45 protein-coding genes, 1 tRNA gene and 3 pseudogenes are annotated in these 42,948 nt (G+C 43.1%); 26 read left to right on the forward strand and 23 right to left on the reverse strand.

Translation table 11 applies throughout. From position 1 onward, the window contains the following. Positions 1-164: 164 nt before the first annotated feature. Positions 165-272 (forward strand): annotated as a pseudogene (gene ubiA / locus H6F92_RS18095) (4-hydroxybenzoate solanesyltransferase); the annotation flags it as partial. Positions 273-306: 34 nt separating this feature from the next. Here ubiA and H6F92_RS18100 read toward each other — a convergent pair. Continuing rightward, positions 307-873: a hypothetical protein gene (locus H6F92_RS18100; protein ID WP_190358970.1), complete on the reverse strand. Its 567-nt coding sequence runs from the start codon at positions 871-873 to the stop codon at positions 307-309. 126 nt (positions 874-999) lie between these two features. On the opposite strand from H6F92_RS18100, the gene H6F92_RS18105 reads away from it, so the two are divergent. Then, positions 1,000-1,239, forward strand: a complete 240-nt coding sequence (locus tag H6F92_RS18105; protein ID WP_016514583.1) for a DUF6737 family protein — start codon at positions 1,000-1,002, stop codon at positions 1,237-1,239. Here the strand turns inward: H6F92_RS18105 and H6F92_RS18110 are convergent. The 4 genes from H6F92_RS18110 to H6F92_RS18125 all read right to left on the reverse strand — a co-directional run bounded on the left by H6F92_RS18110 (position 1,204) and on the right by H6F92_RS18125 (position 6,550). Next, positions 1,204-3,504 (reverse strand): ATP-dependent helicase, encoded by a 2,301-nt coding sequence (locus H6F92_RS18110; RefSeq protein ID WP_190358971.1) that lies wholly within the window; start codon positions 3,502-3,504, stop codon positions 1,204-1,206. The genes H6F92_RS18105 and H6F92_RS18110 overlap by 36 nt on opposite strands. 318 nt (positions 3,505-3,822) lie before the next feature. Further along, on the reverse strand, positions 3,823-4,797 hold the full coding sequence (gene tilS / locus H6F92_RS18115; protein ID WP_190358972.1) for a tRNA lysidine(34) synthetase TilS: 975 nt from the start codon (positions 4,795-4,797) through the stop codon (positions 3,823-3,825). Between the two features lie 319 nt (positions 4,798-5,116). Continuing rightward, positions 5,117-6,139, reverse strand: coding sequence for an oxygen-dependent coproporphyrinogen oxidase (gene hemF, locus H6F92_RS18120; protein WP_190358973.1), 1,023 nt, complete (start codon positions 6,137-6,139; stop codon positions 5,117-5,119). A gap of 120 nt (positions 6,140-6,259) precedes the next feature. Beyond that, positions 6,260-6,550 carry a DUF2288 domain-containing protein gene (locus H6F92_RS18125; protein ID WP_190358974.1) on the reverse strand — a complete coding sequence of 97 codons (291 nt, stop codon included), beginning with the start codon at positions 6,548-6,550 and terminating at the stop codon, positions 6,260-6,262. Between the two features lie 135 nt (positions 6,551-6,685). Here H6F92_RS18125 and H6F92_RS18130 point away from each other — a divergent pair, with 135 nt between their 5' ends. The 6 genes from H6F92_RS18130 to H6F92_RS18155 all read left to right on the forward strand — a co-directional run bounded on the left by H6F92_RS18130 (position 6,686) and on the right by H6F92_RS18155 (position 11,470). Then, positions 6,686-7,258, forward strand: a complete 573-nt coding sequence (locus H6F92_RS18130) for a TetR/AcrR family transcriptional regulator (RefSeq protein WP_190358975.1) — start codon at positions 6,686-6,688, stop codon at positions 7,256-7,258. A 31-nt stretch (positions 7,259-7,289) separates the two neighbouring features. After that, entirely contained in the window at positions 7,290-8,573 is a 1,284-nt protein-coding gene (locus tag H6F92_RS18135) for an ABC exporter membrane fusion protein (protein ID WP_190358976.1), read from the forward strand. Positions 8,574-8,580: 7 nt separating this feature from the next. Beyond that, the gene (devC, locus tag H6F92_RS18140; RefSeq protein WP_190359005.1) at positions 8,581-9,753 is read left to right on the forward strand and encodes an ABC transporter permease DevC; all 1,173 of its coding nucleotides are present in this window, start codon (positions 8,581-8,583) and stop codon (positions 9,751-9,753) included. An 18-nt stretch (positions 9,754-9,771) separates the two neighbouring features. Then, a complete protein-coding gene (locus tag H6F92_RS18145) occupies positions 9,772-10,491 on the forward strand; it encodes a DevA family ABC transporter ATP-binding protein (protein ID WP_190358977.1) in 720 nt (239 codons plus the stop codon). 61 nt (positions 10,492-10,552) lie between these two features. Further along, positions 10,553-10,644 (forward strand) — tRNA-Ser (locus H6F92_RS18150). A gap of 19 nt (positions 10,645-10,663) precedes the next feature. Further along, positions 10,664-11,470, forward strand: coding sequence for a radical SAM protein (locus H6F92_RS18155; RefSeq protein ID WP_190358978.1), 807 nt, complete (start codon positions 10,664-10,666; stop codon positions 11,468-11,470). Here H6F92_RS18155 and mrdA read toward each other — a convergent pair. From mrdA to H6F92_RS18175, 4 genes are all read right to left on the reverse strand, one after another. Then, a complete protein-coding gene (gene mrdA / locus H6F92_RS18160; protein ID WP_190358979.1) occupies positions 11,467-13,341 on the reverse strand; it encodes a penicillin-binding protein 2 in 1,875 nt (624 codons plus the stop codon). The genes H6F92_RS18155 and mrdA overlap by 4 nt on opposite strands. A gap of 381 nt (positions 13,342-13,722) precedes the next feature. Further along, entirely contained in the window at positions 13,723-13,908 is a 186-nt protein-coding gene (locus H6F92_RS18165; RefSeq protein ID WP_190358980.1) for a hypothetical protein, read from the reverse strand. Positions 13,909-13,964: 56 nt separating this feature from the next. Next, positions 13,965-15,074 carry an S-(hydroxymethyl)glutathione dehydrogenase/class III alcohol dehydrogenase gene (locus tag H6F92_RS18170; protein WP_190358981.1) on the reverse strand — a complete coding sequence of 370 codons (1,110 nt, stop codon included), beginning with the start codon at positions 15,072-15,074 and terminating at the stop codon, positions 13,965-13,967. Between the two features lie 479 nt (positions 15,075-15,553). Then, on the reverse strand, positions 15,554-16,609 hold the full coding sequence (locus H6F92_RS18175) for a Fe(3+) ABC transporter substrate-binding protein (RefSeq protein ID WP_190358982.1): 1,056 nt from the start codon (positions 16,607-16,609) through the stop codon (positions 15,554-15,556). A 248-nt stretch (positions 16,610-16,857) separates the two neighbouring features. On the opposite strand from H6F92_RS18175, the gene H6F92_RS18180 reads away from it, so the two are divergent. Next, positions 16,858-19,479, forward strand: coding sequence for an O-linked N-acetylglucosamine transferase, SPINDLY family protein (locus tag H6F92_RS18180; RefSeq protein ID WP_190358983.1), 2,622 nt, complete (start codon positions 16,858-16,860; stop codon positions 19,477-19,479). 77 nt (positions 19,480-19,556) lie between these two features. On the opposite strand, the gene cobT is transcribed toward H6F92_RS18180, so the two are convergent. The 3 genes from cobT to H6F92_RS18195 are packed head-to-tail and all read right to left on the reverse strand — an operon-like array spanning position 19,557 to position 21,289. Then, a complete protein-coding gene (gene cobT / locus H6F92_RS18185; protein WP_190358984.1) occupies positions 19,557-20,630 on the reverse strand; it encodes a nicotinate mononucleotide-dependent phosphoribosyltransferase CobT in 1,074 nt (357 codons plus the stop codon). Between the two features lie 27 nt (positions 20,631-20,657). Then, on the reverse strand, positions 20,658-21,068 hold the full coding sequence (locus H6F92_RS18190) for a type II toxin-antitoxin system VapC family toxin (RefSeq protein WP_190358985.1): 411 nt from the start codon (positions 21,066-21,068) through the stop codon (positions 20,658-20,660). Continuing rightward, on the reverse strand, positions 21,056-21,289 hold the full coding sequence (locus tag H6F92_RS18195) for a hypothetical protein (RefSeq protein ID WP_052426663.1): 234 nt from the start codon (positions 21,287-21,289) through the stop codon (positions 21,056-21,058). The genes H6F92_RS18190 and H6F92_RS18195 overlap by 13 nt, the downstream gene beginning before the upstream one ends. A 222-nt stretch (positions 21,290-21,511) precedes the next feature. On the opposite strand from H6F92_RS18195, the gene H6F92_RS18200 reads away from it, so the two are divergent. Genes H6F92_RS18200 through H6F92_RS18215 form a run of 4 tightly spaced genes read left to right on the forward strand, consistent with a single transcriptional unit; the run spans position 21,512 to position 24,162 of the window. Continuing rightward, complete coding sequence (locus tag H6F92_RS18200; protein WP_190358986.1) at positions 21,512-22,390, forward strand: ABC transporter permease; 879 nt, start codon at positions 21,512-21,514, stop codon at positions 22,388-22,390. 45 nt (positions 22,391-22,435) lie between these two features. Continuing rightward, positions 22,436-22,798, forward strand: coding sequence for a thioredoxin family protein (locus H6F92_RS18205; RefSeq protein ID WP_190358987.1), 363 nt, complete (start codon positions 22,436-22,438; stop codon positions 22,796-22,798). Positions 22,799-22,814: 16 nt separating this feature from the next. Next, complete coding sequence (locus tag H6F92_RS18210) at positions 22,815-23,993, forward strand: LL-diaminopimelate aminotransferase (protein ID WP_052275352.1); 1,179 nt, start codon at positions 22,815-22,817, stop codon at positions 23,991-23,993. Next, positions 23,974-24,162 carry a hypothetical protein gene (locus H6F92_RS18215; RefSeq protein ID WP_190358988.1) on the forward strand — a complete coding sequence of 63 codons (189 nt, stop codon included), beginning with the start codon at positions 23,974-23,976 and terminating at the stop codon, positions 24,160-24,162. Before H6F92_RS18210 ends, H6F92_RS18215 begins: the two co-directional genes overlap by 20 nt. Positions 24,163-24,227: 65 nt before the next feature. Here H6F92_RS18215 and H6F92_RS18220 read toward each other — a convergent pair whose 3' ends face one another. The 7 genes and pseudogenes from H6F92_RS18220 to H6F92_RS18250 all read right to left on the reverse strand — a co-directional run bounded on the left by H6F92_RS18220 (position 24,228) and on the right by H6F92_RS18250 (position 27,892). Further along, on the reverse strand, positions 24,228-24,470 hold the full coding sequence (locus tag H6F92_RS18220; protein ID WP_190358989.1) for an RpnC/YadD family protein: 243 nt from the start codon (positions 24,468-24,470) through the stop codon (positions 24,228-24,230). Between the two features lie 22 nt (positions 24,471-24,492). Beyond that, complete coding sequence (locus tag H6F92_RS18225) at positions 24,493-25,332, reverse strand: Rpn family recombination-promoting nuclease/putative transposase (protein ID WP_190358990.1); 840 nt, start codon at positions 25,330-25,332, stop codon at positions 24,493-24,495. Further along, positions 25,325-25,549, reverse strand: a complete 225-nt coding sequence (locus H6F92_RS18230; protein WP_190358991.1) for an Rpn family recombination-promoting nuclease/putative transposase — start codon at positions 25,547-25,549, stop codon at positions 25,325-25,327. The genes H6F92_RS18225 and H6F92_RS18230 overlap by 8 nt, the downstream gene beginning before the upstream one ends. A gap of 4 nt (positions 25,550-25,553) precedes the next feature. Next, complete coding sequence (locus tag H6F92_RS18235; protein WP_190358992.1) at positions 25,554-26,375, reverse strand: Rpn family recombination-promoting nuclease/putative transposase; 822 nt, start codon at positions 26,373-26,375, stop codon at positions 25,554-25,556. Beyond that, positions 26,368-26,680 (reverse strand): annotated as a pseudogene (locus H6F92_RS27220) (DUF2887 domain-containing protein); the annotation flags it as partial. The gene H6F92_RS18235 and the pseudogene H6F92_RS27220, both read right to left, overlap by 8 nt. Before the next feature lie 210 nt (positions 26,681-26,890). Next, positions 26,891-27,724, reverse strand: a complete 834-nt coding sequence (locus H6F92_RS18245; protein WP_190358993.1) for an Rpn family recombination-promoting nuclease/putative transposase — start codon at positions 27,722-27,724, stop codon at positions 26,891-26,893. Next, the gene (locus H6F92_RS18250) at positions 27,725-27,892 is read right to left on the reverse strand and encodes an aspartate aminotransferase (protein WP_242030187.1); all 168 of its coding nucleotides are present in this window, start codon (positions 27,890-27,892) and stop codon (positions 27,725-27,727) included. Between the two features lie 190 nt (positions 27,893-28,082). On the opposite strand from H6F92_RS18250, the gene H6F92_RS18255 reads away from it, so the two are divergent. After that, the gene (locus tag H6F92_RS18255; protein WP_002763635.1) at positions 28,083-28,370 is read left to right on the forward strand and encodes a YggT family protein; all 288 of its coding nucleotides are present in this window, start codon (positions 28,083-28,085) and stop codon (positions 28,368-28,370) included. On the opposite strand, the gene H6F92_RS18260 is transcribed toward H6F92_RS18255, so the two are convergent. After that, a complete protein-coding gene (locus H6F92_RS18260) occupies positions 28,367-28,807 on the reverse strand; it encodes a hypothetical protein (protein ID WP_041803750.1) in 441 nt (146 codons plus the stop codon). The two genes, H6F92_RS18255 and H6F92_RS18260, sit on opposite strands and share 4 nt — an antisense overlap. 86 nt (positions 28,808-28,893) lie before the next feature. Between H6F92_RS18260 and H6F92_RS18265 the strand changes: the two genes are divergently transcribed. From H6F92_RS18265 to H6F92_RS18295, 7 genes are all read left to right on the forward strand, one after another. Next, the gene (locus H6F92_RS18265) at positions 28,894-29,487 is read left to right on the forward strand and encodes a hypothetical protein (protein ID WP_190358995.1); all 594 of its coding nucleotides are present in this window, start codon (positions 28,894-28,896) and stop codon (positions 29,485-29,487) included. Positions 29,488-29,549: 62 nt separating this feature from the next. Continuing rightward, the gene (gene grxC / locus H6F92_RS18270; protein WP_158201680.1) at positions 29,550-29,810 is read left to right on the forward strand and encodes a glutaredoxin 3; all 261 of its coding nucleotides are present in this window, start codon (positions 29,550-29,552) and stop codon (positions 29,808-29,810) included. 15 nt (positions 29,811-29,825) lie between these two features. Further along, positions 29,826-30,806 (forward strand): glutathione synthase, encoded by a 981-nt coding sequence (gshB, locus tag H6F92_RS18275; RefSeq protein ID WP_190358996.1) that lies wholly within the window; start codon positions 29,826-29,828, stop codon positions 30,804-30,806. A gap of 171 nt (positions 30,807-30,977) precedes the next feature. Next, positions 30,978-31,289 (forward strand): DUF2499 domain-containing protein, encoded by a 312-nt coding sequence (locus H6F92_RS18280; RefSeq protein WP_190358997.1) that lies wholly within the window; start codon positions 30,978-30,980, stop codon positions 31,287-31,289. Next, positions 31,282-31,584, forward strand: a complete 303-nt coding sequence (locus H6F92_RS18285) for a DUF3593 domain-containing protein (RefSeq protein WP_190358998.1) — start codon at positions 31,282-31,284, stop codon at positions 31,582-31,584. Before H6F92_RS18280 ends, H6F92_RS18285 begins: the two co-directional genes overlap by 8 nt. A gap of 125 nt (positions 31,585-31,709) precedes the next feature. Continuing rightward, positions 31,710-32,729 carry a glycosyltransferase gene (locus H6F92_RS18290; RefSeq protein WP_004163274.1) on the forward strand — a complete coding sequence of 340 codons (1,020 nt, stop codon included), beginning with the start codon at positions 31,710-31,712 and terminating at the stop codon, positions 32,727-32,729. A 248-nt stretch (positions 32,730-32,977) separates the two neighbouring features. Beyond that, complete coding sequence (locus H6F92_RS18295) at positions 32,978-33,853, forward strand: Tab2/Atab2 family RNA-binding protein (protein ID WP_190358999.1); 876 nt, start codon at positions 32,978-32,980, stop codon at positions 33,851-33,853. Positions 33,854-33,897: 44 nt separating this feature from the next. Here the strand turns inward: H6F92_RS18295 and H6F92_RS18300 are convergent, their stop codons facing one another. After that, positions 33,898-35,367 (reverse strand): carotenoid oxygenase family protein, encoded by a 1,470-nt coding sequence (locus H6F92_RS18300; RefSeq protein ID WP_190359000.1) that lies wholly within the window; start codon positions 35,365-35,367, stop codon positions 33,898-33,900. A gap of 105 nt (positions 35,368-35,472) precedes the next feature. Beyond that, a complete protein-coding gene (locus H6F92_RS18305) occupies positions 35,473-37,644 on the reverse strand; it encodes a glutamine synthetase III family protein (RefSeq protein ID WP_190359001.1) in 2,172 nt (723 codons plus the stop codon). A gap of 421 nt (positions 37,645-38,065) precedes the next feature. Here H6F92_RS18305 and H6F92_RS18310 point away from each other — a divergent pair, with 421 nt between their 5' ends. Further along, complete coding sequence (locus H6F92_RS18310) at positions 38,066-38,785, forward strand: PEP-CTERM sorting domain-containing protein (protein WP_190359002.1); 720 nt, start codon at positions 38,066-38,068, stop codon at positions 38,783-38,785. A 337-nt stretch (positions 38,786-39,122) separates the two neighbouring features. Next, positions 39,123-39,392, forward strand: a complete 270-nt coding sequence (locus H6F92_RS18315; protein WP_190359003.1) for a hypothetical protein — start codon at positions 39,123-39,125, stop codon at positions 39,390-39,392. A 211-nt stretch (positions 39,393-39,603) separates the two neighbouring features. Here H6F92_RS18315 and H6F92_RS18320 read toward each other — a convergent pair whose 3' ends face one another. Then, entirely contained in the window at positions 39,604-41,043 is a 1,440-nt protein-coding gene (locus tag H6F92_RS18320) for a folate/biopterin family MFS transporter (RefSeq protein WP_190359004.1), read from the reverse strand. 409 nt (positions 41,044-41,452) lie between these two features. Here H6F92_RS18320 and H6F92_RS18325 point away from each other — a divergent pair, with 409 nt between their 5' ends. The 3 genes and pseudogenes from H6F92_RS18325 to H6F92_RS18335 all read left to right on the forward strand — a co-directional run. Next, the gene (locus tag H6F92_RS18325) at positions 41,453-41,953 is read left to right on the forward strand and encodes a hypothetical protein (RefSeq protein ID WP_149977904.1); all 501 of its coding nucleotides are present in this window, start codon (positions 41,453-41,455) and stop codon (positions 41,951-41,953) included. Positions 41,954-42,358: 405 nt separating this feature from the next. Then, on the forward strand, positions 42,359-42,742 hold the full coding sequence (locus H6F92_RS18330; RefSeq protein ID WP_242030185.1) for a hypothetical protein: 384 nt from the start codon (positions 42,359-42,361) through the stop codon (positions 42,740-42,742). A 60-nt stretch (positions 42,743-42,802) separates the two neighbouring features. Beyond that, positions 42,803-42,948: pseudogene (locus tag H6F92_RS18335) on the forward strand (IS701 family transposase); the annotation flags it as partial.

The raw sequence follows: 42,948 nt of genomic DNA on the forward strand, positions 1-42,948 counted from the left end.
AACAATATCAAAACTCTTTCTCTAATGTAAGGATTTTCTTCTTTTTTTAGTGCTTTTTGTAACTTTTCTTTTTGTTCGCAATTCAAGTGATTAGGGGCTGGCATAGCTATTGATATTTGAATAGGTTACTGTTTCTATTATATACTATTTAGATGCTGAACAGCTTACGTCAATCGGATTTACCCAAACCAGTTTATGGTCAAATGTTCGGTCAAAATGTTTGGGTCGGTTTTATTTTATTAGCGGCTATGATTGGGGGAAGTTTATATTAAAACTCCCCCAAAAATGTCCCTAGAGTCAGTTTGTCTATTCTGACTCTAATAATCCCATTACCGTAGCTGATGCGGGTTCACCAGTCATCAAAGCTATCCGTCTTTGAAAATTTTTCTCCACAGCAATACAGGTATTTAAGGGATCTAAAATACCCTTTCTGATTTCCCTTTCCCAAGAATAATTTCTTTCTCGGTGTTTAAATCTTGATAATTGCTGGGTGAAAACAGTAACTACTTGATAAATGATTTTTAAATCGTAAAGAGAGTCAATTTGAGAAATTTTAACCGCTAAATCCCGAAATTGACGGGATATTTCTTGAGCTTGCTCTTGACTACAGCCATGGTCACGATGATAATAATTAACTACTTCTGCCATGTACTGAGCGTGTTTAGCGGCATTTTGAATGCTATGTTGAGCATTTTCCACAGGGGCAAGAAATCGATCTAATAATAGCTGTTGGGCGTAGGCATCGCGAAGGGATGAATTAGAGATTATTTGTAATTCTGCCATTCTTTCTTCATGTTTACGGCGATTTTCGGCATAAATCTCCGTCAGAATAGTATCTAACAGCTTGGGAATCGGATAAAAGACATCAATCATAGGAAAATCTAGCTTAGTTTGTCTAGAGATAAGAAACTCTATTGATAGAATTACCCAAAATTATAGCAGTGATCTGAATAGTCAGGTACGATAAAATCAAGTTAGTAAATTACCGAACCTTAACCAATGTCTAACTCGAAATCTAGTAGCGTTTGGGACCACAAACCCCGTTGGTGTCAACCTTGGTCGATTTTGTTGACAGGAATTACCCTGATTGCCGGCTGTTGGTTTTTAACTCAGCGTCTCTGGTTAACTCTACTCCTATCTATTCCCATACTCCTCTGGTGGTTTGTTTTCCTAATTCTTTATCCGCGGACGCTGCAGCAACAGTTAAACACAGAAAGAATCGGGGAAAGCATTGATTAAAACAGGAAAGACAGGACAGGGATTTTTATCCTGTAATTGACTACTTTCATCTCCGCGAAAAGTGTTCCAACGGAAGGGAGCTTTTTTTTCACTCGACATCCATAAAAGTCTTTTTGCTCGCGTCATCGCTACATACAAAAGTCGGTATTCTTCAGCTTTTTTAAGTTGTCCAGCTTCTAACCAAGCGCTTAAAGGTGGGGGAATAATTGGTATGCTATCGGGGTTTAAATAGCGTTGGTGAACCGCCGCTCGAATTTGCGCCCGGGCCACTTCTGCGAGGGTAAAATCTCCCAAAAATTTCGCCCCATTGGGAACCCAAGGTTTGCCCGGGATAATATCTTCGTGAAGAAAGGGAATAAAAACATAATCCCAGTCTAAACCCTTGGCTTTGTGCATAGTAATAATCGTCAGTTGTCTGGGACGAGTATAACAATCGTCGTTATCTTCTTCCACTCCTTCAAAGCGCTCAGAGGCGATAATTTCATTAAGAGTATTAATTGTATTTTTTAGAGAACTATTACCAGCAGTTTCCTGATAAATACGGGCGGTTAATTTTTGCAATGTGGCTAATTCTGACCCCGAATATTGGAGAGTCATAGCGAAAAAAGATAGGAGTTGATAATGGGGTAATTCTAATCTAGCTTTTAGTAAACTGCAGCAATAACGACGGGCAATTTTTTCGTTAGATTTCAGTTCAGGATCGAGGGGAGTGGGATAAAGAAATTGTTCGGGATAGGTAACTAAAGGATTTAAGTCTTGGGCAGTAATTAAACCCCTAAATTGTAGCACTTCTAAGGCCGCTTTCAGATAATCGGGAGAGTGGGGACGTTCGACAAAAGCCAATAGTTTCAGCATTTCGGCGGGAATTTGGGAAAAGCGATCGATCTCATTAGCTTCAAAAATTCTGATTTGATAACTTTTATAAAAATGGGCGAATTTTTGAGCAAAAAAGTGTCCTTGTCGATTTTCTCTAAGGAGGATAGCGGCATTATGTTGAGGATTTTCTTGGAGTAATTTAACTAGACGTTTTTCAATTAATTCCACTGTTTGATAAATGTCATCTGGTTGATAAATTTCTAATCCTTTTCCCTCCTTAACTGGATTAGGTTGGGGATCTTCAGCACCGACGGGAAGAATCGCTTGAACTCGAAAAGGAGCCTCGGTAACTTTATGATTATCTTTCCCCTGTTTCCAATCTCGATCGACCCATTGTAAAACTAAATTAGCAGCTTCAATAATTTTAGTATTGCTGCGACCTGCTTGGTTCATAGTCGATAAATTGCCTTCGTTTTGACAACTTTCACAAAACCAATTAAAGTAAACAGGATCGGCGGGGGTAAAGGTGGAATTAATCGCTTGATTGGGATCGCCGACGCGAATTAAATTAGGTATTTCCTCGTCATTATTTTTTGCTAAAATAGTAATTAGTTTTTCTTGGAGAGGACTAGAATCCTGTGCCTCATCTTCAAAGACTCCAAAGACAGATTTTTGCCATTGTCGGCGAATTTTTTCTTCCTCTAATACTCGCAAGGCTCCTAAAATCATGTCATCATAATCTATATAGTTTTTCTGACGCATCAGGATTTCATACTGTTGGTACAAACCACTAGCAATAGCGAGAATTTGATAATTATCGTCGGTATAGTGGCTTAATTCCCAGACTTGCTGCGGTGATAATCCCGAACTTTTTAGCTCATGAATGGCCGCATAGGCAAGACTAGGTAAAATTTCGGTTCTCAGCACCGATTGACGGCGTAATCTTTCGGTTTCTTCCCCATCAAATTCTACTCCTTCTAATAACTTTTGATAACGAATTGGATCGGCAATTAGCCATTTTTCCACCGAGTTTCTAATAATTCTGTGGCTAGGAGTCGGAATAACTAAGGTAGAAGATTCGAGGTCTAATCCCGATAATTCCGGGTAACGACGGGCCAATTGTAGGGCCAGTCCGTGCAGAGTTTGGACGCTGAAACCTTGAGCAGAAAGCTGTAAATCTTGCAAGCGTTGTTTAATTTTAGCTTTAATACTAGCGGCAGCCGAGCGGGTGTAGGTGACAATAATTAACTGTTTTTTAGCGTGCAGTTGCTCACGAGCAATAACCATAGCGGCAGCTACGGCCAAACTGTGGGATTTTCCCGCCCCCGGCACCGCAGAAATGGCCATTTTTCCCCCTTGCCAATCGGCTAATTCCTGTTGTCCGGCGCGCAGTTGTTGCCGGAGATTGAACAGTAAATTTTCTCGATTAATTACTTTAGTTTCGCTCATTATGCCCCGCCAATTTTATTTTTAGTTTAATTCTATTACTATTTTAGTTTCTTCTTAAACCAATTGCTGTAAAAGTTAGCTAGAGATAACTAGAATGGGGAGATGGGTTTTTTCAGTGAACAGTAAACAGTAAGCAGTAATCAGTGAAAAGAAAGTAGCGAAGGGCGTTGGGTTTCATGCTTCAACCCAACCTACGTTCATCTTATATTTAATTCCACCCACCCACTTAATCAGTGAAAAGAAAGTTTTCACCTAACACTGTCCACTTAAAACTGTAATCTGATAACTGTAATCTGATAACTGATAACTGATAACTGATCACTGATCACTGATATGTAGCCAATTTTGTTGTACTTCTACCCGAATTTTGCCGGTTAAGGAGGAAGTGGCATCGCGATTAATACCAGTAATGAGATTAACCACTGACTCAACTTCGGCAAAATTAGGCGCTGAGGGTAAATATTGAGCCAAAAATAAACGAATCACTCGTCTTTGTATCGCTAGAGGTAGAATTTGTAAAGGGGAGCGATCGAGTCTTTTTTGATCTAGATCAATAACCTGACGAAAAATATCCCGGGCAATACTATCTAAATAATCGCTTTCTGCCTCCAAAATTTCAGCAGTTTGGGCGAGATGTTTTTCAATTTGGGGATTTAAATTAGTTTGCAGGTAGGGTAATAATTCCCGACGGATGCGATTGCGAGCATAGCGTAAATTTTCATTAGCTCGATCGTACCAGATCGGTAATTCTCGACTTTGACAAAAAGCGAAAGTTTCCCTGCGAGTAACATTTAAGAGGGGACGGACTAAAAAAATATCTGGGGTTAAACTTGTCAACCAAGTTAAGGCAGAAAGTCCATCACTACCGGCCCCGCGCATGAGATTATAAAGAAAAGTTTCCGCTCGATCGCTCCTCGTGTGTGCCGTGAGAAGATAATTAAAACCCTGTTCTTGGGCGATTGTTTGTAAAGCTTGATAACGCCATTGTCGGGCCTTGGCTTCTGTTTCCGCCATGGGGGGTGCGGTGGCAATATAAACGGGTAATTGCCAAATTTCGGCGATTTTCCGCACATGAGCCACTAATCCTCGGTCGCAGGACCAACGGTGATCACAATGAGCGATCGCTAGTTGCCAACCCCAACGAGAGCGCAAATCCAGCAATAATTGACCTAAACAGAGGGAATCCTGACCCGCAGACAATGCCACTAACAGAGACGCATTTTTAGGTAGTAATTGTCCCTTTTTCACCGTGGTTTCCAGACGAGTATGGAGAGGTGTCCAAAAATTAGCCAAAATTTTTAGATTTATTTACTTGACAAATGACAGATAACCAGAAAAGGAGAAGGGAGAGGGAATTATGAATTATGAATTATGAATTATAAATTGGGAAGTATTTTCAGTGAACGGTAAACTGATAACTGATAACTGATAACTGATAACTGATAACTGATAACTGATAACTGATCACTGATAACTGATCACTGATAACTGATCACTGATAACTGATCACTGATAACTGATCACTGATAACTGATCACTGATAACTGATCACTGATAACTGATCACTGATAACTGATAACTGATAACTGATAACTGATAACTGATAACTGATTTAACCTTGCCAATTAACCCAATCTTGGGGTTTTAGGAAGACATCATAGAGTTTTGCTTCTGGGGTGTTTGGTGCAGGTTGATAACAGTATTCCCAACGGACTAAAGGAGGTAAAGACATCAAAATCGACTCGGTACGACCGTTAGTTTGCAACCCAAAAATTGTGCCACGATCATAAACTAAATTAAATTCTACATAACGACCGCGACGATAGAGTTGAAACTGACGTTCTCTGTCACCGTATTCCGTCGAGCACCGTTTCTGGACAATGGGAACATAAGCGGGTAGAAAAGCCCGGCCACAGTCATTAATGAAACTAAAAATTTCTTCCCAGTTGCGGGGTTGTTGGGGAGATAATTTCTCTGAATAGATAGCGGCATCACTTTCGGCAAAGGGACCCCGATAGAGAGGGTCTAAACCGTCTTGGTAATCAAAGAAAATCCCGCCGATACCTCTGGCTTCCTGACGATGATTGAGATAAAAATATTCATCACACCAGCGTTTAAAAACGGGATAATATTCGGGATGATGTTGGTCGCAAACCTGTTTAAAAGTGCGGTGAAAATGACTAGCATCTTCTTCAAAAGCATAGTAGGGAGTTAAATCGGCACCGCCGCCAAACCACCAAACTGGACCGGCTTCAAAATAGCGATAATTGAGGTGAACCGTGGGAATATAAGGATTACGAGGATGTAAAACCATCGAGGTTCCCGTGGCGTAAAATTGATGACCGGCAGCCTCGGGCCGTTGTTTGGCAATGCTAGGAGGTAATTCTTTCCCCCAAACTTCCGAAAAATTCACCCCTGCTTGTTCAAAAATTCCCCCTTCCCGCAAAACTCGCGAACGTCCGCCGCCACCTTCGGGCCTTTGCCAACTATCTTCGATAAATTTTGCTTGTCCATCCACTTCTTCTAATCCCTGACAAATTTCATCCTGTAGGGATTTCATAAATTCACTGACGCGGCTACGGCTGTCACTGGCGGGCAAATTGGCAAGGGTGGGGGTTGTGGTGAATGCAGTCATACTCAAGGATCAAAATTGATAACTCAGTGATTATATTACTACTGGGTGATGAAACGGACGCTCTTCGATACTTAACTTAACATTTAGACGGATTGGGGGTTTTTCAGTGATCAGTGTTATCTAAACTACCGCCTGAATTAACACAAAAGGTTGCACGATTAGTGTATTAAAAAGGTTATCGGGATGGGAATTCCAATCGCTTAATTGCTCTTGTGTCGGTTTTTCTAGTAGTTTTTCCCCGATCCAATTCTGCACTTGAGCAACCTGATCACTGGCGATCGCTTCTGCCACTTCGATTAAATTGAGGGAATCCGAAACCACGATCAGCGCATCCCTTTGAGCATGGGGGATCAAGTCACTCCACTCCACTTCGGCTAATTCCTCTAATAACTGCTCGTGAATATTACCCATACTGTCAATCCTTGCGAAAAAGCTCGCTCAATAACGAATTAGCTCCTCTTTCTAGCATACAGGCAAAGGGACAGCCGATTTCCCCATTCATAGTAATGTTAAGCTAAAATATAACGAACGTTCGATATTAAACTTATGCCTAAGATAGTGGATGTAGAACAATACCGAAAAGAACTCCTCTTAAAAAGTGCCGAACTCTTTGCCGAGAAAGGCTACGCTGACATGACGACGAGAGAATTAGCGCAAGGATTGGGAGTGTCCACGGGAACGCTGTACCACTACTTTCCCAGTAAAGCGGCACTTTTCGAGCAATTAGTCGAGGAGATGTGCCGGCAGGATGTTTTATTAGCTAAAGCCGAGATTGATCGAGGAAAAACCCTGACAGAAAAGCTAAAAATTCTCGGCAAATTTATGACTAATCGCGAGGATTACTGCATCAAACAATTATTCTTATGGATTGATTATTCTCAATATCAAGGACGAGAAGAACTGAGTCGTAGTCAACTTTTTGAGCGCGTTGATCACCGCTATCATCAGGCAGTAATCGAGATTTTAGGTATTAGCGATCCGAGTGTAGCTTGGTTAGTTGTCAGCGTTATTAATGGACTGATATTAGAGCGCCTGTGGTGCAATGAACAGATTGCGATCAATGAACAAATGGAATTATTAGGTAAAATTCTTACTACTTATTTGCAGAAAAAATGTTAACCCCCAACAATCACTTATTAACTAAAAAATTATGAAAGGTAAAACTTTTGTGAAACCAAATCAAAAGTTAATAATCGGGTTAATAGTATTAGGCACGGGATTATTAGGAATAACCACCTTTTATAGTCTTTCCCAAGTCGCCCCCAAACCCGAAACCAAAACCCCTGTAGTTGCCTCGCCCGCACCGCAAAAAATCACCGCTTTAGGCAGAATTGAACCGAGGACAGAAATTATCAGCATATCTGCCCCGATGTTGCTTAATTCCGATCGAGTCATACAATTATTAGTCGATGAAGGAGATAGCGTCAAAACGGGACAAATAATCGCCATTCTCGAAAGTCAGGAAAGATTAGAGGATAACCTGCAACAGGCACAAGAACAGGTGAAAGTAGCCGCAGCCAAACTAGAACAGGTGAAAGCTGGGGCAAAAGTCGGAGAAATCGACGCTAATGCCGCTAACGTGCGGAAAATCGAGGCACAATGGGTAGGGGATCAAGCAAACCAACGGACAACTATCCAAAGATTAACAGCGCAATTAGAAGGGGATATAGCCGCCCAAAAAGCGACAATTGGCAAATTAGAAGCAGAATATCGCAATGCCAAAGCTGAATTTGATCGCTACGAAAAACTCTATCAAGAAGGGGCAATTTCCGCCTCTAGTTTTGATAGTAAAAGACTGAATTTAGAAACCAGTAATCAACAATTAACAGAAGCAAAAGTTACCCTAGAGAGAATTGAAAGCACCGGTAAACAACAGATACAAGAAGCCAAGACTACCCTAGCCCGGATTGAATCCACCGGTCAACAGCAGCTCAAAGAGGCCAGATCCACTTTAAATCAAGTCTCAGAAGTGCGGGGAGTCGATGTGCAGGCAGCCGAAGCGGAGGTAAATGCTGCCCTAGTTGCCGTTAAAAAAGCCCAAACCGAGTTAAATCAGGCTTATATTCGATCGCCAATTACCGGCAAAGTGATTAAAGTCAATACCCGTATCGGGGAACAAATCAGCGATCAAGGAATTGTTGACCTCGCTGAAACCGATCGCATGGAGGTAATTGCCGAAATCTATCAAAGCGATATCGGGAAAATTCGCAAGGGACAAACTGCCACGATTACTGGATCGGCGTTTAAGGGCGAAGTTAGCGGAAAAGTGCGCTTAATTGCTTTAAAAGTTGACCAACAAAATATCTTCAGCAATCAACCGGGAGAAAACTTTGATCGCAAAGTGATCTCTGTCCGCATTGCCTTAGATCGCGAAAACAGTGAAAAAGTGGCAGGTTTAACCAATTCCCAAGTAACTGTAACTATCAATGAGTAGGTTTTCCATGAAACTAACCCATCTATTCAAAAAAACGCCCCTATCTTGGTTACAGGTGACGCGAGAGAAAACCCGTTTGATCGTAGCTATTGCCGGGATTGCTTTTGCCGACTTCCTAATTTTCACGCAGTTGGGGTTTCGGGATGCCTTATTTGATGCTTCCGTTAAACCCCATTATGTCCTCGATGCGGATTTAGTCCTGATTAATCCCCAATTCGACACCCTCTTTGCCGTGAAAAGTTTCTCACGCGATCGCTTGTACCAAGCTAAAAGAGTCGAGGGCATTCAATCTATAGCCCCAGTTTATATTGCTTCGGCCCAGTGGCGCAATCCCGAAACTTCCCTAGAAAGAACTACTTTAGTCTTTGGTTTTGATCCCAGTCAACGGGTTTTTACCCTCCCAGAAGTCAATCAAAAATCCAGTGATCTGAAGATGTTAAATCGCGTCTTGTACGATCAAGCAGGAAGACCAGAATTCGGTCCAATTGTCGATCTACTCCACAAAAACCCCGATTTGACAGTCCAGTTAAATGGAAAAGAGGTACAGGTAGCGGGAATTTTTACCCTTGGTGCCTCCTTTGCTGCCGATGGTAACGTCATTAGCAGTGATTCTACCTTTTTAAGGCTCTTTCCCGAACGTCAACCCCACGAAATCGATATAGGACTGGTGAAACTGCAACCGGGGGCAAATATCGAAGCAGTTAAGGGCAATTTACAGGCACTTTTCCCTAAAAATGAAGTAATAGTCCTTACTTTAGAAGAATTTGCTGAAAGGGAAAAAACCTATTGGGCAAATGGTACAGCCATTGGTTTTATCTTTGGTTTAGGTACAGTAGTCGGTTTTATCGTCGGTATCGTCATTGTCTATCAGATTCTCTATTCCGATGTCACCGATCACTTACCCGAATACGCTACCCTAAAAGCTATGGGTTACGGTGATTGGTATTTAGTCGGGGTTTTGATGCAAGAGGCTTTATTACTAGCGGTTTTGGGGTATATACCCGGGTTTATCGTCTCTCTCGGTGTTTATCATCTCGCTTCCTCCGCTACACTTTTACCCATAGTGATGACTACCGCTAGGGCGATCGAAGTTTTAATCCTGACAATTATTATGTGTATTGCCTCTGGAATTGTCGCCATGGGCAAATTAAGGACAGCAGATCCAGCCGATATTTTTTAAACTATCAAGGGTGAAATAATGCGGATTTTTCAAAAAGAGCGAGAATTAGTCGATTTTAGCCCTAATGAACCCGTAATTGCCATTAAAGGCTTAAATCACTATTTTGGCACGGGGGAATTAAGAAAACAGGTTTTATACGATATCGATCTGGAAATTAAAGCGGGGGAAGTAGTGATTATGACTGGTCCTTCGGGATCGGGGAAAACTACTTTATTGAGTTTAATGGGAGGTTTGCGATCGGCACAAGCGGGCAGTTTAAAAATTCTCGGCCAAGAAATGTTAGGAATTGGTAAGGGCAAAATGCTGAAAATTCGCCGACAAATTGGCTATATTTTTCAGTCACATAATTTACTAAAATTCCTGACAGCGAAACAAAACGTGAGGATGTCTTTGGAACTGCACGAGGAGTTTTTAGAACAAGATCTCGATCAAAAAGCGGCGGCAATTCTAGAGTCAGTCGGTTTAGGCAACCGCGTTGATTACTATCCCCATGATCTATCGGGGGGACAAAAACAACGGGTTGCGATCGCTCGCGCCCTCGTCAGTCATCCCAAATTAGTCCTCGCTGATGAACCGACCGCGGCCTTAGATAAACAATCCGGGCGGGATGTGGTGGAAATCATGCAGAAATTGGCAAAAGAACAAGGTTGCACGATTTTACTCGTCACCCACGATAACCGGATTCTCGACATCGCCGATCGCATTGTCAATATGGAGGATGGTCGTTTAAACGATTAACTGCCGAAAAATTACTTGCCAAAAATCGGACTTTCATGTTAAACTAAAATAATGTCATCTTGGAGAGGTGGCAGAGTGGTCGAATGCGGCAGATTGCTAATCTGTTGTACGAATCGTAAGACCGTACCGAGGGTTCGAATCCCTCCCTCTCCGTATTTTTTGGGTAGGTTCGATGACTGCTCCCCAGGATTATTTCTGCTCCGTATATGGTCCGGTTGCCTCTTGGCGTTTCGGCAGTTCCTTGGGCATCGATCCGATTGGTTTAGTTTCCACCTGTTCCTTTAACTGTGCCTACTGTCAGTTAGGAGAAATTGAGCAAAAAACCGAGCAACGAAGAGTTTTTATCACCAGCGAACAAATTAGCAGGGATTTAAGTGCCTTTGCTCCTTGGGACGTGGATATAGTCACGCTCAGTGGTAGCGGGGAACCCACCCTCGCCCTCAATTTAGGGGAAATACTGGCCACCGTCAAGGAAATAACCAGGCGGCCGGTGGCGGTCTTAACCAATAGTACCCTCTTGGGAGATGCCCAAGTGCGTCAAGACTTGAGCAAAGCTGATATCGTCGCCGCTAAAATCGATGCTGTTTCCGAGGCCCAATGGCGACGGGTTAACCGTCCGGTCCCCAGTCTGGATTGGCAGGAGCTTTGGTGGGGATTAAGACAATTTCGCCAAGAATGGTCGGGAAAACTAGCAATTCAAACCATGGTACTGGCTTCTTGGTCGCCCCAAGATCAAGACCGATACATCGATTTGATGCAACAGCTACAACCGGATGAAATTCAACTTAACACCCCGACCCGTCCCCGGGCCAGACAAAGACAATTAGAAACCCGCGGTAATAATCCCCTCAGCGCAGGCGACGGAATGCAAATTCTCAAACCCGTAAACGCTGAAATATTGGCAATTTGGGCGGAAAAAATCGCCACGGCCACGGGAATTACCGTGCGCTGTGTGCCACTTACCGCCACAAGTCTCTAGGGCTTCGGCCGGGGTTTTTCTTCTTTCGGCTTGACATTAAAATAAGCCTCCATTACCTGACGTACCATGGGTGCGGCCACTTTACCACCACCACCGCCAGAATGTTCCGCAAAGGCGACCACGACAATTTCGGGCTTGTCGAAGGGTGCGAAAGCTCCAAACCAAGCGTGGGACTGCCCCGGAGGTGCTTCTGCCGTGCCGCTTTTGCCCGCTACAGGCGGTAAAGCGGGGTCCGATAGGGCCCGCCCCGTTCCTTCCGCTACCACGGCTCTCAGGGACTTTCTCAGGGTGTCTAGGGTGCTAGGTTTCATGTTCAAAGACTTTCGCCATTCCTTAACATCCCGGGCATCCTGTAAAAGGTGCGGTTTCACCAAAAAACCACCGTTAGCGGGGACAGCAAACATCACAGCTACCTGTAGGGGAGTCGCTAGGGTAAATCCTTGACCGATCGACATATTAATCGTATCCCCTACGGACCAATCCCAGTTTTTAAAATTACGCAGTTTCCAATCGCGATCGGCAATTAACCCCGGAGTTTCTTCCGCTAATTCTATCCCGGTTTTCTGACCGAAACCGTAGCGCCGAGCCATGGCAATTAAAGCCGGCCCCCCCACCCCGCGACCAATTTGACCGTGAAAAGTGTTACTACTCATGGCCATGGCCCGGACAAAACCGATCGGACCAAAACCGGCGTGATTCCATTCCCCGAAAGCTGTCCCCCCCACATAAAGAGCGGCAAAGGTATTTAAGACCGTATTGGGGGGAAATTTCCCCGATTCCATGCCGGCAGTGGCAGTGACGACTTTAAAGGTGGAAGCGGGGGGAAATCCTTGGAGAGCGCGGTTAACAAACGGGTTGCCCTCCGCTTGTAGTTTTTTCCAGGTGGCGGTGGTAATTGGGGCCGAGAAAACATTGGGATCAAAACTAGGATAACTGACCATGGCCCGCACGGAACCATCCCGGGGATCGATCGCCACGATCGCACCTTTGCGTTTTCCTAAAGCGGCCTCGGCGGCTTTTTGGAGTTTTAAATCTAGTGTCAGGGTGACATCTTGCCCCGGTTTAGCAATTTTTTGGCCGAGAATTTGGATTACTTGTCCCGATCCGTTGACCTCTAACTGCATTCCCCCCCATTCTCCCCGCAATTTTGACTCGTAGGCGGCTTCTACACCCATTTTACCGACGACATCTCCCAATCGGTAGCCCTGGGGTCTTTTGGCTTTATATTCCTCCGGGGTTAGTTCCCCGGTATAACCGAGAATATGCGCCCCGATTTTACCATTGGGATAGTAGCGCACTGATTCCACGTCCACTTCAATGCCGGTTAATTCGTCTTTGTATTCCTCTAGGGCGATAATTTGGCCTGGAGTTAAACCCCTAGCGATGCGGATCAGGGTGGAGGGGTTTTCGTCCGCTTCGTTAATGCGTTTTTCTAGGTCGCTTCTGGGAATGCCTAAAATACTGGCTAAACGGTCAAGATTGAGTTTTTGGGCGGGATTACGCTGGGATTTGGGCCAAATATAGGCCGCATGGGTTAAGCGGGCCGTAGCCAAAACTTTGCCATTGCGATCGAATAAGTTGCCCCGGACTGGGGGTTTGGGAAGAATGCGAATCCGGTTATTTTCTGCCCTTTCTCGGTTAATTTGTCCTTGCTGCAGTTGTAAATAGGCCAATCGTGAGCCGACTCCTCCTAGCAGGACAAGGCTAATTAAGCCCATAATTAGCCATGACTGACGCTGACGACCGACTAGACGCTCCTTATCTTTGATTTTATTCTGTAATTTATTCGGCGCTGGCCGCGTCGGCGAGGTGAGCGGTTTTTTCGGTTTCAGTTTGACTTTGGTTTTTGATAGGAGTCCGCTATTACGCATTTGCTTAAAGTTAAAAATTTAAAAGTTATTAGGGCAGTTATCAGTTATCAGTTATCAGTTATCAGTTATCAGTCATCAGTTATCAGATTTGAGTTCTAAGTGAGCAGTATGTATTAAGTGAGCAGTATTAAATAGTAGTTTGCCACTGTCTTTTCACTGATTACTGTTTACTGATCACTGCTTACTGATCACTGTTCACTGATTACTTTTTACTGATCACTGCTTACTGATCACTGTTCACTGAAAAGGACGCAATACTAGGTGATTTAGCTCCTTTCTTGACTAAAGTTAAGGTAATCTGCAATATATATTAACAAAATAGGAGTAAATGCTCGGATAAATTTTAACTTTTGTCAACTTGCCTTGATTTTTCAAAAATACTCAGCAAGGATCTGTCAGAGAGCTTTGATAGGAATTGCTAATAGTTACGATTAAAATGGCATCTTGGGCGAATAATCCAGCAGTTTCGGCAAATTCGCCCGCGTTTAGCCTTTGAAAATAGCGATAGATGATTGGTTCCGTGATACCGGCGATCGAGATTTCAGGAAAGGAAACTGGCGCAGACATATAGTTTAAGAGTCTTTTGTCAAGTATTTCTTAACTATATGTAACATTATCCCTGTTCAAAATGTAATCACACTGCGGATAGAATCCCCTTGGCGCATCAGGTCAAAGGCCTCGTTAATTCTTGCCAGAGGTAGAACGTGGGTGATTAAATCATTGATGTTAATCTTGCCATCCATGTACCAGTCGACTATTTTGGGTACATCTGTACGACCCCTTGCCCCACCAAAAGCCGTACCTTTCCAGACCCGTCCGGTGACTAATTGAAAAGGACGGGTACTAATTTCTTGGCCGGCCCCAGCTACACCGATAATAGTGGCAACACCCCAACCTTTATGGCAACATTCCAAAGCTTGACGCATAATCTGGACATTGCCGATACATTCAAAACTATAATCGGCCCCACCTTTAGTTAAATCCACCAGATAGGCCACTAAATCCCCCTCGATTTCTTGGGGATTAACAAAATGAGTCATCCCGAATTTGGTCGCTAAAGCTTGTTTCTGGGGATTGATATCGACCCCGACAATCATATCGGCCCCCACCAAACGGGCCCCTTGAATAACATTTAAACCAATACCTCCCAGACCAAAAACCACCACTTTTGCCCCCGGTTCCACTTTAGCGGTATTAATCACCGCACCGATACCTGTAGTGACTCCGCAGCCGATATAACAGACTTTTTCAAAAGGAGCATCCGGGCGAATCTTGGCTAGGGAAATCTCCGGCAGCACGGTATAGTTAGCAAAAGTCGAGGTTCCCATGTAGTGATAAAGGGGCTGACCATCAAGGGAAAAACGACTGGTTCCATCCGGCATTACTCCCCGACCTTGGGTAAGACGAATCGCTTGACAGAGATTGGTTTTAAAGCTGAGACAGTATTCGCACTGACGACATTCGGGAATATATAGGGGAATCACAGGATCGCCCACTTTTAGGCTAGTGACACCTTTTCCCACTTCTACCACGATTCCAGCCCCTTCATGGCCTAAAATTGAGGGAAATAAGCCTTCAGGATCGGCCCCAGAGAGAGTATAGGCATCGGTGTGACAAACTCCCGTGGCTTTGATTTCTACTAACACTTCCCCTGCTTGCGGTGGTGCTAATTGTACCGTTTCAATAGTTAGGGGTTTTCCCGCTTCTAGGGCAACTGCCGCTCGAACATCCATAGGCTAAAAGCAATAGGTTTTTTCCAGTATAATACGGCTAAACTCGGATATTATAGCTAATAAATCAAAATTATCAGGATTTTTTCGGCTTTTCTTCCCTATTTCACCCTGATTTGTCCTGACAAGCTCAAAAATACGAGAGTTTTTGGGCGTTGCTGAATCAGGGTATGAATGTCAACCGTGCATCTTATCCAAAAGTTAGTTTGGGTCTAGGTTTTAAAAACCCCACATAAGAAGATTCATGTCTTAAATCGGCTTTTTAGCTATCAGCTGTCGCACTTCCTAAGTAGTCGTGCAAAATTAATTTCTTAGTCAAGACAGGAGACAGGAGGCAAAAGGCACTCATGCAAAAGGCACTCATGCAAAAGGCACTCATGCAAAAGGCAGCTTTGTTCTCCCCACACCCCACACCCCACACCCCACACCCCACTGATAACTGATAACTGATAACTGATAACTGATAACTGATAACTGATAACTTATTTCCAACCAGCGCGATTCATTACCTGTACTGCTTTGGCTAAATTAGGACCATAATTAGCCACACTAACGGTATCTTCTTTACCGCGTCCGAGTTTGGCTAGGAAAGGGTCTAAAGCAACCCCTGGAACGACGGGATATTCGCGATTACCCTTAGCAAAAAAGTTCTGTGCTTCATTGCTAGAAAGATACTCTAAAAATTTAATCGCCGATTCTCGATTCGGGGCAGTTTTAATTAAACCACCACCGCTAATATTAACGTGAGTGCCGCGGCCTGCTTGGTAGGGGAAAATTACGCCTACTTGGTCATAAATTGCCCGTTTAGCGGGGTCTTTTTCTTCGGCATACCCAGCTAAGTAATAGGTGTTAGCTAGGGCTAAATCGGCAATTCCTGCGGCGACAGCTTCGATTTGTGCCTTATCATTTCCCTGGGGTGGACGGGCAAAATTAGCCACTAATCCCCGACACCATTTTTCTGCGGCCGCTTCCCCTTGGATGTCGATTAACCAAGCAGTAAAAGATTGACTATAGATGTTACTAGATGACCGGGTGACGACTTTTCCTTTCCATTTGGGATTGGTTAAGTCTGCATAGGAATCGATTTCTCTGGGGTTAACTCTGTCTTTGTTGTACATAATTACCCGCAAGCGTTTACTAAACCCAAACCAGTGACCTTTGGGGTGACGCAAATTAGCGGGAATTCTTTGGGTAAGAATGCGGGAATTGACGGGGGCAAAAATTCCCTGTTGGTCGGCGCGCCATAGTCTCCCCGCATCTACCGTCAGGAGTATATCAGCAGGACTATTGCGGCCTTCGCTTTTGATTCGTTCGATTAATGGGTCCGCTTCCCCTTCGACGAGGTTAATTTTTATTCCCGTTTGTCGGGTGAAGTTGTCATACAATCGTCGGTCGGTGTTGTAGTGACGGGAGGAATAGAGGTTTAATTGTTTAGTTTGGGCGGAAACCTCGTTTATTTTCCCTAATTGACCCACTGCTACCGCTAAGGTGGCTGTTCCCGCGCCTAGAAAGACTCTCCGAGTTATTTTATCGTTCATTGCTCGATTCTTGGCAAAGTTGTCTTTTCCTATTGTACAGCTATTGAGAATAATTCTTATCTGTACGAGAAATTACTTGTCGGGCTAGGGCGGTAAATGGGGGAAAATATTGGTAAAATCAGGGTTTTTTGTGTAAATGAGGCTAATAAATCCTCGAATCTATCGCTATTTAAATTCAATAAGCTTAAGATGTTACCCTAAGCTCGATCGAGGCTATTGTGGAATGAGAGCAACGAGAGTCAAAGATAATGATCAACAGTAATCACCAACAAGCGATCGAGCTAATGTTAGCATCGGGAGACTATAATCAATTATTGTTATTCTGTCAACAAGCGCTGGCGGTTCATCCGGAAGTGACTGATTATTATCCCTATCTGGGATTAGCTTATCTGCTGCTAGGGCAGCAAGCAACAGCGCAAGAAATTTGGTTATTTTGGCTATTACAATCAGAGTCTAGTCAAGATTTAATTCTGCTCCTCAAAAAAGAGATAATTAGAAATCTCGATTGCTGGCAGTTTGGCCAAGCTAAATTAATCTATCTCCAGGGGCTAGAATTAGAAGAAATAGAAGGGGATGAAGAGATAGAAAATTATGCGCTGACTGCGATTAACTCCTGTCTTCAAGAGGTGCAAGAGGCAATTAATCGGCGAGAATATACTTTAGCTGAGGACTTTTACTTAAGAATTTTATCTTGGCGTGAACAATTAGCTTACATCTGGCACGATTTAGGATACTTATACTATATAATTAACCGACTAACAGAATCTTTTAACTGTTTAGCAAGAGCCATTAACTTAGAGGAAAATCAAGCCTTATATCATTATACTATGGCCTTGGTGCTAGAAAAACAATTGCGTTTAGATATAGCTTTATCAGCTTATCAAAAAGCGATTGAACTCAATCCCAATTTTGTCGATGCTTATAATAAACTGGGCAATTTATTTTATAAATTAGGGCAGCTAGAGTCAGCCGAAAAATTCTATCAGCAGGGGATTAATAGCCGGGCTGATTTTTATCCTTTTTATATCAATTTAGGCAATGTCTATTTAGTTAAACAAGCTTGGACAGAAGCAAAAAATGCTTATAAAACTGCCCAACAACTGGCAGGAGATAGACGAGAAATTAGTCAAAATCTCTCCCTTTGGGAAATCCTGCAAGCTGACCAACAAATTGCCGATCTTTACTCAGGTGATTATTTTTATCAAAGAAAACTCTATCAATTAGCACTAAACTATTATCAAAAATTATTAGCAATTAAAGTAGAAGATAGCAACTTTTATTTAAATTGCGCCCATTGCTATCTCATTCTCAAAGAAGAAAAACAAGCTTTGGAAGTTTATAAAAAAGGCATTAGCTATCATCCAAAAAATATTGATTTACATTTGCGCCTAATTTGGTTACTACAAAATAATTATCCGATCGAGGTAGCAATTCAAGCCAGTAAATCAGCTTTAGAGTATCTTCCCGATCACCTATCTCTGAAGTTAGAATTAATGCGGTTAATGCCGATAGTTTACACAAATCAAGCAGATATTATGCAATATCGATCGAACTACGAGAAACAGTTAGATAATATCTTGTCTAATCTTGATTTAACCACTACTCATCAACAACAGGAGGCTTGGAAAAGTATTGGATTAAGAACTAATTTTTATCTTCAATATCAAGGTCAAAATGATTTAGAACTACAAAAAAAATATGGGGAATTAGTTTATAAAATTACCTCGGCTAACTTTCCCAATTGGGTGAAAAACCTAACCATACCGACGGGAAAAATTCGTCTTGGCTATATTTCTGCTCACTTGCGTCATCACACGGTAGCGAAACTCTTTCAAGGATGGTTGCAGTGGCGAAGTCGAGAACAATTTGAAATTTATTGTTATGGAATAGATATTAATAAAACCTTCGATAATTTTACGAGAGAATATCAACAGCAAAGTGATTATTTTTATCAGTTTGATAATCTAGTCAGTGGGGAAAAAATTGCCCAACATATTTTAGATAATCAGTTACATATTCTCGTTTATTTAGATATTGGTATGGATGCTCGTACTACTCAACTAGCAGGATTACGTTTAGCTCCAGTACAATGTGTAACTTGGGGCCATCCCATCACCTCAGGATTACCAACCATTGATTATTTTATCTCCAGTGAATTAATGGAACCCACCGAGGGAGATAATCACTACAGTGAAAAATTAATTCGCTTACCCAATTTAGGTATTGCCTATCCCAAACCTTCCCTTCCTCCCCAGAGGAAAACTCGTTTAGAGATGGGATTAGCCGAGGATAAAATCATCTACTTAAACTGTCAAAGTTTATTTAAATATCTGCCAGAAAATGACGATATTTTTCCTAGAATTGCCCAACAAGTTCCCCACAGCAAATTTATTTTTATCTGCCATCGTAGCGAATTTGTGACCCATTGCTTTCAGTCGAGATTAAGTCAAGCTTTTAATAAGTATGGACTCAATTGGCAAAATTACGGGGTAATGATGCCACAATTAGAACAAAATGATTATTTTCAGCTTAACTTATTAGCAGACATCTATTTAGATAACTTAAGTTGGTCGGGAGGAAATACCACCCTCGAAGCAATTGCCTGTCAGCTTCCAGTTGTTACCTGTCCCGGGGAATTTATGCGCGGACGACATTCCTATGCTATCTTGAAAAAATTAGGCATAACCGAGACAATTGCTACGGATAAAAATCACTATATTGAAATTGCTATCCGTTTAGGTTTAGATAATCAATGGCGACAAACAATCAAAGATTATACTAAAGTGAATATCGATACAGTATTTAACGATCAAACCTCTGTAGAAAGTCTAGAAAGATTTTATCAATCTCTAGTAGGAGAAGGTAAATAAAACTTTAGAGCTAGATAAAATTTAAAAAACTCACATCCGACGACCGACTCCCCCAAACGAAATCATTAAGATAACTGCTATAGTTGAAACCCGATTAAATTTTCGATCGCTTTGAGCAAATCTTGATTAGTCCAATTCTGGTACAGATAAGCAGCGATCGCGCATCCCCCCGCACCGACTCCTTCCTTGACGAAACCTTGTTCATAAGCTTGCAAAACCGGGTATTTAGAGGCGGAAAAGTTTAATTGTGTGGCTAATAAGGGTATTTTTCCGATCATGCTGGCTAATCCCACCGTATCCCCCGTTTTATCTTCCGCTACCCAACGAGTTGTACCGACGATGATATTTTCCCAGTTAACGGGATAGGCATATTTAGCTACTAGAGCTTGAATTAGGGCAGAAACGGCTAACATTTGGGTTCCCCCAGCAAGAAGTACCCCACCCTGCCCACTGGCGGCGATCGCCATGCCAGCGACGAAAATCTGCTGAGGATCGCCTAGGGCGGCGATTACCTCAAAAGGATCAAAAATTTCTTTTTGGGCTAATCCCTGCTCAACTATTGCCTGTTTCTGAGCATGATTGCACTGGGGATGGCTGCTGTTAACTTTGCCGTTGGCTCCATAACCCAATCCGGTGAGGATGGCGAGGGCGGTGGTGGTGCCACCCACCACACATTCGCCGATAATTAGATAACTAGACTCCCGGGCTAATTTTTCTCCCCAGGTTAGTCCTTGGGCGAACAGGTGTTTTACTATGTCGAGATCTAGGGCGCGGCCGGTGGAGAGACAACGGGCCGGTTGTCCCCCTAGTTCGATATAATCGACGGCCGGGGGCAAGGGTAAACCGGCGTTAAAAACCCGGACAGGAATAGCTAATTTTTCCACTACGGCGCGGGTAATATAGGCAGGGGAGGCTCCCACCGTTAGGGGTGGTAAGGGATAACGGGGATGGGGTGAAACTCCTTTAACGATAAATTCGGCATCGGCGATCGCTGTATATTTTCTATCTTCCGGGGTGGCGCCGGCGGTGGAGATTCCGGGGATTAATCCCGTCTCGGTAAAGCCTAAAACTAGGGCAAATATCGGACAAGATTTTTGATGGCGCTCTAACCAATTTTGCCCCTGTTCGATTTCCGTGTAAATTTTAATCATCTGTTGATTTTGTCCTCTTACTTATCACTATTTCCCTCTCTCCATGAGATGATCTTTGATTTCGACATATTTAGAAAATAAGTTATCAATACTAGCCAGTTTTGCCCCGTATGCTAAGGCTGTAGCCATAATAATACGGTCAAAAGGATCTTTGTGAATGGGAGATAAATTAACGGCTCTAATGGCAATTTCTGGGGTAATTGAAAATATATCTATTTTAGCTACTGTTAAAGCTTGTTGAATCCACTCTTGAAGGGGATAACTTAATTCTAATCTTCCCCGTTGGTTAGCAAGGGCTATTTCATAACAAGAAATGGGTGAAACACCGAGAGATTCTGCTAACTCAAATTTTTCTAGCCAATGCTCGGCAAATCTGTCAAAATTGCCATTTATTAACCACAACCAAATATGAGTATCAAGCACAATTACTTCAGACATTCCCAATCTTCTTCATCTACAATAGGACTGACTATATCACCTAGTATTTTAGCTTTACCCACCATATTCTCCACTGGAAAACGCCGTTTAAATAAGGATGTTTTTTCTTCTAATAAGTTGTTTTTGCTGGCGGTGAAATTTTTAATTAATTGATAAAGTTCATCCAGTTGTTCTTCAGGTAGATTATCAATTGCTGTTTGAATAAGTTCTTTAACAGTCATAGTTTTACTCTCTATTTTCTGAACTTGAGTTATATTATAACACAACGGTTCCTTCAATAAAGGGACTCATCTTGAGATTTTACCTAAAATACAGCAGACTAAAAACTTTCTCCGCATTTGGTAAGCTAAGACTCATTTAAACCGTTTATTCTTAGATTAGCGGAATCTCCCCCAATGCAAGAGTGCCTCGTCTCAAAAAGTAATTTAAACACTTAACAGCTTATGTCTTCCCTGTCTTCTGCAATTATCGATACTTGGCGACGTTTTTACCGAGATCCCCTGGCGGTAATAGGAGCGATCGCATTAATGATAATTATTTTTGCTGTCCTATTCGGTCCGATTTTCTATCGAGTTCCTATCGATACCATTGATTTTAGTCAAACCACTGCTCCCCCTAGTTTAAAACATCTTTTCGGGACTAATGATCTGGGACAGGATCAATTGGCGAGGATTTTGGTGGGGGGTCGAATTTCCCTGGCGGTGGGGATTGCTGCTATGATGGTGGCGATGATTCTGGGGACGGCGATCGGGGCTATTTCTGGGTTTTACGGGGGGGCGATCGATGGCTTATTGATGCGATTAACGGATTTATTTCTATCTTTGCCCCAATTACCCCTACTTTTGCTAATTGTCTATCTATTTCGCGATAGTATCAAAAAAATCGCCGGACCGGAAACGGGTATTTTTATCCTCGTGGTTTTGGTGATCGGGGGTTTAAATTGGATGTCGGTGGCGCGATTGGTGCGGGGAAATTTATTAAAATTACGGGAGATGGAGTTTATCTCGGCCGCGATTGCTTTAGGGGCCACTCCTTTCCGTTTAATCTGGGTGCATTTATTACCTAACGTTTTGGGAATGATAATCGTAGCAGCCACTTTAGCCGTGGGTAATGCGATTATTACCGAGTCAACCCTGAGTTTTTTGGGTTTGGGTTTCCCCCCCGATGTGCCGACTTGGGGACAAATGTTATTTAAAGCTAAAGATTACTTGACAACTGCCCCCCACTTGGTCATTTTTCCGGCTCTGGCTATCGTGATCACAGTGTTAAGTATTAATTTTATCGGTGATGGTTTACGCGATGTCTTCGATCCTCATGTTTGAGGAACTGTGGAACTGGATAATTGCCGAAAAGTACCCAGAACCTCTATGATAATCAGTAGCGATGGTGAGGAAATAAATACTGTGAGTAGCGTAACTGTCATTAGCGATCAGAAGTTTGACCAAGAGGTTTTTGAGGTCGAAAAACCCGTTTTAGTCTATTTTTGGGCGAGTTGGTGCGGTCCGTGCCGTCTGGTATCCCCCTCGATCGATTGGGTGGCCAAAACCTACGACGAACGGCTAAAAGTAGTTAAACTAGAAATAGACCCTAACCCCGACTCGGTGGCTAAATGCAAGGTGGAAGGTGTTCCCGCTTTACGCATCTTTAAAGATAAAAAACTTATTGCCACTCATGAAGGGGCGATCGGCAAACCACAATTACAATCTTTTATCGATACCTATGTCAGCTAATTAGGTATCTGTGGTTATGAATAACTTAACCCTAGCAAACCGCTTACAGGCACTACAATCCAACGTTTTTGCCGATATGGATCGGGCAAAAGCTGCCAGTAGAGAAGCGGGTAATACCATTATCGATCTTTCGCTCGGTTCCTCCGATCTTGGGGCTGCTCCCCATGTTGTCGATGCTATTGAGCGATCTCTCCACGATCCTCACACCCACGGCTATTTACTCCATAATGGGACCAGAGACTTCCGCATAACTGCCGCTAACTGGTATAGCGATCGCTTTGGTGTCCCCATCGATCCAGAAACGGAGGTTTTACCCCTGATTGGTTCTCAGGAAGGCACGGCCCATCTACCTTTGGCCCTTCTCAACCCCGGGGATTTTGCCCTACTCCTCGATCCGGGTTATCCCTCCCATTTAGGCGGTGTTGCCCTTGCCGGCGGTCAAATCTACGGAATGCCAATTTTGGCAAAAAATGACTTTCTGCCGGTTTTAGAGGACATTCCTGAGCTAGTGCTGGCACAATCGAAGCTGATGGTCTTGAGTTATCCCCATAATCCCACCACAGCGATTGCGCCTTTGGCATTTTTCCAAAAAGCGGTTGATTTTTGCCGTCAGCATAATTTAGTCTTAATCCACGATTTTCCCTATCTAGACATCTTTTTTGCGGGAACATCGCCCCCCCCGTCAATTTTACAGGCCGATCGAGCTAAAACTAATTCGATCGAGTTTTTTACCTTTTCTAAGTCCTATAATATGGGCGGTTTTCGCATCGGTTTCGCCATTGGCAACCCGCAGTTAATTATGGCTTTGCGACAGATTAAAGCCATGGTTGATTTTAATCAGTATTTGGGCATTCTCAACGGTGCGATCGCTGCTTTAACCGGTAATCAAGATTCAGTCAAGGAAACCGTCGCTATCTTCCAAAAACGCCGGGATGTGTTTATTAATGCCCTAAATCGCATCGGTTGGCCAGTTGCCACCCCGGCCGCCACTATGTACGTTTGGGCGAAAATTCCCCCCAGTTGGCCGGGTAATTCCGTCGATTTTTGTCGGCAATTGGTGGCCCAAACCGGTGTCGCTGTTTCCCCCGGTTCTGGTTTTGGTAAGGGTGGTGAGGGTTATGTGCGTTTTGCCTTAGTTCACGATCCCGATATTCTAGAGGCTGCCGTGGAGAAAATTGGGGCTTTTTTGGGATAAAACCGATATTCTAAGCAGTGGTTATGCTGCAATCGATAACTTTCGCCTTGTTGCTGCTGATATTCCGGGTGATATTGGTAATGTGTCCACTCCCGAACCTTCTGGTGTTATCGGATTAGACATACTAGGTGGTGGTTTAGTGGTGCATTGCGTCGCTAAACGTCGTTAACTGCGCTTGGGGTGCGGAGATGAGCCAAAATTTTGCTAATTCCCCACCCTTTGCGGTTAAAAGCTTTAATTGTGCTGCTGTCTTTGTAATTGCTCGATTGCGTCGGGGGATAAATCGGTGAATTGGGCGATTTCTGGGATAGAAAAACCAGCAGATAGCATTTTTAGGGCAATTTGTCGAGCTTTTTCTTCTTTACCCGCTTGCAAGCCTTTTTGTAGTCCCTTTTCCTCGCCTTCTCGCCGTCCTTTTTGTAGTCCTTTTTCCTCGCCTTCCTCTAAAATATCTTGATAGATGACGGATTCTCTCATAATGTCACTCCGAAGGATTTTTTTAATCGTCTCTCGATTGTAATTCCTCGATCGCGTCGGGGGATAAATCGGTAAATTGGGCGATTTCTGGGATAGAAAAACCAGCAGATAGCATTTTTAGGGCAATTTGTCGAGCTTTTTCTTCTTTACCCTTTTGTAGTCCCTTTTCCTCGCCCTCTCGCCGTCCTTTTTGTAGTCCTTTTTCCTCGCCTTCCCCTCTACCTTCCTCTCTACCTTCCTCTAAAATATCTTGATAGATGACGGATTCTCTCATAATGTCACTCCGAAGAATATTTTTAATCGTCTCTCGATTTAATACTAACCCGGCGAGAATACTGGTGGCGGCAGCGAGATTGCTTTGCACCTGTTTTTGGGAGATAGTTTCTAGAGAACGGGACACCTGACTTAACACCTGTTCGGGATCATCGGTATCGCTGAGGACGGCAAAGGGTAATAAACCGGGATGATGAAAAAATTGCGGTGTATTTTCTTCCCAAAGACGGATGACTTGGAAGGAATGAAAGGTTTCCCCCAGACGGAAGGTATTTTCTTGTACTAGGGGGGAATCACTGCGTCGCAGATAAATTACCACTTGACGCATTTGTTTTTGGGGATGACGACGATAGACGCGAAGGCGATAATCGAGCATTCGGAAGGGAATTTTGGAGTCGGGGTCGGTTTGAAACTCGGTATGGAGAATCAATTCCTCTGACTGCAAAAAAATCAGAGAATCGGCCCGAATGGGGTCTAATTGTAATTCCGTCGGGTCGAGGACGGTTAAGGAGAGGGGAGAACCCAATAACCAAGTGGCTAGATCATCGGAGAAGTTTTCGGCAATAAATTTACAAATATTATCAAACATCGTGAACGTTTTGTCTTTGTAATTCCTCGATTGCGTCAGGGGATAAATCGGTAAATCGGGCGATTTCTGGGATAGAAAAACCAGCAAAAAGCATTTTTAGGGCAATTTGTCGAGATTTCTCTTCTTGTCCTTCTTGTCGTCCCTTTTCCTCGCCTTCTCGCCGTCCTTTTTCCTTGCCTTCCTCTAAAATATCTTGATAGATGACGGATTCTCTCATAATGTCACTCCGAAGAATTTTTTTGATCGTCTCTCGATTGTAATTCCTCGATCGCGTCAGGGGATAAATCAGTAAATTGGGCGATTTCTGGGATAGGAAACCCAGCAGATAGCATTTTTAGGGCAATTTGTCGAGCTTTTTCCTCTTTTCCCTCTCGCAATCCTTCTTGTCGTCCTTTTTGTAGTCCCTTTTCCTCGCCTTCCTCTAAAATATCTTGATAGATGACGGATTCTCTCATAATGTCACTCCGAAGAATATTTTTAATCGTCTCTCGATTTAATACTAACCCGGCGAGAATACTGGTAGCGGCAGCGAGATTGCTTTGCACCTGTTTTTCGGGGATAGTTTCTAGAGAACGGGACACCTGACTTAACACCTGTTCGGGATCATCGGTATTGCTGAGGATGGCAAAGGGTAATAAACCGGGATGATGAAAAAATTGCGGTGTATTTTCTTCCCAAAGACGGATGACTTGAAAGGAATGAAAGGTTTCCCCCAGACGGAAAGTATTTTCTTGCACTAGGGGGGAATCACTGCGTCGCAGATAAATTACCACTTGACGCATTTGTTTTTGGGGATGACGACGATAGACGCGAATGCGATAATCGAGCATTCGGAAGGGAATTTTGGAGTCGGGGTCGGTTTGAAACTCGGTATGAAGAATTAATTCCTCTGACTGCAAAAAAATCAGAGAATCGGCCCGAATGGGGTCTAATTGTAATTCCGTCGGGTCGAGGACGGTTAAGGAGAGGGGAGAACCCAATAACCAAGTGGCTAGATCATCGGAGAAGTTTTCGGCAATAAATTTACAAATATTATCAAACATCGTGAGCGTTTTGTCTTTGTAATTCCTCGATAGTTGCGGGGGATAAATCGGTAAATCGGGCAATTTCTGGGATAGAAAAGCCAGCAGATAGCATTTTTAGGGCAATTTGTCGAGATTTCTCTTCTTGGCCTTATTCTAAAGCTTCCCGATAGACTTTAGTTTCCCTCAAATCACTTAAACTAAACATAGCTTCTATCTCCTTACGGTTTAATTTGGGCAATTTATAAATGAGAATTATCTCGATTAATTCGAGAATGTCCTCTCTTTTGTCTGCTATCCGTGAATTGTTGCGTAAATTGTTTAATCTAAGGCTTTTTTATTTAAGGCTCTTCGTTACTTGTTATGGTTCGATAGGGGGGCATAAATCGACTAAATCCTTATCTGGCAAGAGACTTAATTGATTAGTTCGCTCTAGATAAGAAACAATTGACAAAAATCGCTAAATGCCTTTCTATATAAGGGTTCCATCCCTTATAACCCCCGTCCATTGCATAACACAAACCGAAGAGCCTTATTTAATTTAACCATTGTTGCAAATCTTCCAAATCCGAAAAATTCAATAAAGCAAGGGCTAAATTATCCAATTGATTAGGATTTAACTGTTTAATTTTTTGTTCTAACTTTAAAGGAATAGAACCTAGTTTTAGGTTTAGCTGACGCAAAATCAGGCTTTTTTTAGCAGATAATTCCCCTTCCTCTTTGCCTTCCTCTAAAGCTTCTTGATAGACTTTAGTTTCTCTTAAATCACTTAAACTAAACATTTTTTCAATCTCCTTACGGTTTAATTTGGGCAATTTATAAATGAGAATTGTCTCAATTAATTCGAGAATGTCCTGCCTTTTTAAAGACTCCTGGAATTGTTGTCTAACTTGTTGAATCAGTTCTTTTCCTTGTTCTAAGGTCTTTTGTTCCGATTCCACAATTAATTGTAACACTTTTACCCCCAGAGAATCCCCCTCATCTAACTGATTCAGATAATAACAGTTAACCCGTCCTGACTCAAAGAATTCTTGATAACGAGATTTGGGACTGTTTTCAATTTCCCGATGAGGATAAATGATTACCCCTTGCCAATTCTGGCTTAACTCGCTTTGATGAAAATAGAGAAATATTTCACTAAAAAAGCGGGAGTAAAACCGTTCATCTTTTTGAAATTGTACCTCAACAAAGTAAATCGGGTCATTCAGGTTATCGGGAAGAAAGACCCCATCTAAACGAAAAGCGAGTTGTTTGACTTCTAGGGAGGAAAATTGATAATGATTGACGGTTTCCGGGGGAAGATTGAGCAAATCAAAGAAACTTTCAGGAAAAGTCTCAAAGAGACGATAGAAAATACTGTCCCTTTTCACTCAATTTTGTCCCTCAATGACTTGTGGTACTTGTTCAATATTTAAGTCTAAAGCTTGGGCAATTTGTTCTAGACTTAATCCTAAGGACAATAATCGGGGTATAGAGGTTAATTTAGCGGATAATTCTCCTTCCTCTAAAATATCTTGATAGATGACGGATTCTCTCATGATGTCACTCCGAAGGTAAGATTCCGTCCAAGAATCCCCACGCATTTAGGTAACGGGAGTGTCAACCACCAGGAATGCCGATAGCTGGTTAAAACCACTAAGATAGGGCGGCGAGAGTAACTAAAGACGATTTTTTTGGTAAGATCAAAGCTAAACTAACCATCACGCCCTCTTGAGGGAATATTTATTTATGAGCGATATAGGGTTTATTTTGACGATAATCAACAATTTCCTGCAAATTTACTCGGTAATCCTAATTGTTAGGGTTTTACTGACTTGGTTCCAAAATGCTGGTTGGGCCTATCAGATTATGTCTTTTCTCAGTCCGATTACCGATCCCTATTTAAACCTCTTTCGCTCGATTATCCCACCCCTAGGCGGAATGGACTTGTCCCCGATTCTCGCGTTCCTGCTGCTCAACGTTGTTCAGAGTGTCGTAGCCACAGGGGCCAGCAGTCTGGTCAGTAGCAGTTTCTAAATCCGCGGATCCACACTACTGGTAAAACCAGAAGCTTTGAATTTTTCCAGTCGCAAGGGGGTTGGTTGATTGGTAGAAACAGAAATTCTGATCTCGAAATCACTAATCCCCGGTGGCACTTCGGGAATTGCCCCGACTCGGCTACGATTTTGTAAAGCCGGTTCCCCGTTAGCATCGTAAATCCGACCAAAAACATCGGCATCATAGACGGTTTTTCCAGAATTATTTTTAGCTTTGCCGGTGATTAAAAAACAATTAGCCGGAAAACTGGTTCCTCCACTGGTGACACTCCCCTCGGCTAATTCGGGGGGACAGTCTTTGTAAGATACATCTAATAGTTGAATTGGGGTCAAAGCTTGAGCAATAGGGATGATAAGCCAGCTAGACAGCCAGAAGAGAGCAGAAAGCAGTAAAACGGTGAGCGAGCGTGGTGTCATAGAAGAGTGATTTTACGGTATGATTTCCCCAATACTTAGATTATCGTGGATCGTCACCCTTTGAAATCAGCTTTTTTAGGACTTTCATGGATCGAGATGAGATTGAAACCACTCTCAAAGCGGCTTTTCTCCAGTGTGAGGCTTTATTCTGTCCTCTCAATCAACAACAAAAAGAAATTTTGTTAGAGGTGTTTTTTGAGCGAAATTCCCTCGCTGATGGCAATCCCCTCGACGAATTAACATCTATGCAAAGGGAGATTTTACTAGAATTTATCCTCAAACAAGAACGGGAAAATTTAGCTTGGAAAAGTTCCCTCCTCAATGATTGGCTTAACGATCGCCCTTCCGGTGCGGTACAATTTATCCGCGATCAGTATGGCTTGGCTTGGTTGAATAGCATAAAACCGATTCATTGGCAAGAATATTTACAAAAATTAAGGTTAACCAGAGAAAAATTACAGGTGGGAGATACGATCGAGGTGTCTAATGGATTATGGGAATGGATTCCCGCAGACGCTGCCGATAGTTGCGACTGGTTTCCCTGTGAGGTAATAGAAGTAAATGAAAGTGAGGATGATTCCCCCCCTGTTAGTTGCCGTATTCGCTTTCAAAACGGTGAAGAATGGCAAATACAAGGAATATATCAGTGGAATCGCCCTAATTGGCGTTTTCTGACCTGAAGGAAGATCACTGCTCGGTTATCGGCTAAAATTAAGAACTGTAAAGAAAACAGATAAATTTTATGGCCGCTAAAGTTGAGATCTATACTTGGAGTTCCTGTCCTTTCTGTATCCGCGCTAAAGCATTACTCAACAAAAAAGGGGTGGAGTTTACCGAATATTGTATCGATGGTGATGAAGAAGCGCGAGCTAAAATGTCCGATCGAGCCAATGGTCGTACAAGTGTACCACAAATTTTTATAAACGATCAACACATCGGGGGCTGCGATGACATCTATGCTTTAGATAGAAGTGGTGGTTTAGCTCCCCTGTTGCAGAATTAAGGATAAAAACTATTAATGAAACTAGCCTTTATTATCGATCCGATCGAGTATCTAGATCCGGGCCATGATACCAGTGTAGCTATTATGGAAGCGTCCCAATTATTAGGTCATGAAGTCTGGATTACTTCCATCATCGATCTCAGTGCGATTGCGGGAAAAGCTTGGGCAAAACTAACTAAAATTGAACTGGTTCCTGTGGAGTTAAAAGATAATCATTGGGAGGCTGTATCTCAATGGTATCAGAGACAAGAGACAGTTTTTACCTGCCTAGAAAACTTCGATTTTGTCTGGATGCGAAAAGATCCACCCGTGACAATTGCCTATCTTTATGCCACCTATTTATTAGACCTGATCGACCCCCAAAAAACCCAAGTAATTAACTCAACTAGGGGTTTACGCCATGCCAACGAAAAGTTATACACTATTCACTTTGCTCAGGTAATGCCCGCCACAATTGTTTCCCAAGATAAAGCAACAATTAGGGAATTTGTCAATCAAAAAGGGGCGGCAGTTATGAAACCTTTGGGTGGCAAAGCAGGGGAGGGAATTTTATTTCTTAGTCCCGAAGATCGCAATCTCAATTCAATGATTGAAATTAGCACAAAATGGGGACAAGAACCGGTAATGATTCAAGATTATTTACCAGCTGCCAAAGAAGGAGATAAACGCATTATTGTCCTCAATGGTGAACCGATCGGGGCAGTTAATCGCATTCCCACCGGTTCAGAATTTCGCGGTAATATGGCCGTGGGTGGACGAGTAGCAAAAACAGAAATCAGCGATCGAGAATTAGAAATCTGTGCCACTTTAGCCCCAAAATTACGAGAAGATGGCCTATATTTTGTCGGATTGGATGTGATTGGTGGCTATCTGACGGAAGTTAATGTCACCAGTCCCACCGGCATTCGCGAGATCGATCGATTAAACAATGTTAGTTTAGGTCAACAGGTGATTAAATGGCTAGAAAATTTTGCTTGTGCCAAGGCTCGGCCTTGACACACAATATTTAAGGCTCTTTATTAAAATATCCTTCAGGTAGAACCTGAATAAAGGGTTCCCAAGTAGAACCTGGGAACGAGATAAGAACTCAAATCTGATAACTGATAACTGATAACTGATAACTTACCCACTGATAACTGATAACTGATAACTGATAACTGTAAAAAAATGAATGCTTTATCAATACCGACGTGGATAGTTCATGTATCGAGTGTCGTAGAATGGATAGCGGCGATCTGGTTAGTCTGGACCTATGGCGAAATCAGTAGAGATCGATCGTGGCGAATGTTATCTTGGGGAATGTTACCCGCTTTAATTGGGGCCATGTGTGCCTGTACATGGCATTTTTTTGATAATATCAGTGCCTTATCCTGGTTAGTCACCCTACAGGCAGCCATGACTGTCTTAGGAAATTTTACCCTCTGTGCTGCCGGTTGGTGGCTGTGGCGTTCCAGTAAAATCAGCGTTAACAATGAATAAAGAGAGTTTATTTGCCATTTCCCTGTTTCCCTATCTGGGGTTTCTTTGGTTGATCACTCGTTCAGGAAAAATGCCCCGTTTAGCCTTAATTGGCTTTTATGTGCTGTTAATCTTCGTTTTTATCACCATTCCTGCTGGTATCTACGCTAAAATCCACTATGGTCAAGAATTAGCCAACGTCGATTGGTTACACGGCAGCGCCGAACTTTTCCTCACCCTCTCCAATATTCTCGTCGTCTTAGGTTTTCGTCAGGCAATTTTAGCCAAAAAGGAAACAGAGAAAGGGGAACAGTAAACAGTGAACAGTAAACAGTAATCAGTGAACTGACAACTCACATCTGATAACTGATAACTGATAACTGATAACTGATAACTGAATTGTGATACAATCGCCCCAAAACGTCCCCGCGTCAGTCAAATATGTCCCCGATTACACCGTCCATCAGCGTCAACGAACCAAACCCGCAGGCTGCCATCCAGACTTTATCGGTAGTGGTTCCCATATATAACGAAGTGGACAGTATTCCCCATCTCGTCGAGAGTATCGCCACGATTTTGCGTTCTTATCAAATTAACTACGAGATAATCTGTGTTGACGACGGTTCTAAGGACGGTTCCACCGAGGTTTTAACTAATTTAGCCAAAAATCGCGATGATCTCAAGGCGGTAATATTGCGACGCAACTACGGACAAACCCCCGCCATGGCTGCCGGATTTAATTATGCCACGGGACAGATAATCGTTACCCTCGACGGCGATTTACAGAACGATCCCAATGATATACCCCTATTATTGGCCAAATTAGAGGAAGGTTATGACCTCGTGAGTGGCTGGCGCAAAAATCGCCAAGATGACCGGGTAAAACGGCTTTTACCCTCAAAAATAGCTAATTGGCTAATAGCAAAGGTTACAGGGGTCAAATTACACGACTACGGTTGTTCTTTGAAAGCCTATCGAGCCGAATTAGTTGCCGATATGAATCTTTACGGGGAATTACATCGCTTTTTACCCGCATTGGCTTTTATTGAAGGGGCAAAAATAACCGAAATTCCCGTTAATCACCACGCTAGACGGTTCGGACAGAGTAAATATGGTTTAGGTCGCACAATTCGCGTGATTATGGACTTATTTACTGTCTTTTTTATGAAAAAGTTCCTCACCCGTCCGATGCACATTTTTGGACTCTACGGACTGTTATCGATGGTAGTGGGGATTATTTTAGGCACTTATCTGACTATTCTCAAACTCGGTTTCGGACAAGAAATCGGCGATCGACCTTTGTTAATCCTGGCCGTGTTATTCTTTTTAACTGGGGTACAATTACTCTGTTTTGGTCTTTTGGCAGAAATTTTGATGCGAACTTACCATGAATCCCAAAAACGTCCCATCTACCGCGTTCGTACTGTTGTCGGGAATAGGGGATTTTTCAGTGAACAGTGAACAGTAAACAGTAATCAGTAAAAAGACAGTAGGAAGCTGCTATTTAATACTGCCCACTTAATACATACTGCACACTTAAATAGGGAGGCACAATTATTTGTAGAATGGGTTAGCGGTAGCGTAACATGAGCGGGTGTTGGGTTGAAGCATGAAAACCAACCTACGTTCTGATAACTGATAACTGATAACTGATAACTGATAACTGATAACTGATAACTGATAACTGATAACTGATAACTGAAAAAAATATGACTATTTGGGAACTTGATTTTTATTCGCGGCCGGTGGTGGATGAAAATAATAAAAAAAGATGGGAATTATTAATCTGTGAAACTCCGGCAACAATCGATCGCCCCTCCGATACAATATTTAAATATGCCAGTTATTGTCCTAATACGATGGTTAATTCCCAATGGTTAGGAGAGGCAATTACTGCAGCTATCAAGGCAGCGGGAGTAACTCCCAAAAAAATTCGCTTTTTCCGTCGTCAGATGAATAACATGATTAGCAAAGCTTGCGAGGATATCGGTATTCCCGCTTCCCCTAGTCGTCGCACTCATGCTTTAACTAGATGGATAGAAGAAAGAATGGTTAATTTCTATCCTCAAGAAGTTGGTTATGATCAAAATTTAACTAAAACCGCTTCCGTGAATTATCCTCCTTTAAATGCTGTTCCCCTTCCCGATGCTGTCCGGGGAGATAAGGCAGATAAATGGGCTTTTGTTACGCTAGAATTGTCTTCTTTTCATGATATAAAAGATTGGGATATTAGCTTCGGAGAAAATTTGCCTATACTAGGGATGGGATTAGATGAGAATCTAAAAATCCCCGGTTTAGTTATTTTTTCCCCCCGCGCTTTACCCTTAGCTGGTTGGATGTCAGGGTTAGAAATGGCCTATTTAAAGTTAGAAACTGGTTCCCGTCCCGTGCTACGTTTAGAAACGGGTGCTAGTGATAGCTGGATTCTCGTCAACGTCACTAATGCCGAGACTTTAAAGGAAGCCAAAAACTTTGAAGAAGCTAAACAAAAAGCGAATAATCTGCATTTTTTAGCCATTCAATCTAACCCTGAATCGGAATCCTTCGCTGGTTTTTGGCTACTACAAGAAGGCTCTCAAGAGTAAAGTTTAGTAAAGGTGGGTTTTCAATCCACCCCTAGACAATTAACTTAAAAACATTGTCGGGTCCAACTACCGTGTAACCCGTAGGGAATATGATGTTTAAGATGGATAACCGCTAGGGAATTAGTGATATCTTTAGCATCTAAGATCACCACATTCGATCGATGACTAGCCGCATCGTAAGTGACAACCAATAACCAACCATCATCTTCAGCGATTCCATCGGGTTTAGGCACAAAAACTGGCTCACCCGCAAATCCCCGGGGAGCAAAAGAATGTAATTGTTTTTCTCCCGTTAATAGGTCCAGTTTTAAGATTGCTTGCAAAGGAGCATTACCGGTGGCATGATGAGTGGCAGCGATGTATAAATAACGGTAATCTCGACCAACTTTTGCAGGATTAATGCTGGGAAATTCACAACAATGCTCTAGAATACATTCTCTTGTAACGGTATTTTCTGATAAATTTAGTGTAAATCGCCACAGATGTCCGGGAGCTAAACTATCAAAATCTACCGATTGAAAATTGCTATTTGAATCCAGTTGTGGTAAGGATTGATAACAAATAGAATCAATATAAATTTTCTCCCCTTGTTCAAAAGCATTGCTATGATGGAACACAAAACCCGATGGAGTTTCTAAAACTTTCACTTCTCTTTTGTTAGGATCCCGGGGGATAATAATAATCCTAGTTAACTTGTCCGGTTGATTAATAACGCATTCTCCCGCACCTTTTAACCCAAAAAGAAAGGGGAAAGGATTATAACCAACCGGGTTTTGGAAAAAGATAGCGTAGTGGGGAGTAATAACAAAATCGTGGATAAAACAGAAGCCAGGTATACTGTGGGTATGACGACGTAATAACTTACCCGTGGGACTAATTTCGTAGAGAGTAATAGCACTCGACAAACCCGTTTTAATGGCAAAATTTACCAGACAAGGTTGATGATTATCGAAGATACAAGCGGGATCGATGCGAGGATGAGCGGCAAAAGCATCGCCTCTTTCTAAGATACCATCGAGATAGTCTAAACCAATAGTATCAAGGGTTTTAGCATCGAGGCGATGGGGTTCGGCCGCTTCCCAAAGTGCCAGTAATTTATTACCCCAGTAGATAACATTAGTATTAGCAATATTTTTCAGACGCAAATCAAAAGCATTGCCGAAAATTCCCCCCGGTTTTTTCGTGCCGAAAACACCGCGATAAAGGGGTTTTCCCGCTTTCTGTTCCTGGAGATAACCCTCGGTTTTAACAAAACGATTACGATAATGTACGCGCCCATGATTGAAGCTAATCGCGCTGATCATACCATCCCCATCGAAGGGATGAGCGATCGCAGTGCCAGCGATATCCAGTAAACCGGGGCCGTTTTTAAAGACTGTACCCTGTAAATCGGCGGGAATTTGCCCCTCGATGTCCTCTACCTCGTAATCGTACTCGTTAGGTTGGGATTGATAGCCTTTTTGCCAATCCTGACGATTATAGGATTTTTCGCCAATTGTCGGAGTTAATACCATGGTAGTTTTAGGTTTATATTTACTTTTCTTAACATAACTTAAAACTACCAGAGCTAAAAAGAAGGGGGTGGCTAATCATTTATTTACCCCCTCCTTGTCGTCTTGTTATTTAACAAACAACATTTCTTGATAGGTGGGTAGAGGCCAGAAATTGTCGGCCACTTCCCCTTCCAGTGTGTCAGCATATTCGCGCACCTTATCCATCAAGGGACGGATTGTTTGAGCGGAATACTGCATATGTTCCTCGATCGAGTCAAAATCGTGTTTAGCCATGGCTGCACTCAGTTTGCTAACGCCATCCATCAGTAATTTAATTAGATTCGAGACGGTTTGGGCGCTTTCCTTATCTATCTCGATGCCGATCGCCGCCGCATTAGCGATCGCTGAGGACAATTCCGACAAGTAGCGAACAGCAGCGGGATAAATAATCGTTTTAGCCATACTCACCACCAGTTTCGCCTCCACCTCGATGGCCAGCAAATACTGTTCCGCATAGACATCAAAACGACTTTCCAGTTCCACGGGGGTAAGCACACCCATGCGGGTAAACAGTTCTTCGATATAATCGGCCCTCAGCACGGGTAAAGCATCGGCAGTGGTGCGGAGATTAGCCAAACCGCGCTCTTCTACCGCCATTTTGTGCCATTCTTGGGAATATCCGTTACCTCCGAAGATCACATTTCTGTGTTTGTCCATGATCTCCTTGAGAACACCCTGGGCAGCAGTATTGAGGTCTTCCCCAGCTTTCATCCGGCTTTCTAGGTTATCCGCCACCCAAGTCAGGGAATCGGCTAGAATCGTGTTCATCGCCACCAGCGGCCCAGAAACTGACTGATTAGAACCCACGGCCCGGAATTCAAAGCGATTGCCCGTAAAAGCAAAAGGAGAGGTACGATTGCGATCGCCTGGATCCTTGGGGAATACCGGCAGGGTATCGACACCCAGATCCATCAATCCCGGGGCATCAGAACCCTCAATTTGTCCTTGGCTAATTTGGTCGAATACCTTTTCTAACTGACTGCCCAAATATACGGAAATAATGGCGGGAGGAGCTTCATTTGCCCCCAAACGGTGATCATTGCTGGCAGTAGCCACCACTGCGCGTAAAAGCGCCCCGTACTTGTGAACGCCACGAATAACCGCCCCACAGAATAACAAAAACTGCATATTAGCGTGGGGAGTATCGCCCGGATCCAACAGATTGCCCTGGGTGGCGTTGCCGACAGACCAGTTAACGTGTTTTCCCGAACCATTAATTCCCGCAAAGGGTTTTTCGTGCAGTAGGCAAACAAAACCGTGTTTTTTAGCCGTACTTTTCAGCAAAGTCATAATTAACTGCTGATGGTCACTGGCCACGTTAGCAGCCTCGAAAAAGGGGGCAATCTCGAACTGTCCGGGGGCGACTTCATTATGGCGGGTTTTGGCCGGAATGCCGAGGCGATACATTCTTTCCTCTACTTCCTGCATAAACACCTGAACCCGTTCGGGAATCGCGCCAAAATAATGATCGTCGAACTGTTGACCCTTGGCGGCGGGTTTACCAAATAGGGTGCGACCGGTGAGCAGTAAATCGGGGCGACTATGGGCAAAATGAGCATCTACGAGGAAATATTCCTGTTCAGCGCCGCAGCTGGAGTTAACGGGGGCGACTTCCGTATGTCCTAATAGTTTAAGCACCCTGGTGGCGGCTTTACTCATCGATGAAATCGAGCGTAAAAGCGGCGTTTTTTTGTCGAGGGCCTCTCCTGTCCAAGAGATGAAAACCGTGGGGATACACAGGGTTACACCATTATCCGTCTCCATGACGTAGGCCGGACTGGTGACATCCCAAGCGGTGTAACCCCGCGCTTCAAAGGTGGAGCGAAGTCCGCCGTTAGGAAAGGAGGACCCGTCCGGTTCCCCTTGTACTAAGACTTTGCCCGTAAATTCTGTGATCACCGAACCGTCGCTCTGCACGGAGATAAAGCCATCGTGTTTTTCGGCGGTGGCGTTGGTCATCGGATAGAAGACGTGAGCATAGTACAGCGCCCCTTTGGACGTGGCCCAATCCTTCATCGCAGCCGCCACCGCACTGGCGATGGAAACGTCTAATTTTCCCCCGGTTAAAATCGTGTTTTTGACCGACTTGAATACATCTTTCGGAAGACTGGCCTGCATTTTGCTCAGGGTAAAGACATCGGTTGCCCAGAGGGCCTCTAAACGTTGAGGAATTTTGCTCGGTAGGGGTTTACGGTCTGTGACTTGAGAGATAGCTTGAACACGGGTTCCATAACTCATAAGTATTTTTCCTATTTTGCTGTGTCGTGGATAAAGGGTTACTTTACTTAGGCGATGACAAGTTTCCTACTAACTTTGATGTTGAAGTCCGGTCAGAGGCTATTCTCCGCTTAATAATTTTGATCCCACGGCACAAGCTTCTGTCCGGTTTTTATTTATCTGCTTACGCCGGCCTCTTTTCCGATCAATGAGCAACACCAGCCTTAATCTTAAGAACAGATGATCGAGAGATTTGTATCAAACATTACAAATCTCCCAAACCCGATCTTTCCCAAGCGATCGCACTGAGAAAACGGGTTTCTTTGAGAAACCCGTTTTCTGGAGATAAAACTCTATACATCTATGCAATCGATAAAAAAGCGATATTTGACAAAATCGGGGGGGGGAGTAAAATGCTGGTGGAATTTGCCCAAAATTGCCCATGAATTTTACAACTAACTTCAAATCTCTCTCTCTGGCTGGTGTTGTCTTCGCCGGCACAGTTAGCGCGATCGCTGGACTGACTATCCTCCCCGTCCAAGCGCTGCCGATCATCTACAATCCGACTCCAACCTTAACGCTTAATGCAGGCTCTGCTACTCCCACCGTTGGAGCCTTAGTCAACACTGCCAACGGCAATGGGTTGACTGGACCTGGAAACGCTTTGCAGCAACAGCACGTCGGAGGTAGCAATGGAGCTAATTTCTGGGGAGTACGTTTAGAAAGCGGGACGACTCCTGCTGATGTCAATCTTGATTTTGATTTTGGCAGTTCTGTGTTCTTAGATACCTTGGCTTTGTGGAATTACAACGCTTTTAATACCACAGCTACTGATCGCGGAATCAAGGATTTCACACTAATTCTCTCCAATAACTCCGACTTTAGCAGTCCAGTTTATGTATCAGGAACCCTAACACTACCTGAAGGTACGGCAACTAACATACCAGCGACAATCTTTTCCTTTCCTTTAATTCAAGCCCAATATGCTAGAATTGATGTAGCAAACAATTGGTTCGTTGGTTGGACAGCACCAGGGCCTATTGGTCTCTCTGAAGTTCGCTTTGCCCAGACTGTTCCTGTTCCCGAATCAAATTCTGTCTTAGGTTTGCTGGCCCTAGGCTTACTGGGAACGGCAGCGGCACTTAAGCGCCATTGGAACTGAGAAAACGGAAGAAAACGGGTTTCTTTGAGAAACCCGTTTTCTGTTTAAGCGCCATTTGGACTGAGAAAACGGGTTTCTTTGACAAGAAAACGGAAGAAAACGGGTTTCTTTGAGAACAAAGAAGAAAACCAAAGAAGAAAACGGGTTTCTTTAAGAAGAAAACGGAAGAAAACTGATTTCTTTGAGAAACCCGTTTTCTGCTTAAGCGCCATTGGAACTGAGAAAACGGGTTTCTTTGAGAAACCCGTTTTCTGAACTTTTGGAGATCGCTAGGGATTGCTAACTCGCGCTAGACTAGATTAAAATAATTAATTAACTCCCAATCATTTGTTTAATCATGAGTCAAGCTGCTGCAATCAATACTAAACTAATTGATTCTCTTGCTCAAATTATCCTTTCCTTAACTGACGAAGAACAACAGCTTCTGCTACAAAAAATCCAGCATCCAGCCTTATCTGATCTCGATTTTCAGCAAGGTTTTCCCTTTGATGTTCAAATTCCTAATACAGAAACGCTCGCCGCCATTGAAGAAGTAGAAAAACATCCTGAGCGTCTTAAGCGTTATAGCAGCGTCGGGCAGATGTTCGAGGATTGGAACAGTGATTAAGACAACCCAAGTGCGGATTCCTGCCTTGATGCGTAGTGTCGAAGAAATTAAACTTGAATGGAGTTAAATATGGATTTTGTAGTCGCGCAGCTAGAAAACGGGTTTCTCAAAGAAACCCGTTTTCTCTCAAAGAAACCCGTTTTCTCTCAAAGAAACCCGTTTTCTCTCAAAGAAACCCGTTTTCTCTCAAAGAAACCCCTTTTCTGGACTGTCAATCTCTTGTCTCGATTAATTCGGGGACAAGTTCAGGTATAAAACCGGGTTCAGCTAAAGAACCAGTAACATGATGTTCAAAGACTTCTGCGGGGGGAAAAGTTTTCTTGACTTCCTGAGATTGCGGATCCGTAGAAGGTAGCCATTTAATTAGGGGTAAAGGTAGGAGAGTAGAGAGATTAGTAATCACCACCAATAACCAAAGGTTATCAAAATTAGTTTCGGTGACTCCCAACCAATGGGTTAATAAAGCGCCGATTTCTTGGGAAACTAATCCTGACATATTCCAGATAGACATTAATAAAGCGAATAGAGATGCTTCAATGCCCACGGGACAAAGACGCGCTGATAAAATTAAGACGGGTAAAAAGGCAATTTGTCCCATGACGGTGAGGATGAGACTATCCCCCAAACTAAACCAATGATCGTCAATACCGAGCGCTCGATTAGTATGGGTAACTAAGATTAGGGTAGTCATCCCTAAAAGCGCCGAAATCACCGTACTGCAACCCAAAATTAAACGAAAGGAAATCGCTTTTAAAAACCGTTGATATACCCAGATCCCCAGGATCGAGGCTAAACTGGTGACTAAGCGCACTCGTCCTAAAAATTCCGGTTCAAATCCTAACTCGTTGGTGGTGAAGTAGAAAAAGGCAGAATCGGCGCTAGGGGTAGCCTGCCAGAGAAAAATAAAGGCAGTGGGTAATAAAATTGATTTTTGTCTAATTGCTGACCATAATTGCCCGATTTGCTCCTTGACTTTCGGCGTGGATTGTGATTCATCATTGTTATTCTTGATTTTTTCCTCTGTAATTAAAAACGCCATGGCTGAGGCAATCAGGGGAAAAATAGCCGTGAGAGCGAAGACAGGACGAGTACCAAGGTGTGCCAGTAACCAACCCCCCAGATAAGCCGTAATTAAGCCGCCTAAAGCCGATATTCCCCAAGTTAAGGACTGTAGAGAACCGGATTGAGTGAAGGACTCTTTGCGCGCTCTTTCTACTACCAAAGAATCGACGATGACATCACTAATGGTGACAGAAAGGGAACCAAGCAGGATCGCGGCCATCGCTTGCCAGGCATTCTCCACCACAGTGGCTAGGGCCAACCAAGCTAAAACCCCGAGAATTCCCGATAAAATTAGGTAGGGCCGACGACGATAGCCGAAAATAGGCAAACCATCCGAAAGAAAGCCAAAAGCTGGTTTAATCACCCAAGGAATCGCCGCCACTCCGATTAATGCCCCCATCTGGGAGGGACTCAAGGCCAAATCGTCTTTTAAAAAGAAGCTAACCGCTAATCGGGAGAGTCCGAGAATGCCCTGCACGAAATAAACCCCTAAAATGCCAATTAATTCGGGATTAGGGTCATTTCCGAACAAGATACTCTCTTTAAGGAATTTTTTCCCGCGATCGATGCCAAGGCGATTAATAAGCATGAAGTTTCATAAATATTTGTTACTGTCTCTATAATAATGATTGAGCGCTCGATCGGTGCGTTAGCTGTTAGGGTTTAACTGTTGAGCTTTAGGTTTTGGCGGTTGGGTATTGGGTTTTAGGGTTTTAGGTGAATTTCCCCATAAAAGGCTTATTGTCGTGTTATCGGGAAATTTTCTTGCGATCGCTCTGTTAACATAGCGTTTCTGATTCACAAAAGGTACATTTACGATCCTGAACAGCTTAATCAGCAAAGGTTTAAGTGTGCCGCACAGATGCGAGAACCGCTATATACAGAAAGATTTTTAAAAAAATGTGTATTTGGGGTGATATGGGGAAAGTTTATTTATAATATCTAGTCAGTCCCCAGTGACAAGGCTATTGGATTTTCAATACAAGTCATAAAAGTTTATGAAAAACCTGCTATTCATTTGGATTGTTTATGTTTTTAGTTTATGTGTTACTTCATGTAATCGGTCAAATGATCAGCAATCAATAAAAGTTTTAGATAACCAAGACAACAACGAACAGCAGGAAACATACTATGCAAGTGATATAAATATAAAAATACTACATCCCTCTTCAATTTTTATGAGTCAGATTGGCAATGCACATTCGGCATATAACCCTGAAAACAAATGTCTTACCACTATTGAATTTACATCAGCACCACAATCATGGCAACCACCTTACTTCAAGATATTAGAGTCTAGTGTCGATGGCAAAAAAGAAGAATATAACTTGCCAGGAATTGTCGGCATAAATACTGTTGACAAGAAGGGTAATTTATCTATTTTTTATGGCGAATTATTATCTGCACCTCTCGCAAGTAAGGTATTACAAGTCCGTACCTCTAATCTAAATTGCCAAAAATTGCACCTTACTATTGTACATGGTCTGTCGGCAATGTGAGTGATATCTCCTAGCTATCGCCGTAGGGTGCGTTCCCTAATGCAAGTCCTACTACTCCACTGATCGATTTTGGGGAACGCACCTTGCTCATTCATTGAAGTTGATAAGTCTAGGTGATCTAATATCCTCTGCCAGATTAGCACTTAATTGGGGATAGATCATCTACTTCTTACATTAGTATGATCGCTGCTCTGGTAGTGGTGGAGGGTTCATAAAAAAATGTGCTAATCGGCATAACAGACTTATTGTCGTGTTATTGGGAAAGTTTCTTGCGATCGCTCTATTTGAGAGTAATATAGGGAAAGATTTTTTTTAAAATGTGTATTGGGGGTGATGTGTGGAAAGTTTCCGTACAATATCTAGTTAGTCCCCAGTGACAAAGCCATTGGATTTTCAATAGATGTTATGCTGACCAGTATTTTGCTGTGGTCGATCGCACTTAGCCTGTTGCTAATCAGCTTCACACCTGGAGTATGGTACAAGCTGTGGTTTTTTGAGATTCTGGGGACAGGCTATCTTTGGTTTGCGGGCTTGACTTTGATCTTGCTGTTGGCTCTGTTTTTACCCAGGTTCCGCCCTTCGCGCCGGAAATTGATGATCACGTTAGCTGTCGGACTGGGGTTTTATGCCAGCACAATTGGTACCTGGTATGTTCCGAGGTTGCGAGATGCTAGAACTGGTGGTTTCCCATTGACTGTAATGACCTACAACGTCAACTACCAACTATGGGAGACCAGTGCCGTGACTAACCTAGTTCGGGCAAATCCCGTAGTGGGACTTAAACGCTAAATAAAGATCAAATCGAGTATAATCGTTAAAGAATAAGCACTTTACGTTGAAAGAGCAGCGATGAAAGAGACAACCCCAGCCGCGATGCCCCCATGCTTTGACCGATGGTGTCGGCGGTTTGACAATTGCTTCAAAAACGAAGCGCAAAAAAACGGCTTCAGACAATATTTAGGAGGATTATTAGGGGAAAGTGAGAGGAAAAACCT

Origin of the sequence: Microcystis wesenbergii FACHB-1317, from assembly GCF_014696875.1 — a bacterium.
Classification (GTDB): Bacteria; Cyanobacteriota; Cyanobacteriia; order Cyanobacteriales; family Microcystaceae; genus Microcystis; species Microcystis wesenbergii_A.

Coding starts and splice junctions, on each gene's coding strand:
- H6F92_RS18100 (WP_190358970.1), bottom strand. CDS start 873: ATGATTGATGTCTTTTATCCGATTCCCAAGCTGTTAGATACTATTCTG.
- H6F92_RS18105 (WP_016514583.1), top strand. CDS start 1,000: ATGTCTAACTCGAAATCTAGTAGCGTTTGGGACCACAAACCCCGTTGG.
- H6F92_RS18110 (WP_190358971.1), bottom strand. CDS start 3,504: ATGAGCGAAACTAAAGTAATTAATCGAGAAAATTTACTGTTCAATCTC.
- hemF (WP_190358973.1), bottom strand. CDS start 6,139: ATGACTGCATTCACCACAACCCCCACCCTTGCCAATTTGCCCGCCAGT.
- H6F92_RS18125 (WP_190358974.1), bottom strand. CDS start 6,550: ATGGGTAATATTCACGAGCAGTTATTAGAGGAATTAGCCGAAGTGGAG.
- H6F92_RS18130 (WP_190358975.1), top strand. CDS start 6,686: ATGCCTAAGATAGTGGATGTAGAACAATACCGAAAAGAACTCCTCTTA.
- H6F92_RS18135 (WP_190358976.1), top strand. CDS start 7,290: ATGAAAGGTAAAACTTTTGTGAAACCAAATCAAAAGTTAATAATCGGG.
- devC (WP_190359005.1), top strand. CDS start 8,581: ATGAAACTAACCCATCTATTCAAAAAAACGCCCCTATCTTGGTTACAG.
- H6F92_RS18145 (WP_190358977.1), top strand. CDS start 9,772: ATGCGGATTTTTCAAAAAGAGCGAGAATTAGTCGATTTTAGCCCTAAT.
- H6F92_RS18155 (WP_190358978.1), top strand. CDS start 10,664: ATGACTGCTCCCCAGGATTATTTCTGCTCCGTATATGGTCCGGTTGCC.
- mrdA (WP_190358979.1), bottom strand. CDS start 13,341: ATGCGTAATAGCGGACTCCTATCAAAAACCAAAGTCAAACTGAAACCG.
- H6F92_RS18165 (WP_190358980.1), bottom strand. CDS start 13,908: ATGTCTGCGCCAGTTTCCTTTCCTGAAATCTCGATCGCCGGTATCACG.
- H6F92_RS18170 (WP_190358981.1), bottom strand. CDS start 15,074: ATGGATGTTCGAGCGGCAGTTGCCCTAGAAGCGGGAAAACCCCTAACT.
- H6F92_RS18175 (WP_190358982.1), bottom strand. CDS start 16,609: ATGAACGATAAAATAACTCGGAGAGTCTTTCTAGGCGCGGGAACAGCC.
- H6F92_RS18180 (WP_190358983.1), top strand. CDS start 16,858: ATGATCAACAGTAATCACCAACAAGCGATCGAGCTAATGTTAGCATCG.
- cobT (WP_190358984.1), bottom strand. CDS start 20,630: ATGATTAAAATTTACACGGAAATCGAACAGGGGCAAAATTGGTTAGAG.
- H6F92_RS18190 (WP_190358985.1), bottom strand. CDS start 21,068: ATGTCTGAAGTAATTGTGCTTGATACTCATATTTGGTTGTGGTTAATA.
- H6F92_RS18195 (WP_052426663.1), bottom strand. CDS start 21,289: ATGACTGTTAAAGAACTTATTCAAACAGCAATTGATAATCTACCTGAA.
- H6F92_RS18200 (WP_190358986.1), top strand. CDS start 21,512: ATGTCTTCCCTGTCTTCTGCAATTATCGATACTTGGCGACGTTTTTAC.
- H6F92_RS18205 (WP_190358987.1), top strand. CDS start 22,436: ATGATAATCAGTAGCGATGGTGAGGAAATAAATACTGTGAGTAGCGTA.
- H6F92_RS18210 (WP_052275352.1), top strand. CDS start 22,815: ATGAATAACTTAACCCTAGCAAACCGCTTACAGGCACTACAATCCAAC.
- H6F92_RS18220 (WP_190358989.1), bottom strand. CDS start 24,470: ATGAGAGAATCCGTCATCTATCAAGATATTTTAGAGGAAGGCGAGGAA.
- H6F92_RS18225 (WP_190358990.1), bottom strand. CDS start 25,332: ATGTTTGATAATATTTGTAAATTTATTGCCGAAAACTTCTCCGATGAT.
- H6F92_RS18230 (WP_190358991.1), bottom strand. CDS start 25,549: ATGAGAGAATCCGTCATCTATCAAGATATTTTAGAGGAAGGCAAGGAA.
- H6F92_RS18235 (WP_190358992.1), bottom strand. CDS start 26,375: ATGTTTGATAATATTTGTAAATTTATTGCCGAAAACTTCTCCGATGAT.
- H6F92_RS18250 (WP_242030187.1), bottom strand. CDS start 27,892: ATGAGAGAATCCGTCATCTATCAAGATATTTTAGAGGAAGGAGAATTA.
- H6F92_RS18255 (WP_002763635.1), top strand. CDS start 28,083: ATGAGCGATATAGGGTTTATTTTGACGATAATCAACAATTTCCTGCAA.
- H6F92_RS18260 (WP_041803750.1), bottom strand. CDS start 28,807: ATGACACCACGCTCGCTCACCGTTTTACTGCTTTCTGCTCTCTTCTGG.
- H6F92_RS18265 (WP_190358995.1), top strand. CDS start 28,894: ATGGATCGAGATGAGATTGAAACCACTCTCAAAGCGGCTTTTCTCCAG.
- grxC (WP_158201680.1), top strand. CDS start 29,550: ATGGCCGCTAAAGTTGAGATCTATACTTGGAGTTCCTGTCCTTTCTGT.
- gshB (WP_190358996.1), top strand. CDS start 29,826: ATGAAACTAGCCTTTATTATCGATCCGATCGAGTATCTAGATCCGGGC.
- H6F92_RS18280 (WP_190358997.1), top strand. CDS start 30,978: ATGAATGCTTTATCAATACCGACGTGGATAGTTCATGTATCGAGTGTC.
- H6F92_RS18285 (WP_190358998.1), top strand. CDS start 31,282: ATGAATAAAGAGAGTTTATTTGCCATTTCCCTGTTTCCCTATCTGGGG.
- H6F92_RS18290 (WP_004163274.1), top strand. CDS start 31,710: ATGTCCCCGATTACACCGTCCATCAGCGTCAACGAACCAAACCCGCAG.
- H6F92_RS18295 (WP_190358999.1), top strand. CDS start 32,978: ATGACTATTTGGGAACTTGATTTTTATTCGCGGCCGGTGGTGGATGAA.
- H6F92_RS18300 (WP_190359000.1), bottom strand. CDS start 35,367: ATGGTATTAACTCCGACAATTGGCGAAAAATCCTATAATCGTCAGGAT.
- H6F92_RS18305 (WP_190359001.1), bottom strand. CDS start 37,644: ATGAGTTATGGAACCCGTGTTCAAGCTATCTCTCAAGTCACAGACCGT.
- H6F92_RS18310 (WP_190359002.1), top strand. CDS start 38,066: ATGAATTTTACAACTAACTTCAAATCTCTCTCTCTGGCTGGTGTTGTC.
- H6F92_RS18315 (WP_190359003.1), top strand. CDS start 39,123: ATGAGTCAAGCTGCTGCAATCAATACTAAACTAATTGATTCTCTTGCT.
- H6F92_RS18320 (WP_190359004.1), bottom strand. CDS start 41,043: ATGCTTATTAATCGCCTTGGCATCGATCGCGGGAAAAAATTCCTTAAA.
- H6F92_RS18325 (WP_149977904.1), top strand. CDS start 41,453: ATGAAAAACCTGCTATTCATTTGGATTGTTTATGTTTTTAGTTTATGT.
- H6F92_RS18330 (WP_242030185.1), top strand. CDS start 42,359: ATGCTGACCAGTATTTTGCTGTGGTCGATCGCACTTAGCCTGTTGCTA.